The organism is Microvirga subterranea, from assembly GCF_003350535.1.
GTDB classification, from domain to species: Bacteria; Pseudomonadota; Alphaproteobacteria; order Rhizobiales; family Beijerinckiaceae; genus Microvirga; species Microvirga subterranea.
Genome location: NZ_QQBB01000015.1, coordinates 1 through 56,777, shown reverse-complemented (window position 1 = coordinate 56,777; position 56,777 = coordinate 1). Strand labels below are relative to the sequence as shown.

Annotated in this window: 44 protein-coding genes and 2 pseudogenes; 23 read left to right on the top strand and 23 right to left on the bottom strand. The window is 65.9% G+C overall.

Going from position 1 to position 56,777, the window contains the following annotated elements; all coding sequences use genetic code 11:
* Positions 1 to 157: 157 nt before the first annotated feature.
* Positions 158 to 508 carry a hypothetical protein gene (locus DES45_RS22780; protein ID WP_114772940.1) on the top strand — a complete coding sequence of 117 codons (351 nt, stop codon included), beginning with the start codon at positions 158 to 160 and terminating at the stop codon, positions 506 to 508.
* A gap of 20 nt (positions 509 to 528) precedes the next feature.
* On the opposite strand, the gene DES45_RS22775 is transcribed toward DES45_RS22780, so the two are convergent.
* From DES45_RS22775 to DES45_RS22760, 4 genes are all read right to left on the bottom strand, one after another.
* Positions 529 to 954: a translation initiation factor 2 gene (locus DES45_RS22775; protein WP_147282484.1), complete on the bottom strand. Its 426-nt coding sequence runs from the start codon at positions 952 to 954 to the stop codon at positions 529 to 531.
* Between the two features lie 838 nt (positions 955 to 1,792).
* Entirely contained in the window at positions 1,793 to 3,898 is a 2,106-nt protein-coding gene (locus DES45_RS22770) for an alkyl/aryl-sulfatase (RefSeq protein ID WP_114772936.1), read from the bottom strand.
* A gap of 1,076 nt (positions 3,899 to 4,974) precedes the next feature.
* Positions 4,975 to 5,703: a class I SAM-dependent methyltransferase gene (locus DES45_RS22765; RefSeq protein ID WP_114772934.1), complete on the bottom strand. Its 729-nt coding sequence runs from the start codon at positions 5,701 to 5,703 to the stop codon at positions 4,975 to 4,977.
* A gap of 38 nt (positions 5,704 to 5,741) precedes the next feature.
* A complete protein-coding gene (locus DES45_RS22760; RefSeq protein ID WP_114772932.1) occupies positions 5,742 to 6,197 on the bottom strand; it encodes a DUF1801 domain-containing protein in 456 nt (151 codons plus the stop codon).
* Positions 6,198 to 6,538: 341 nt separating this feature from the next.
* Here DES45_RS22760 and DES45_RS22755 point away from each other — a divergent pair, with 341 nt between their 5' ends.
* Positions 6,539 to 8,089, top strand: coding sequence for a Do family serine endopeptidase (locus tag DES45_RS22755; protein WP_114772930.1), 1,551 nt, complete (start codon positions 6,539 to 6,541; stop codon positions 8,087 to 8,089).
* A 195-nt stretch (positions 8,090 to 8,284) separates the two neighbouring features.
* Here the strand turns inward: DES45_RS22755 and DES45_RS26175 are convergent, their stop codons facing one another.
* Both DES45_RS26175 and DES45_RS22750 read right to left on the bottom strand, forming a co-directional pair.
* Positions 8,285 to 8,410, bottom strand: coding sequence for a hypothetical protein (locus tag DES45_RS26175; RefSeq protein WP_281024111.1), 126 nt, complete (start codon positions 8,408 to 8,410; stop codon positions 8,285 to 8,287).
* 183 nt (positions 8,411 to 8,593) lie between these two features.
* Positions 8,594 to 10,516 carry an ABC transporter ATP-binding protein/permease gene (locus tag DES45_RS22750; protein WP_114772928.1) on the bottom strand — a complete coding sequence of 641 codons (1,923 nt, stop codon included), beginning with the start codon at positions 10,514 to 10,516 and terminating at the stop codon, positions 8,594 to 8,596.
* A 266-nt stretch (positions 10,517 to 10,782) separates the two neighbouring features.
* On the opposite strand from DES45_RS22750, the gene DES45_RS22745 reads away from it, so the two are divergent.
* The 3 genes and pseudogenes from DES45_RS22745 to DES45_RS22735 all read left to right on the top strand — a co-directional run bounded on the left by DES45_RS22745 (position 10,783) and on the right by DES45_RS22735 (position 13,029).
* Entirely contained in the window at positions 10,783 to 11,559 is a 777-nt protein-coding gene (locus tag DES45_RS22745) for a BON domain-containing protein (RefSeq protein WP_210210263.1), read from the top strand.
* A 94-nt stretch (positions 11,560 to 11,653) separates the two neighbouring features.
* Positions 11,654 to 11,932: pseudogene (locus DES45_RS22740) on the top strand (glycoside hydrolase family 15 protein); the annotation flags it as partial.
* Between the two features lie 737 nt (positions 11,933 to 12,669).
* Positions 12,670 to 13,029: a hypothetical protein gene (locus tag DES45_RS22735; protein WP_114772926.1), complete on the top strand. Its 360-nt coding sequence runs from the start codon at positions 12,670 to 12,672 to the stop codon at positions 13,027 to 13,029.
* Between the two features lie 82 nt (positions 13,030 to 13,111).
* Here the strand turns inward: DES45_RS22735 and DES45_RS24885 are convergent, their stop codons facing one another.
* The 3 genes from DES45_RS24885 to DES45_RS22725 form a co-directional block, all read right to left on the bottom strand.
* Positions 13,112 to 14,167 (bottom strand): hypothetical protein, encoded by a 1,056-nt coding sequence (locus DES45_RS24885; protein WP_147282483.1) that lies wholly within the window; start codon positions 14,165 to 14,167, stop codon positions 13,112 to 13,114.
* Between the two features lie 3 nt (positions 14,168 to 14,170).
* Positions 14,171 to 14,671, bottom strand: coding sequence for an ImmA/IrrE family metallo-endopeptidase (locus DES45_RS25910; RefSeq protein WP_147282482.1), 501 nt, complete (start codon positions 14,669 to 14,671; stop codon positions 14,171 to 14,173).
* Between the two features lie 228 nt (positions 14,672 to 14,899).
* Positions 14,900 to 18,604 carry a vitamin B12-dependent ribonucleotide reductase gene (locus tag DES45_RS22725; protein ID WP_114772922.1) on the bottom strand — a complete coding sequence of 1,235 codons (3,705 nt, stop codon included), beginning with the start codon at positions 18,602 to 18,604 and terminating at the stop codon, positions 14,900 to 14,902.
* A gap of 682 nt (positions 18,605 to 19,286) precedes the next feature.
* Between DES45_RS22725 and DES45_RS22720 the strand changes: the two genes are divergently transcribed.
* Positions 19,287 to 19,703 carry an NADH:ubiquinone oxidoreductase subunit NDUFA12 gene (locus DES45_RS22720; protein WP_114772919.1) on the top strand — a complete coding sequence of 139 codons (417 nt, stop codon included), beginning with the start codon at positions 19,287 to 19,289 and terminating at the stop codon, positions 19,701 to 19,703.
* Between the two features lie 10 nt (positions 19,704 to 19,713).
* A complete protein-coding gene (locus tag DES45_RS22715) occupies positions 19,714 to 19,941 on the top strand; it encodes a hypothetical protein (protein WP_114772917.1) in 228 nt (75 codons plus the stop codon).
* Between the two features lie 27 nt (positions 19,942 to 19,968).
* Here DES45_RS22715 and DES45_RS22710 read toward each other — a convergent pair whose 3' ends face one another.
* Positions 19,969 to 20,742: an aldo/keto reductase gene (locus tag DES45_RS22710; protein ID WP_170151611.1), complete on the bottom strand. Its 774-nt coding sequence runs from the start codon at positions 20,740 to 20,742 to the stop codon at positions 19,969 to 19,971.
* A gap of 9 nt (positions 20,743 to 20,751) precedes the next feature.
* Positions 20,752 to 21,375: a hypothetical protein gene (locus DES45_RS22705; RefSeq protein WP_114772913.1), complete on the bottom strand. Its 624-nt coding sequence runs from the start codon at positions 21,373 to 21,375 to the stop codon at positions 20,752 to 20,754.
* Between the two features lie 159 nt (positions 21,376 to 21,534).
* Between DES45_RS22705 and DES45_RS22700 the strand changes: the two genes are divergently transcribed.
* A complete protein-coding gene (locus tag DES45_RS22700) occupies positions 21,535 to 22,158 on the top strand; it encodes a DUF2155 domain-containing protein (protein WP_114772911.1) in 624 nt (207 codons plus the stop codon).
* Here the strand turns inward: DES45_RS22700 and aat are convergent.
* From aat to DES45_RS22675, 5 genes are all read right to left on the bottom strand, one after another.
* Positions 22,155 to 22,829 (bottom strand): leucyl/phenylalanyl-tRNA--protein transferase, encoded by a 675-nt coding sequence (gene aat, locus DES45_RS22695; RefSeq protein WP_114772909.1) that lies wholly within the window; start codon positions 22,827 to 22,829, stop codon positions 22,155 to 22,157. The two genes, DES45_RS22700 and aat, sit on opposite strands and share 4 nt — an antisense overlap.
* Positions 22,830 to 22,850: 21 nt before the next feature.
* The gene (gene accC, locus DES45_RS22690; protein WP_114772907.1) at positions 22,851 to 24,206 is read right to left on the bottom strand and encodes an acetyl-CoA carboxylase biotin carboxylase subunit; all 1,356 of its coding nucleotides are present in this window, start codon (positions 24,204 to 24,206) and stop codon (positions 22,851 to 22,853) included.
* Positions 24,207 to 24,214: 8 nt separating this feature from the next.
* Positions 24,215 to 24,694, bottom strand: a complete 480-nt coding sequence (accB, locus tag DES45_RS22685; RefSeq protein ID WP_114772905.1) for an acetyl-CoA carboxylase biotin carboxyl carrier protein — start codon at positions 24,692 to 24,694, stop codon at positions 24,215 to 24,217.
* Between the two features lie 27 nt (positions 24,695 to 24,721).
* Positions 24,722 to 25,189, bottom strand: coding sequence for a type II 3-dehydroquinate dehydratase (gene aroQ / locus DES45_RS22680; RefSeq protein WP_114772903.1), 468 nt, complete (start codon positions 25,187 to 25,189; stop codon positions 24,722 to 24,724).
* Positions 25,190 to 25,422: 233 nt separating this feature from the next.
* Positions 25,423 to 26,202: a DsbA family protein gene (locus DES45_RS22675; RefSeq protein ID WP_114772902.1), complete on the bottom strand. Its 780-nt coding sequence runs from the start codon at positions 26,200 to 26,202 to the stop codon at positions 25,423 to 25,425.
* 188 nt (positions 26,203 to 26,390) lie between these two features.
* Here DES45_RS22675 and DES45_RS22670 point away from each other — a divergent pair, with 188 nt between their 5' ends.
* Positions 26,391 to 27,572, top strand: a complete 1,182-nt coding sequence (locus DES45_RS22670; RefSeq protein ID WP_114772900.1) for a pyridoxal phosphate-dependent aminotransferase — start codon at positions 26,391 to 26,393, stop codon at positions 27,570 to 27,572.
* Between the two features lie 36 nt (positions 27,573 to 27,608).
* Here the strand turns inward: DES45_RS22670 and DES45_RS22665 are convergent, their stop codons facing one another.
* Positions 27,609 to 30,329 carry an Rne/Rng family ribonuclease gene (locus DES45_RS22665; protein WP_114772898.1) on the bottom strand — a complete coding sequence of 907 codons (2,721 nt, stop codon included), beginning with the start codon at positions 30,327 to 30,329 and terminating at the stop codon, positions 27,609 to 27,611.
* 609 nt (positions 30,330 to 30,938) lie between these two features.
* Here DES45_RS22665 and DES45_RS22660 point away from each other — a divergent pair.
* From DES45_RS22660 to prfB, 3 genes are all read left to right on the top strand, one after another.
* Positions 30,939 to 32,180 carry an N-acetylmuramoyl-L-alanine amidase gene (locus DES45_RS22660; protein ID WP_114772896.1) on the top strand — a complete coding sequence of 414 codons (1,242 nt, stop codon included), beginning with the start codon at positions 30,939 to 30,941 and terminating at the stop codon, positions 32,178 to 32,180.
* Positions 32,181 to 32,323: 143 nt separating this feature from the next.
* Complete coding sequence (locus DES45_RS22655; protein ID WP_114772894.1) at positions 32,324 to 34,756, top strand: penicillin-binding protein 1A; 2,433 nt, start codon at positions 32,324 to 32,326, stop codon at positions 34,754 to 34,756.
* Positions 34,757 to 34,926: 170 nt separating this feature from the next.
* Positions 34,927 to 36,058, top strand: a protein-coding gene (prfB, locus tag DES45_RS22650; protein WP_114772892.1) for a peptide chain release factor 2 whose coding sequence is annotated in 2 segments (ribosomal slippage) — positions 34,927 to 34,995 and positions 34,997 to 36,058 — 1,131 coding nt in all. Because the reading frame shifts where the segments join, the coding sequence is not laid out codon by codon here.
* 51 nt (positions 36,059 to 36,109) lie between these two features.
* Here the strand turns inward: prfB and DES45_RS22645 are convergent.
* Both DES45_RS22645 and DES45_RS22640 read right to left on the bottom strand, forming a co-directional pair.
* On the bottom strand, positions 36,110 to 37,828 hold the full coding sequence (locus DES45_RS22645; RefSeq protein ID WP_114772890.1) for a matrixin family metalloprotease: 1,719 nt from the start codon (positions 37,826 to 37,828) through the stop codon (positions 36,110 to 36,112).
* A gap of 77 nt (positions 37,829 to 37,905) precedes the next feature.
* A complete protein-coding gene (locus DES45_RS22640; RefSeq protein WP_114772888.1) occupies positions 37,906 to 38,376 on the bottom strand; it encodes a peroxiredoxin in 471 nt (156 codons plus the stop codon).
* 156 nt (positions 38,377 to 38,532) lie between these two features.
* Here DES45_RS22640 and DES45_RS22635 point away from each other — a divergent pair, with 156 nt between their 5' ends.
* The gene (locus tag DES45_RS22635) at positions 38,533 to 42,003 is read left to right on the top strand and encodes a YhdP family protein (protein WP_114772886.1); all 3,471 of its coding nucleotides are present in this window, start codon (positions 38,533 to 38,535) and stop codon (positions 42,001 to 42,003) included.
* A gap of 110 nt (positions 42,004 to 42,113) precedes the next feature.
* Here DES45_RS22635 and tyrS read toward each other — a convergent pair whose 3' ends face one another.
* Positions 42,114 to 43,376, bottom strand: coding sequence for a tyrosine--tRNA ligase (tyrS, locus tag DES45_RS22630; RefSeq protein WP_114772884.1), 1,263 nt, complete (start codon positions 43,374 to 43,376; stop codon positions 42,114 to 42,116).
* 161 nt (positions 43,377 to 43,537) lie between these two features.
* On the bottom strand, positions 43,538 to 44,197 hold the full coding sequence (locus tag DES45_RS22625) for an alpha/beta hydrolase (RefSeq protein ID WP_114772882.1): 660 nt from the start codon (positions 44,195 to 44,197) through the stop codon (positions 43,538 to 43,540).
* 229 nt (positions 44,198 to 44,426) lie between these two features.
* Between DES45_RS22625 and DES45_RS22620 the strand changes: the two genes are divergently transcribed.
* The 6 genes from DES45_RS22620 (at position 44,427) to DES45_RS22595 (ending at position 51,050) form a co-directional block, all read left to right on the top strand.
* A complete protein-coding gene (locus DES45_RS22620; RefSeq protein ID WP_114772880.1) occupies positions 44,427 to 45,599 on the top strand; it encodes a cysteine desulfurase family protein in 1,173 nt (390 codons plus the stop codon).
* A 69-nt stretch (positions 45,600 to 45,668) separates the two neighbouring features.
* The gene (gene sufB, locus DES45_RS22615) at positions 45,669 to 47,141 is read left to right on the top strand and encodes a Fe-S cluster assembly protein SufB (protein WP_114772878.1); all 1,473 of its coding nucleotides are present in this window, start codon (positions 45,669 to 45,671) and stop codon (positions 47,139 to 47,141) included.
* Positions 47,142 to 47,260: 119 nt separating this feature from the next.
* Complete coding sequence (gene sufC, locus DES45_RS22610) at positions 47,261 to 48,013, top strand: Fe-S cluster assembly ATPase SufC (RefSeq protein WP_114772876.1); 753 nt, start codon at positions 47,261 to 47,263, stop codon at positions 48,011 to 48,013.
* Between the two features lies 1 nt (position 48,014).
* Positions 48,015 to 49,328, top strand: coding sequence for a Fe-S cluster assembly protein SufD (sufD, locus tag DES45_RS22605; protein WP_114772874.1), 1,314 nt, complete (start codon positions 48,015 to 48,017; stop codon positions 49,326 to 49,328).
* A 90-nt stretch (positions 49,329 to 49,418) separates the two neighbouring features.
* Complete coding sequence (locus DES45_RS22600) at positions 49,419 to 50,654, top strand: cysteine desulfurase (RefSeq protein WP_114772872.1); 1,236 nt, start codon at positions 49,419 to 49,421, stop codon at positions 50,652 to 50,654.
* 99 nt (positions 50,655 to 50,753) lie between these two features.
* Complete coding sequence (locus tag DES45_RS22595) at positions 50,754 to 51,050, top strand: SUF system Fe-S cluster assembly protein (RefSeq protein ID WP_245571848.1); 297 nt, start codon at positions 50,754 to 50,756, stop codon at positions 51,048 to 51,050.
* A 36-nt stretch (positions 51,051 to 51,086) separates the two neighbouring features.
* Here DES45_RS22595 and ybaL read toward each other — a convergent pair whose 3' ends face one another.
* Positions 51,087 to 52,901, bottom strand: coding sequence for a YbaL family putative K(+) efflux transporter (ybaL, locus tag DES45_RS22590; RefSeq protein ID WP_114772870.1), 1,815 nt, complete (start codon positions 52,899 to 52,901; stop codon positions 51,087 to 51,089).
* 184 nt (positions 52,902 to 53,085) lie between these two features.
* On the opposite strand from ybaL, the gene DES45_RS22585 reads away from it, so the two are divergent.
* Positions 53,086 to 53,466 carry a HesB/IscA family protein gene (locus tag DES45_RS22585; protein WP_114772867.1) on the top strand — a complete coding sequence of 127 codons (381 nt, stop codon included), beginning with the start codon at positions 53,086 to 53,088 and terminating at the stop codon, positions 53,464 to 53,466.
* Positions 53,467 to 53,469: 3 nt separating this feature from the next.
* Positions 53,470 to 53,859, top strand: coding sequence for a TfoX/Sxy family protein (locus tag DES45_RS22580; RefSeq protein ID WP_114772865.1), 390 nt, complete (start codon positions 53,470 to 53,472; stop codon positions 53,857 to 53,859).
* Positions 53,860 to 53,978: 119 nt separating this feature from the next.
* Here the strand turns inward: DES45_RS22580 and DES45_RS22575 are convergent, their stop codons facing one another.
* On the bottom strand, positions 53,979 to 55,412 hold the full coding sequence (locus DES45_RS22575) for a DEAD/DEAH box helicase (protein WP_114772863.1): 1,434 nt from the start codon (positions 55,410 to 55,412) through the stop codon (positions 53,979 to 53,981).
* Between the two features lie 165 nt (positions 55,413 to 55,577).
* On the opposite strand from DES45_RS22575, the gene DES45_RS22570 reads away from it, so the two are divergent.
* Positions 55,578 to 56,276, top strand: a complete 699-nt coding sequence (locus DES45_RS22570; RefSeq protein ID WP_114772861.1) for an alpha/beta fold hydrolase — start codon at positions 55,578 to 55,580, stop codon at positions 56,274 to 56,276.
* 301 nt (positions 56,277 to 56,577) lie between these two features.
* Positions 56,578 to 56,777: pseudogene (locus DES45_RS22565) on the top strand (outer membrane protein); the annotation flags it as partial.

The following is a 56,777-nucleotide window of genomic DNA, read 5'->3' as shown; positions in this document are numbered from 1 at the left end:
TGGAGGGCTTCATCCAGACCGGCGAGCGCACCGTGCTGTCCTACCTCACCAAACCCCTCACAGACCACCTCGCAAAAGCCTTCCGCGAAGAATGATACGGCGCGCGCAGAACCATCGGCCGTCCTCGGGCGGAGACGGCCTTCGAAGGAACGTAGACATGCAAGGTCGCAGGGCCGACACCGGGATCCCGGATGCCGGAAGTGAGCCGGACACCGTCCAGGAGGACAGCATCGAGGAGCGGCTCGGCCGCATCACCGCCATGCTGACGGCTCACTGCCTCCTCACCGAGACGCTGATCCACGCCCTCTGCTTCGAGCAGGCAGAGATCAGCCGGACGAGGATCATCGGGATCCTCGACCTCGTCTACGAGGAGCTGCAGGGCGGCCTCGGGGACGACAGCGAAATCGTGAAGGCGTTCGGCGACCAGCGCGACAGCCTGAGGTCGCTGCTGATCGCGAGCGTCATCTGCTCGGCCTCCGGGATCAGCCCGGAGAGCACGGGCGGCTGAGGCGCCGCCCGTCCGCCCGCTCAGCTCGTCGTGCGGGAGCGTCGGACCCTGGCGCGGCCCATGGGGACGAGCTCGATATGGGCCGGGTTGGGCGCGTGGTCCATCATGGCCCCATTGGCGGCGTCGATGACGAGGCCGACGGAGCCGCCGGGCAGGATCGCGTTTCCGATCACCCCGGGTGCGGCCTTGTCGGTGAGCTTGGTCGTCACCGTCACCGTGCCGGGACGGTAGCCGCGCGCTGCCGCATGTGCGGTGAACTCGGTCCGCCGGTCCACCGTCACCGTGCAGGGGGATTGCGGACAATTGTGCCCGAGCGAGGTCCAGATCCGCGCCGTCGCGGGGGAGGCCGTGATGGTCACCGGCTCCTCGGTCCCGCGCGTCAACGTATTGCATGCGGACAGCGACAGAGCCGCCCCGACCGCACATCCCACAACCCTCATGTTCATGAATCGCCCCATCGGCTGTCGTGACACCGCCCCCTCGGGGGAGGTAGCGCCCACGGCCGCGTTTGCCAGGGTTCTTTTCCTCGGATGATCACGGCAGAGAAGGCCTGCGACGCACATCGGCCATGCGGCATCGGCTTCGCGCTTTGGTGGCGCGAAGGGCGGTGTTGCGGTCCTGGCTCGTCTCTGATTGAGAGGGAGGCGCGGGACACGTTCGGCCTTCGCGAGCCCTGAGGCGGCGCGCGCGAAGGGTTCGGGGGCGGGAGACCGCCCGGGCCGGGAAGGCAAACGCATCCCGCGCGCCGATCCGTGCTGAGAGCCCGGCCTCGCGCTCCGGGGCATGCGGCGGGACTCCACAGCTGTCCCCATGCCCGTTACGGCGCTTCGTCGCGCAGCCCCAGGGGCGTGTCAGGCCCCTGGTGCGGGCGAGGCTGGGAAGAGGAGGGCGGCGCCATGCCCGATCACGGCCGCCGGCCTCGTCTCCCGCTCAGGCTCCCGGGGGCTGAGGAGGCGTGCGAGACCTCCTGCCCCGGATCAGCCTCCGCTCCCGCAACCGACGCCTCGGGCGCGTCCCTGCAGAGCGGATGCGAACGATATAGCCAAGCTTGTCGTGACTGTCAAGAACAAAAGAGGAACATTGCCGCAGGCGCCGCTCTCGTGCTCCGGTGTCATGCCCGGCCGGAAGCGGCGCAGCCGCTCGAGGGGAGGGGGCCCCATGGGGGCGCGCTACGCAGGGGGGTGGATAACCTTGCCGCACTTCGCGCCGCCGGGGATGGCGGAGGCGCACGCAGGGGGCCGACGGCGGTTCGGGCTGCATCGGTCCCGCTTCATTCCAGGCCGTCTACTCGGCGATCGTGTGGCGCGCATCCGCCTCGTAGTCCTCGGCACGCGCCATCCTCATCTCCTTGGATTTGGTGCCGGGCATGATCTCGAAACGCGGGTCGAAGTCGACGAAGGTCGATGCGAGCTGCTTCAGGATGCTGGCGTCGCCTTCGACCGTTGCGGTTCCGTCCGCGATCTGCGCCTCGAGCGTCTTCTCCCCAGTCATGGTCCGCTCGAGGTCGGAGCGATCGATCGTGAGAGTCAGGTCCGGGTTCGCGGCGACGAAGCCCTTGATGTTCGTGAGCGTTGCGTTTTCCAGCTCGACTGCGAACTGCTCGCCGTTGTCGGGCGTGATCAGGTTCATCGTGAACCGAATGCCCTCGGCCTTGCGGCTGTCCATGCGGATGGCAAGGAAGTTGAGGAACAGCTCGGTCGACATGGCGCGGACCACGTCGGGACTGCTCGAGCTGGCGGTGGCTCCTTCCGGAATGCCCGTCCGCAGCTCATACGCCGCCGCAAGATAGCTGTTCCGGAGGCCGGGATTTTCCTGCTGGTACCCGAGCTGCTCGAAGATGTCGGCCAGGAGGTCCTTGGCGGTCTGGTTCTCCGGTTCGGCCTGCACGAGCTTGTTCACGATCTCCTGGGCCAGCATGTACTTGCCTTCGTCGTGCAATTGCCGGCCGCGGCCGATGATCTTCTCCCTGCCGCCCATCATCTCGACATAGAGTGGCGCGGAGTCGCTGGGCGACAGCGGAACGAGCGTTGTCGGGTTGCCGTCCCAGAAGCCGAGGTAGCGCTGCACGACGCCGCGGCTGTTGTGCTCAGGGGAGCCGTGGTAGCCCCGGCAGTACCACTTGGCCTGCAAGCTCTTCGGCACCTGGTACACGTTGTGGATCTCGTTGATCGTGACGCCCTGGTTGGCCAGATGAAGAACCTGGTTGTTCATATGGGCGTAGAGATCGCGCTGCGCGCGCAGAACTTCCTGGATCCGGTCGTTGCCCCAGCGCGGCCAATGGTGCGAAGCGAACATGACGTCCGCCTCGACGCCGAAGCGGTAGAGCGCCTCGCCGATGTACTTCGACCAGCGCAACGGGTCGCGCACCTGAGCGCCGCGCATCGTGTAGATGTTGTGCAGCGACGCGATGACGTTCTCGGCCATCCAGAGGGCCTTCATGTCGGGGATGTAGGTGTTCATCTCCCGCGGCGCCTCGGTGTTCGGCGTATTCTGGAAGACCATCCTGACGCCGTCGACCTCGAACTCCTCGATGTCCTTCTCCACATGGCGCGTCGGCGCGAACAGACCCGTCGCTCCGGACGAGACGGCCTGGCCGAGGCCTTGTCCGACATAGCCGTGCGGACTGGCGGGAAGCAGGAGTCCGTATTGGTAGAACAGGCGCCGGTTCATGGCGTTGCCGGCATAGACGTTCTCGGACACCGTAAAATCCATGAAGTCGACGGGAGCGATGATGGGAACCTTTCCGGACCTCACATCCGCCTCGTCGACAATGCCGCGTACGCCGCCCCAGTGGTCCCCATGGGTGTGGGAATAGATCACGGCCGAGACGGGAAGGCCCTCGCCGACATGCTCCTGGAACAGCTTCCAGGCCGCACGGACCGGTTCCGTGCTCACCAGCGGGTCGAAGACGATCCAGCCGCTCCTGCCCCTGACGAACGTGATGTCGGACAGGTCGAAGCCGCGGACCTGGTAGATGCCCGGGACGACCTCGTAGAGCCCGTAATTGTTGTTCAACTTGGAAATACGCAGCAGCGACGGATGAATGCTGTCGAAGTCCTCCTTCTCGTTCAGGAACTGAAACCGCTCCATGTCCCAAGCCACATGGCCGGCATCCGCCATGATCTTCATGTCAGTCATGCGAGCGATGAGGCCGCGCTTCTGCTCCTCGAAGTCTTTCGCGTCGCCGAACGGCAGCTTGCTCCGCGCCTCCTTGAGCACCTCCAGCGTGAACTTTGACGGCGTCTTGCCCTTGGGATGGAAGTGCCCGGCGAGAGGAGCGGATGCGGGCTGCGCCTGCGCGGGACTGTCGTCCAGGACCAGGCGGCCCGCGACCGCGAAGGCGGCACCTGCCGCCGGAAGGGATTTGATGATGTCTCGTCGGGTTGCCATCGATCTCTCCTCCTCGAGGATTTTGCTGGTGCCGATACGCGGCGCCGCCGGTTGAGGGATGCTGCGGCGACCTGCTCGCCGTGGCGCAACGAGCGGGCGGCGAGGTCCGGTTCGTGTCAGGTCTGGCGCTTCGATGCAGGGCCCAGGCCGATCCGGCCGACGCCGGCAGTCACGAGCATTACGCCGAGCGCGACGATTCAGCCCCACCTGACGCGCAGGGGCTCAGATTCCTGGTCCGCACGTTCCAGCAAAGACGTACCGAGCTTCGCAGTGTCCGAAATGGATCGATCCTCCGCGAAAACGGATCGCCCCGATACGCATGATCGACAACACCATGTTCCGCGCGGAATTGCTTGACCCGTTGAGACAATGACTTGACATCTCCAGACAGGGGCGGGGCACCTCGTCGTTCGTAGCGCCTCGGCGGGCGAAGCTTGCGGCAGAGGAACCGACCCGCGTCGCCTCCTTTTTCCTCGACGCGATGATATCGAACGGTTTTGCGAGCGACATCCGGCGATGCTGTCCGGAAATGTTCAGAGATTGTCCATCTCGATCAAGCGTCGCCCGGACTGATGTGGTTTGAATGGGACGTTCTCGAAGAGCAAGGAATGCGACGCATTCGTGCCTTTGAGGAGCCGCGTCGAGGACTGCCCTTCCCGCAGCGACGCGCCCCAACAGCGTCTCATGATGAGGACATCCGCTTCATCCCTCACTTAGGCGCGCTTCGCTTCTTTGCGGAAACCTGATGAGGAGGCTCTTATGAAAGCATTTCTGGGACTGATATCCGCGGCCGTCTTGCTGTTCGCGATTGGCGGAGAGGCCTGGGCGCAGTCGTCGCCCTCGAACAGGTCCTGCAAGCGGGGAGAGCAGATGAAGGCTGGTGTGTGCCAGCCGATCACGAGAGGCTCATCGAACCGCTAGGGCATCGGATCGATCCGGAAGGTGCACGTCCGCCTTCGGGTCCGATGCGTCAGGCCCCGCTGGGCCTGAGGGCGCGCCGGGCACGATGCCCGGCGGCTCGTTTCATCGACAGTGGGACTGAACCGCCGTGAACGGCGAGGCGAGGTCGCGCGGGCTCAGCGCTGGGCCGAGACGAGCAGGAACATCGGCCGCTCGACCTCCTCGGCGAGGGCGGGGTTCTCGGCGATCTGCGCGGGCGAAGGAGCGAACTCCTCCACGTGGAGGATCGTGAAGCCCGTGTCGATCAGCGTGTTCAGCGTCGTGCCGAGCATGCGGTGGTACTTGAGAACGCCTCTCGTGAACCAATCGGTCCGCCGCTCGCCCTCGATCGCGTAACGGTTCACCGGCCAGGTCGGGCGCCCGTCCTCGTCGGTGCCCCAGCGCGGGTGCGCGGCCGCCATGAGGATCGGGTGCTCGATGCTGAAGACGAGATCGCCACCGGGCGCGAGTGAGCGGTGAAGCGCCGTGACGAGGCGTCCAAAATCCGCCACGTAGTGGAATGCGAGGGAGCTGTAGGCGAGATCGAAGGCGTCCTCCGGCAGGACGAGCGCATCGAGATCCGCGATCCGGTAGGCGATCGCCGGATCGGCGGTGTCGGCCCGCGCACGGGCGAGCATGGTCTCGGAGAGGTCGAGGCCGAGCACCGACGCGGCGCCGTGCTCCCGCGCCCATCGGGCGAACCAGCCGAAGCCGCAGCCGAGATCGACGACGCGTCGGCCCGTCAGGTCGGGCAGCATGGCGCGGAGGGCTGGCCATTCCGGAGCCGAGTCCGGTCCGTGCACCTGCCGCGGCAGCCGGCTGTAGCCGGCGAAGAACTCAGGGTTGTCGTAGATGTTCTGGGCCATGGGCTTCTTCCTCGCGCCGGCCGAAAGCCGCGTCGCGCTCAGGCGCGGGCTGCGGCGCGCTTCGGGCGCTTGGCGGCGGACGCATTGAGGGCCGCGGCGGTGCGGACGAGCGCCGTCAGCGCCTCATCATCGATGGCCTCGCCCTCGCGGATGTCGATGGCGCGCCGCACGTTGCCCTCGAGGCTCGCATTGAACAGGCCTGACGGATCCTCCAGCGCGGCGCCCTTGGCGAAGGTCAGCTTCACGACGGCCTTGTAGGTCTCGCCGGTGCAGATGATGCCCGCATGCTCCCACACCGGAACCCCGCGCCACTTCACCGTCTCGACCACCTCGGGCACGGCCCGCCGGATGATGGCCCGCACCCGCGCGAGCGTCTCGCCGCGCCAGTCGCCCAGCTCCGCGATCCGCGCGTCGATGGCTCGGGCGGCGGAGACGTCTCCCTGCGCCTCCTCCGGGCCGCTCTTCTCCTTCGGCATGGCCGTGGCTTTCGTCATGATCGATTCTCCCATGCTGATAGGCTGACACCATAGCACCGATGCCGGTCGCGACACTCCGTGCCGTTCCCGAGGTGTCCCTGCAATGGTCGGGGGCGGCTCCGGGAGCGGTGTTCGGCCCAGGCGGGCGCAACGACTTCGGGTCTCGCCGGTTCATGAGGATTGAAGGAGGGGCACGACGCAGACCCGCCCTTGCGGCAGCGAAAAGATCCGCGGTGAACGTGGGATTTGGCCCAACCTTACGAACACTTCATCTATCCGTAAGGACACCTTCATGCGCCGGACCCCACCTGTATCACATCAGGGGTTTCCATCCCCGACGAGCCGATGGAGTACATAGCATGAAACGCACGCTTTCCAGCCAAGCCGACGGGACGCCGCAGCATCCCCGCAGGCTCGGCACGACGAGATCCGCACTTCTTGGCGCCGTTGCCCTGGCGGCCATTGCCGGCACGGCCGGCGGAGCGGTCATTCCTGCCTTCGCTCAGGCGCCGCAGACCGCGACGGCGCCCGTCGCCACCGTGCCGTCGTTCGCCGACGTGGTGGACCGGGTGAAGCCCGCCGTCGTCTCGGTGCGTGCGACGAGCGCGGACCAGGCCCCGCAGGCCAGCAGCCAGCGCGGCGGTTCGGGCTTCCCGAACTTCAACCTCCCCGACGATCATCCTTTCCAGGAGTTCTTCAAGCAGTTCCGCGGCCGCGGCGGCCCAGGCAACGACGACAATCCGCGCTCCGAGCGGCCCGGCCCGCGGCGGGGCGTGTCGCAGGGGTCCGGCTTCTTCATCTCGGCCGACGGCTATCTGGTGACCAACAATCACGTGATCGACAAGAGCTCCGAGGTCGAGGTGCTCATGGATGACGGCCGCACTCTCCCGGCCGAGGTCGTCGGCACCGACCCGAAGACCGACCTGGCCCTGCTCAAGGTCAAGGAAGGCGGCCCCTTCAAGTATGTGGAGCTCGCTCCCGACGCTCCGCGGGTCGGCGACTGGGTGCTCGCGGTCGGCAATCCGTTCGGCCTGGGCGGCACCGTCACGGCCGGCATCGTGTCGGCACGCGCCCGAGACATCGGGGCCGGTCCCTATGACGACTTCCTGCAGATCGACGCTCCCGTGAACCGCGGCAATTCTGGCGGCCCGACCTTCAACCAGCTCGGTCAGGTCGTGGGGGTGAACACCGCCATCGTGTCGCCGTCCGGCGGCAATGTCGGCATCGCCTTCGCGATCCCGTCGGAGACCGTCCAGAGCGTCGTCACCCAGCTCAAGGAGAAGGGCAGCGTCGAGCGCGGCTTCCTTGGGGTGCAGATCCAGCCGGTCACGAAGGACATCGCTGCGGGCGTCGGTCTCGACGAGCCCCAGGGCGCCATCGTGGCCCGTGTGGAGGACGACAGCCCCGCCGCAAAGGCCGGCGTCAAAACCGGCGACGTCGTCCTTTCGGTGAACGGCAAGGCAGTCCACGACGCGCGCGACCTGTCGCGCACCGTTGCCTCCCTGAATGCCGGATCGACGGCCACCCTGCAGGTATGGCGCGACGGCAAACGGCAGGACGTCTCCGTGACCATCGGCAAGATGCCCAGCACGTCGAATGCCTCTCTCGAGCGCGGGGAGGGCGCCGAAATGGGCAAGCTCGGCCTTGGCCTCGCACCCGCCTCCACCACGGGCGACGGCGACCAGAAGGGCGTCGCGGTCGTGAGCGTGGAACCCGGAAGCCCGGCCGCCGAAAAGGGCTTCAGAACCGGCGACGTCATCCTTGAGGTTGCGGGCAAGGCTGTGCAGACGCCCACCGACGTCCGGAACGCCATCGAAGCCTCCCGCAAGGACGGCAAGAAGAGCGTGCTGTTCCTGATCCAGGCGGAGCAGGGCACCCGCTTCGTCGCGCTGCAGATCCCCGCGGCGTAAGGGCCTGGTCGCGGGCCGGCGAGACCGGCCCACATTGCTTTCCGGACTGCACAAAAGAACAGCCCTGCCTGGACGAAGCAGGGCTGCTTTCAGTGGCCCGAGCTGGGCAGCAGCCCCCGGGCGTTCATCGTCGGTCAAGGAGGGCATCCTCGGAGATCGCCCGGAGCGCTGAGTCCCGCGGGGCGGGCTGCAGCATCAGATCACCTGTCGCGCGATCGTCCGGGCCAACGCGCAGAACACGAGCCCCGGCAGGACCGACCCGCGAGCGTTTCCGATGCGCTCCGGCCAGTCGCGACGCAGGTCATCGTTCCTCAGCGCCATGACGATCTCCATCCTATGCCTGCATCAACAACGCGCCGCTTGCGGATATGGTGCTGTCCGGATCCCGGCGAAGGTACCCTGGCGTACACACTATGACGGGAGCAGGTGCGCAACCGGCGAACGGCTCAACCCCGTCGCTGCTGGCTGGAGTGCAGCCGAGGCATGCGAGGGCGACCTGAGGCTTCAGCGCAGAGTGCCGCGCAGGCGCTTGAGCCAGCCGGCGAGGACCTGCTGCCGGCCCGGGCGCGCGAGCAGCACCGCACCCTCGGACGTCTTGCGGATGTGGAGCGTGCGGGTGTGAAACTCCTCAAGGCCCGGCCTGTGGCCGATGGAGAGCACCGATGCGCCGGCCAGTTCGTTCTCGAACAGCGAGAGCATCGAGGCTTGGTTCTCGTCGTCCAGGGCCGACGTGGCCTCATCCATGAAGACCCAGCGCGGCTTGTGCAGCAGAACGCGGGCGAACGCCACCCGCTGCTGCTGCCCGAGCGACAGCGACTGGTCCCAGCGCTTGTGCGTGTCGAGAGCGTCGAGGAAGTCGGCGAGGCCGCAACGCTCGAGCGCGGAGCGGACCTCTGTGTCCGTGAAGGTGCCGGGGCCTGCCGGGTAGCACAGGGACGAACGCAGGGTGCCCAGCGGCAGATAAGGCCTCTGCGGCAGGAACATCATCTGCTCCGATGGCGGAATCCGGATCACGCCGGAACCCCAGGGCCAGAGGCTGGCGATCGCCCGGAACAGGGTGCTCTTCCCCGAGCCGGACTCCCCGACGATGAGAACTCGCTCGCCCGTCTGGATTTCGGCGGTCGCGCCCTCGATGATGATGCTGCCGTCGCTGAGCGCGATCGAGAGGTTCTCGAAGCTCAGCCAGCCTTTCGGATGGGAGAGGACTTCGATGCGCCGGTTCTCCTCGATCACCTTATCGAGATCGATCGCGGCCTGCCGGAACGTCGCGACGCGCAGCATCGCCGAGCGCCAGTCGGCGATCTTCGGGAAATTGTCGACGAAATAGCGCAAAGCCGCCTGCACTTGGTTGAAGGCGCCGACCACCATCATCATTTCGCCGAAGCTCAGGCGGTCAGTGAAGTAGCCCGGCGCTGCGGCCAGGATCGGTACGACGATCGCAAGCCAGCCGTAGCCCGACGTGATCCAGGTGAGGCGCGCCAGCGCGCCCGAGAGCCTGCGCGTGGCGTGGAGCACCGCCTCCACCACGAGTTCGAGGCTGCGGCGCTCGTCCCGCTCGCCGGAATAGAGCGCAACGCTCTCGGCGCTTTCGTTCACGCGCACCAGCGCGAAGCGCAGATCCGCCTCGCGAGCATAGCGGATTGTGTTGAGGCGGATCAGGGGGCGCCCCACGAGCCAAGTCATGCCGGACCCGAGGCCCGCGTAGCCGATGGCGATCCAGACCATGTAGCCGGGGACGACAATCTCCTCGCCGCGGAACTCGAAGCTCGCGTAGGACGACAGGGTCCACAGGACGCCGATGAAGCTGATGAGCAGCATGAGGGACTGCAGCATGCCCACGCCGAGTTCGGTGGTGAACTCCGAGAAGAGGCGGCAATCCTCCTGCATGCGCTGGTCCGGTTGCGCGCCCGTCTTCCCGATGAGCCCGAGCTGATAGGCCCGGTTCGGCTTCAGCCACTCGTCGAGAAGAATGTGCGTGAGCCGTTCCCGCATGCGGATCTTGAGGCGCTCCTGCAGCCAGGTCTGCGCCACCACCATCACCAGCAGGAAGGAGACGATCTCGAGGAACACCACGAGCTGGCGCAGGAACGCGCTGGAATTGCGCCGTTCGACCGCATCGAAGAAGGCGCCGTTCCATTCGTTCAGGCGCACCTGCCCGACCATGTTGCCGACGAGAACGACTATGATCGCAACGGCCAAGATCATCATGGGCCACGCCTTGCCGCCGCGGACCATGTCGCGGAACAGACGATACAGCTCCCGGGCGACGTTCTCGCCCTGGCCCGCTTCCTCCGGTTCCGCGCTGCGCCGCTGCGGCGCGACCGTATCGACGGACGCGGGACGCGCCAGATCGGACTCCTTCTCCAGACCGATCGACGGCGCGGAGTTCGCGGTGCGCCGAGGCGCGACAGCAGTGGGATCCGTCATGGTCGTCTTCCGCTCACCCTGGTCCCACTCCCGGTGGTTCTCGAGGGATCAAGCGTGACGAACTGCGCGGGGTTCCTGACTCTGCAACCGGGTTTCACGACCGGGTGGTCGGATCCGCGTCGCAGCGAGCCGGAGCACACCCTGTCCGGACGCTTCCCGAGGAGCATGGCACCGACGGCTCCACCATTCCGCGCGCCGGCCATGGAACCGGGACGAGAGGGCGCCATTCATCCTGTGGCACCGCATGGCATCAGGAGGAACTTACCATGATCGACAGAGATCGGATCGGCGGCTTCCACCAGGGCGCGGACGACCTGGACGAGTACCTCCGCAACGAGTACCGGGCCGAGGAGGGGGCCTATATGGAGAGGCGCCCCGGCTATGCGGGCTACGGCGAGCCGGACCGCGAGCCAGCCTCCTGGGGCCCGCGCCTGCCTGGCGAGTACTACGACTCCTACGGTCGGGAGGCCTTCGCCGGCGCCGGCATGACGCTTCCCCGTGACGAGCCGCTATACCGCGACGAGAGCGGTTTCGAACGGCGGTATCGCGAGTCTCCCGCCGAGACGTGGCGATATCGGGAGCGGGGCGACCGCTATGCTGGCGACAGGGGCATGTCGTCTCCGGCGCGCCATCGCGACCGCCGCGACGACACCTGGCGCGACCACTGGCAGCAGGACCGTGAGGGCGGGCGCAGGCTCGCCCGGGCGGCCGAGCATTTTTACGAAAACCTCGCCGGAGCGGTCGGCCTGGAGCCGCACGAGGACCGGGAGCGCGGGCATCGCGGGCGCGGCCCCCGGAACTATCGCCGCTCCGACGAGCGGATCCTGGACGAGATCGGCCATCGCTTTACGGAGGACGGTTATCTCGACGCCTCGGACATCGAGATCGACGTCCGCGACCAGGAGGTGACCCTCTCGGGCTCGGTCAAGACGCGCTTTGAGAAGCGTCATGCCGAGGACATTGCGGAAGCGGTCTCGGGCGTGCGTCACGTCCAGAACAACCTGCGCATCAACGCGAGCGGGAGCCGTTCCACGGCAGCTTAGGGCCGCAGGGTCCCGCTGCCCGCGTCGAATGCGGAGGAGGCGAGGCGACCACCGTCGAGACGGAGCGAGGGCTCCGTCGGGGGACGGTGGTCCGGACGACGGATTGCCGCCGGGGGAGGGCACCTTTCTGGTCTGCAGCTTCTGGCTCGCCGAGAACTATTCCCTCCAGGGGCGGCACGACGAGGCGCGGGACCTGTTCGAGCGTCTCCTGGCACTGCGCAACGACGTCGGCCTCCTGGCCGAGGAATACGACCCGGCCGCCAGGACGTTCCTGGGAAACTTCCCGCAGGCGCTGCCCCACCTCGCCCTGGTCAACACGGCGCACAGGCTATCCTGCGAGCCCCGGTCGAGCCGCGCAAGCCTCAATCCCTAGCGGCACATCATCGCGATGGCTCATGGGAGCGCGGCGATCAAAGCGCCGCACCGACAGGCGGCCGGCGCCGGAGCCTCCCCACGTGACGAGCGGATGTCGTCCCGGCCGTGCCGCCCGTTCTCCTCCTTGCGGAAAGGGCCGAGGGCGGGGGCGAAAAGCCGGAGCGCTGCGTCCGTTCGGAAGGCGCAAGGCGTCCGCCATCACACCTCTCCCTGGCGGGAGAGGTCGCGCGCAGCGACGGTGAGGGGTTGCATCCCCTGACGTTTCGCGCGGGAAGCGCTGCCCCAGCCCTCTCCCCCTTGTGGGGGAGAGTTGGAGAGGGGGTGTGAGCGCCAGCCTATGACGGTCCGGTGCCGGCACCCCCACCCTTGATCCCTCCCCACAAGGGGGAGGGAAAGGGCGCCATGTTCTGTTGGACCTGTAACCCCTCGCCCGGCCCTGCGGTCCGACCTCTCCCGCCGGGAGAGGTGGACGCCCGGCCCGCTTTGCTCCGCCCGAGGCCCCATGCTAAGCCTGACCGCAGAGCCGGACGCATCCGGCTCCGGGGCGTGAGAACCCCACGCAAAGCGGTCTGTGTCGACCGTAACGACGCCTTCCTCGCCTTACGGCCGGGGAGGCGGTGACGCATGTCCAGGGCGAAAGCCTAAAGGTCATCGCGGCCGACTTTGCGCGGCTTCTCAACTCCCCGACCACCAGGGCTCCTGGTGGTCGTTCGCGCAACGGGGAGTTTTTGCAAGATGGAGCAGCCCTACAGCATCGCGGCCGACTGGCTGTCGAAATTTCACACCTGGCCCGAATTCATCCAGGCCCTCTGGCTCGTCGCCGTGCCGGTGACGGTGCTGGGCGTCACGTGGCTCGTGATGCGAGGCCTGCGCGACATCGCCGCCGTGCTGCGCGGGCGAGGGGAGGCGACGCTCTACGGCGTCCCGAGCGACTGGCGCGCCCCGGCACTGATGGATCGCGGCGGCAGGCTGCTTGTGGCGGACGGCGAGACGCCGGTGCCGCCGCTCCCCGCTCCTGCCGCACCATCCCCGTCATTCCGGGGCACCCCACCCGTCATTCCGGGACGGTCGGAAGGCCGGGCCCAGAACCCATAAACTCACGGGCGAGAAGCACGTGAAGCGTACCAATTCATTGTAACTAGAGACGCTGAGATATCGTCTACAAATGGCTGTTTGTTCATTCACCCTCGACTCTTGAAACCATTAAATTAAATGCTTCTTCGATTGCCTTAAGTGAGTCTGGATCAACTACGACTCCTCCATCTTCTGCTACGGCAGCCTGTTCCTCTAGCTCTGAGCGTTGCTCATTTTCTTTTACAAGAGCTTCCCAGGCTTTTCTAAACTCAATATAGAGAGACGGGAGAACATCTGTGGTCGAAGGGTCTCTCACACCGGAGAGAATTGGCCTCTCAATTCCTTCTTGGTTGATGAATGCCTGCAAAAAATCCCATACCGGTAGAGAATCGGCTCGGTTTAACAGACGCTCCCGTGACCGGACCTCCCCTGGTGAGGAATTTCTGTCAGCCTCAATAGAAAGCAGAGGATAGGGTCGACCTTTGATCACACCCTTCATGGACTCTCGTCCATGATACGAAAAGTTGAACGGTAAAGTGTCCTGCTGGCTTACATTGGACAGCAAATAGGCTAGCTCAACCGTAATTGCGAAGCGCTCATGGCTTGAGTACCGAGAGACTCTAAAGCCTGTGTCAATGCTTTTGCCTAGGAAATCAAAGCGGCTCGGGTTTTCGTCAGCCTCAAGCTCTAGTGACTCGTCAGGTTGATCGCCCTGTGGTGCATGAGCGCCAGATACGGGTACTGTAACGTTTGGAGCTGGAAATGTTGCTATCCATGCGGCTCCTTTGACGTCTAAATGGCCGCCCAAAGCTTCCAGTTTCTCACCATAAGACTTCAATGTTCTAAGGAATGCTATTACACAAACGCTTAGATGTCGCAAATCTTGCAGGCGCGTACAAAAGATGATCTCGTCGCCTAGTGTCTTCCATACTCTTGGCTCAGGCATATCGCGACCAAGACTGGCGCCTATCAACTGCGTTTCAAATGTGTGTCGCAGCGTCTCTGGAAAATCTCTATAAAATAGGCGGGTTTGTTCTACCCATTTAGGAAAGGGCGAGCGCGGATCGGGCGAATTGCCTTCGCCGTCCTTGTAAGCTGTCGACCCCACCAGATCGACAGAGAGGAAGAGGCGGACACGGTACTCAGGACAGGTGGGCACTTCTTAGATCAACTCAGCAGACCCGAGTGTTTCAAGTCTAACCTCAGCAGCACGAGCGCTTACGCCAAAGAAATTTGCAACACTTTTGAGGCTACCTCGTGTTGCAAGTGCCTGCTGGAAGGCAGTTGCTGGCATCAGAAAAGCCGCAGCAAACCAGTTCGCCTCCCACTCGGCCCGCTTCTGGTTAGGATCGTTCTCGTCCACCCACCGCGTGGCAACCATCCCTGCTCCTTCGTCAATCCTCTTAATTAACGGGAAGTGTAGAAGGAGATGCCCCAACTCATGTGCAATGGTAAACCGGTTGCGCTCAGCAGAAGTCATGCTGGATACGAAGATTTGGAACGTGCCATCCGGCGCAACCCGAATTGATTCGGGTACTTCGTCATCAGCGAAAGTAGGACTACGAAGATTAATGTGGCCGCGGAGCTTAGCAACTAAGGGTTCAATTGGATCCCCCGGGCGAAAGCCCAATCTCTCTGCAGATTTTTCTGCAAAGTCGTGCACCTGTCGCTTCGTCAGGTTTGCAGGGATGGGGCGGAGCAAAGCCAAAATGCACCTCTTGGCGACTTAGCTAGCTAACGCCTAGCCTTACGATATCGTCCATGAGAACATATCATGAATTCACAGAAATTCAAGTGAGCATAGAAACAATATAACAGAAATCCGCCTCACATGGTGAAGCGGATTTCCGACGTTAAGCGAGCTCTTATAGCTTAAACCGTGTAGCTCAATTTACGAACACCCCGTCGTGCTGCCGCACGTGTCGCACTTCAGGCACGTCCCGTTCCGCACCAGCGTGAAGTTCGCGCATTCGGGGCAGGCTTCGCCGACATAGCCCTTCATCTTGGCCTCGGCGCGCTTGTCCGCGATGGACGGGCTGGCGGCCGGGGCCGTGAAGGCGAGCTTGGACATTTCGGCTTCGCCGACCTTCTGCTCCTGCGGCTCTTCCTTGAGCGCCGTGGCGCCCATGGTCAGGCCGGTGGTGCCGGTGCGCTGGCCGCCGCCCTGTCCGCCGTTGGCCGCTCCGCCCGGGATGAGCATCAGCCGATCGGAATTGCCGCGCACGAAGCCGCGGGACACGACCGCGGTGGCGGGGGCGGGCTCCGGCGCCTTCGACTGGGCTTCGCCCTGGCCGATGGTGGTGGGGCCGAGCTCGGACGGGTCCACATGGGCGAGGTCGTTGCGGCTGAGATAGGAGACCGCAAGCTCGCGGAACACGTAGTCGAGGATCGACGTGGCGCTCTTGATGCGCTCGTTGCCCTGGACGAAGCCGGCCGGCTCGAAGCGCGTGAAGGTGAAGGCCTCCACGTATTCCTCCAGCGGCACGCCGTATTGCAGGCCGAGCGAGATCGCGATGGCGAAGTTGTTCATCATCGCCCGGAAGGCCGCGCCCTCCTTGTGCATGTCGATGAAAATCTCGCCGAGGCGCCCGTCGTCGTACTCGCCGGTGCGGAGATACACCTTGTGGCCGCCGACGACCGCCTTCTGGGTGTAACCCTTGCGCCGGTCGGGCATCTTCTCGCGCTCGCGGATGGCGACGACGCGCTCGACGATCTTCTCGACGATCTTCTCCGACAGGTTCGCGGCCTTCGCGGCGGCGGGGAGGGCGGTCAGCGCCTCCACGGCGTCCTCCGCCTCGTCCTCCTCGTCGGCGATGAGCGCCGAGTTCAGGGGCTGCGAGAGCTTGGAGCCGTCGCGGTAGAGGGCATTGGCCTTGAGCGCCAGCTTCCACGACAGCATGTAGGCGTTCTTGCAGTCCTCGACGGTGGCGTCGTTGGGCATGTTGATGGTCTTGGAGATCGCGCCCGAGATGAAGGGCTGCGCCGCCGCCATCATGCGGATGTGGCTCTCGACCGAGAGATAGCGCTTGCCGATCTTGCCGCACGGATTGGCGCAATCGAACACCGCGTAGTGCTCGACTTTAAGGAAGGGAGCGCCCTCCAGGGTCATCGCGCCGCAGATGTGGATGTTGGCGGCCTCGATGTCGGCCTTCGAGAAGCCCAGGAACTGGAGCAGGTCGAAGGACGGGTCGCTGAGCTTCTCGGCCGGCAACTTGAGGGTGCTGGTGAGGAAGTCCTCGCCCACGGTCCACTTGTTGAAGACGAACTTGATGTCGAAGGCGCTCTTCAGGCCCTTCTCGATCGCCTCGATCTTCTCGTCCGTGAAGCCCTTCGCGCGCAGGGTCACCGGGTTGATGCCGGGGGCTTGGCGCATGGAGCCGTGGCCGACCGCATAGGCCTCGATCTCGGCGATCTCGGATTCGCGGTAGCCCAGCGCACGCAGCGCGTCGGGCACGGCCCGGTTGATGATCTTGAAGTAGCCCCCGCCCGCGAGCTTCTTGAACTTCACCAGGGCGAAGTCGGGCTCGATGCCGGTGGTGTCGCAATCCATCACGAGGCCGATCGTGCCGGTGGGCGCGATCACGGTGGCCTGCGCGTTGCGGTAGCCGTGCTGCTCGCCGAGCTCCAGGGCCCGGTCCCAGGCCTGCTTGGCATGGGCGATCAGATTCTGGTCGGGGCAGGAGGCGTGGTCGAGGGCGACCGGGTTGACCGACAGGCCCTCATAACCGTCGCTGAGCCCGTGGGCGGCGCGGCGGTGGTTGCGGATCACGCGCAGCATGTGCTTCGCGTTGGCCTTGTAGTTCGGGAAGGCGCCGAGCTCGGCGGCCATCTCGGCGGAGGTCGCGTAGGACACGCCGGTCATGATCGCGGTGAGCGCGCCGCCCAGCGAGCGGCCTTCCGCGGAGTCATAAGGAAGGCCCATGGTCATCAGCAGGCCGCCGATATTGGCGTAGCCGAGGCCGAGCGTGCGGTACTCGTAGGAGAGCTGCGCGATCTCCTTCGAGGGGAACTGCGCCATCAGCACCGAGATCTCGAGCACCACCGTCCAGAGGCGGCAGGCATGCTCGTAGGACTCGACGTCGAAGCGCTTGGTCTCGCGGTCGTAGAACTGCAGCAGGTTCGCGGAGGCGAGGTTGCAGGCCGTGTCGTCCAGGAACATGTATTCCGAGCAGGGGTTCGACGCCCGGATGCGGCCACCGGCGGGGCTGGTGTGCCAGTCGTTCATGGTGGTGTTGAAGTGCAGGCCGGGATCGGCCGAGGCCCAGGCCGCGTGGCCGATCTGCTCCCACAGGTCGCGGGCCTTCACGGTCTTGAGCACCTTGCCGTCCTTGCGGGCGGTGAGGTTCCAGGTGCCGTCGTTCTCGACCGCACGGAGGAAGTCGTCGGTGATCGAGACGGAGTTGTTGGAGTTCTGGCCCGACACCGTCAGGTAGGCTTCCGAATCCCAGTCCGTGTCGTAGATCGGGAAGTCGATGTCGGTGTAGCCCTGGCGCGCGAACTGGATGACGCGCTTGATGTAGTTGTCCGGGATCATGACCCGGCGGGCCATCTTGATCTCCTTCTTCAACGCCGGGTTCTTCTCCGGGTCGAAGCAGGCGTCACCTTCCGCCTCGCAGTTCACGCAGGCCTTCATGATGGCCTTGAGGTGCTTGTTGGCGAGCTTGGAGCCGGTCACGAGGGCGGCGACCTTCTGCTCCTCCTTCACCTTCCAGTCGATGTAGGATTCGATGTCCGGGTGATCGACGTCGACCACCACCATCTTGGCGGCGCGGCGGGTGGTGCCGCCCGACTTGATCGCGCCCGCGGCCCGGTCGCCGATCTTGAGGAAGCTCATCAGGCCCGAGGAGCGGCCGCCGCCGGAGAGCTTCTCGCCCTCGGAGCGCAGCTTCGAGAAGTTGGAGCCGGTGCCGGAGCCGTACTTGAACAGGCGCGCCTCGCGGACCCACAGGTCCATGATCCCGCCCTCGTTCACCAGGTCGTCCTCGACGCTCTGGATGAAGCAGGCATGCGGCTGCGGGTGCTCGTAGGCCGATTTGGACTTGGTGAGCTTGCCGGTCTTGTGGTCCACGTAGAAGTGGCCCTGGCTCGGGCCGTCGATGCCGTAGGCCCAGTGCAGGCCGGTGTTGAACCATTGCGGGGAGTTGGGCGCCACCATCTGGTTGGCGAGCATGAAGCGCAGCTCGTCGAAGAAGGCCTGCGCGTCCTCCTCGGACGAGAAGTAGCCGCCCTTCCAGCCCCAATAGGTCCAGCAGCCGGCGAGCCGGTCGAAGACCTGCTTGGAAGACATCTCGGAGCCGTAGTGCTGGTCCTCGGGCAGGCCGGCGAGAGTGGCCTCGTCGGGCACTGAGCGCCACAGCCAGGAGGGAACGTCGTTCTCCTCGACCTTCTTGAGGCGCGCGGGCACGCCCGCCTTGCGGAAATACTTCTGGGCCAGCACGTCGGAGGCCACCTGGCTCCAGGTCTCCGGCACCTCGATGTTCTCGAGCTTGAAGACGATGGAGCCGTCCGGATTGCGAATCTCGCTCGTGGCGAGCCGGAACGCGAGAGAGGAGTAGGGCGACTGGCCCGATTTCGTATAACGCCGCTCGATCCGCATAGGTCACACCTCAACATGTGGGGACGGACGTCCCCGTGGCCACGATGATCTCGTGACGCCCCCAGCCCATTTTTTTGATACTGCGGCACCCCGTTGATGGAGCGCCTTACGCAAGCCCTCGACCGCGTCGATCCCAAGCATCACTGTTCGCGCGACAAAAGCTTGCCACGTGGTTCCTGACGCTCCTGAGCCCTTCGGGGGATCCCTTACCGGTCCTTTTCGGACCGGCCGCCGCGTTGATCGGCACCCCGGCAAGCTAGTCGGGCGATGTGCCCTGCGTCAAGAACTGAAACAAGAACTTGTGTTGAGCGTCCAGGTTCCACCTATATATAGTGGGTAAGTGTTAAGAATGTGGAAAAGTGGCTAAGCCTCGGAGACTCCTTCGAGAATCCGATTAGGAATATTCGCAGGGCCAAGCTTGGCCGGCTAAGGTCGGGCCTCCGGAGCCCCCAAACGGGCCCAAAATTTTTTGCCGGGACACAATCGGCGGAGTCGGACTTGACGCTGCGTCAGATCGTGATCTCGCCGGACCTTTTGGCGGAAATCCGGGAAAAACGGCCGCTCGGCCCGACTCGAACCTTCAGGGCAGAATCACCGCGATTCATCTGCGTCCCGAGGCTGGACTTCCCGGCGGCCAAAAGCCATATTCCGCGCAAATTCACGAACCCCCTCAGTGGCAGCGATGAAACAGTTTTGGACGCAGTTCTTCACCTGGTGGAACGGGCAGACCCTCGGCACCCGCTACTTCACGTGGCGCAAAGGCCAGTTCGTGGGTGAGGACGAGTTCGGCAACCGGTACTACCGCTACGTCCAGGCCGAGGCGATCGATTCGAACGTGGGCGCCGAGCGCCGCTGGGTGGTCTACAACGGCGAGGCCGACGCCTCGAAGGTGCCGCCCGGCTGGCGCGCCTGGCTCGCCCACAACTGGGACCTGCCGCCGACCGAGGAGCCCGCCTACCAGCCCCGTCCGTGGGAGCGGCCCTTCGTGCCGAACATGACCGGCACGCCCCAGGCCTACCGCCCGTCCGGCTCGTCGCTTTCCACCGGCCAGCGCCCGGCCGCGACCGGCGACTACGTGCCGTGGACCCCGGGCGAGTAAGCCCAGCCCCATGCTCAACAGGCCCCAGCCCCGGACCTGCGTCGAGTGCGGCCTGGCTTTCGGGCATCCGGACTTCGCCTATCACGCCGGCCGCGTCGAGAACGGGCCTGCCTATTGGTCCGACGACGGCCTGCTGTGCTCGCATGGCTGCTCGACGGCCCATTTCGACCGCCGCGAGAAGGAGGGCAGGCCGATGATCGCGCCGGCCCCGAACCCGTTCGAGCGGGAGTTTCCTTAAGGACCGCTGCAGACCGACCATCACGGCTCAGCCGTGACGGCTCCGGAACGCCTCCACGTTCTCGACGAGATGCGCCACGCGGCCGGTGCCGGTCAGGACGATGACGTTCGGCGCCTGCTCCTCGATGAACCGGAAGGCGGATCGGGCAGCCTCCTCGGACGAGCCTTGCGCAAGCAGCGCGCCCATGGCGAACGGGCGGTTGATGACGGGCGTGACATTCCGCGCCTCGATCTCGGGCAGGAGAGGGAGCATGGCCGTATTCGACCGATTCAGCGGAAACTGGAGGAACCGGTAGATCCCGCTCTCCAGCGCCGCCCTCCCGGCCTCCAGGTCGCTCACGCTCGCCCCGAAGGCGGTCACGCCGCAGGCCCTTGCATGGTCGATGGCGGCCAGGACGTCGGGATGGGTGACCACCTCGCGGGTCGCCTTGTGGATCTGCAGGACGTCAATCTTGCCGAGAAGATTCAGGCTGCGGTCGGTGCTGCGGACCAGCGCGTCGCGGCTGTGATCGGCAAAGCCCGCCTGGCGTTCCGCGTCCCAATGCTCGCCCGCCTTGGTCATGACGGCGAGGGATGATCTCCGGGAGCGTGACAGGCCGGCGAGGAACCGGCCCAGGCGCGCCTCGCTCTCCGCATAAGCCGGCGCCGTGTCGAAGATGGTGATGCCGAGTTCCACGGCGATATCCAGCAGGGCCTGCGCCTCGTCCTCGGTCGCAGGCGGACGCTGCGCGACGCCCCAGCTCCGGCCGATGGAGAGCAGGCCGAGGCCGAGCTTGGGGCCGGGGGCGGCGAGCGTCTCCATGGCCATCGTTCAGGAGCCCGGCTTCGGGTGGAAGTAGGATTGGCGCCTCATGATTCCCTCGGCGAAGAGCCCGAAGGCCTGGATGACGTGGCCTTGCGGCACGTCGAGGTTGCGGGCCACGCCCGAGCCTTTCAGGACGCCGCCGCGTTCGTCCGGGTCCTCATCGCGATAGGTCCCGCCGTCCCCGAGGGTGCAGGTCTGGCACCGGATCGGCCCGAGGATCTGCGCGCCGCGGCCGATGCGGTTCGGGCCGATCAGGGAGCCGCCGCCGATGAGGCGCGCACCGTCGCCGACCTCGATGGCAATCCCGAGATCGGCCTTGACGGTGAATCCGCCTTCCTCGCCGATCTCCGTTTGGGATCCGATGGAGATCCGGCCGCCGGCCGCAACCATCCTGGTGCCGGAAAACAGGTTCGTCCCACCCCCGACCGTGATGCTGCCGCCGTTCGAGACCTGAAGGATCGTGCCGGGCCAGAGGATTGCCCCTTCGCCGAGCGCGACGCCCGGAGAAACCAGAACCGAGACGGGATCCGGGATCAGCACTCCTTGCATCGATAGCCGAAAGGTCTCGTCGACGGTCAAGAATCCCATCCGGCGGCGGGTGGCGTCGGTCGAGGGCAGGGCCTGATGCATGAAAGGTCCGATCGATGCTCGTCAGGCCGCAGAGCCTAGGAGGCAAAGCAGCGGTGGCCAAGTTGCCGTTGCCCTTTTTCCAACAATGTTCACGTGTTATCGGAAGGCCGGAACGCAGGTCGGCCACGCTCGGCCGCACAGCGAGGCGTAAGGCAGCACATGAATTTCGGATGGACGCGGGCGGCTCTGGTCCTCGCAACGGTCATCGGCAGCATCGGCACGGCGCAGGCGGACCGGATCAAGAATCCCACCGCCTTGTTTTCGGGCCTCGACAAGATCACCGGGCGAATCGTGTCCTTCGAGGTCGCGGTGGACGAGACCGTACAGTTCGGCGCGCTCCAGATGCGTGCGCGGGCCTGCTTCACCAAGCCGCCGACCGAGAACCCCTATACGACGTCCTTCGTCGAGGTGGACGAGGCGGAGGCCGACGGCAGCACCAAGCGCGTCTTCTCCGGCTGGATGTTCGCCTCGAGCCCGGGCCTGCACGGCCTGGAGCACCCGGTCTACGACATCTGGCTCGTCGACTGCAAAGGCGGCACCGAGGTGATCGCCGAGCCGAAGGAGATGCCCGAGGAGCCGCCGCCGATCGAGAACGCGTCGCAGCCGGGCGGCGCCGCGCGGCCCGGCGACATCATGGCTCCGGCCGGTGGCCAGACCGCTCCGCCGCCCCCGCCGATCGACACGGCGCCTCTGCAGCAGCCGCAGCCGCGGCGGGTCGCGCCCCGGCCGGTCGCACCGGGCGCAGCGCCGATCATCAACAACAACCGGACGAACGATCGCTAAACAGCCGGTTGGGAGCCGAGCGCGGCAAGCGCTTCCTCGCCCGTGACGATATGGCCGCGGGGCCAGACGTGCCAGTCGGCCTCCTGGTCCATGGCGGTGCGCAGCATCTGCTTGTAGCTCCGGCGCGGCACCTCGATGGCGCCGAACTGGGCCAGGTGCGCCGTCACGAACTGGGTGTCGAGAAGGGTGAAGCCGCCGCGCCGCAGGCGCGCCACGAGATGCACCAAGGCGACCTTGGAGGCGTCCCGCTCGGTGTGGAACATGCTCTCGCCGAAGAAGGCGCTGCGCAGGCGCACGCCGTAGAGGCCGCCGACGAGGCGGTTGTCCTGGTAGACCTCGACCGTATGGCAATAGCCTGAATCGAAGAGCTCGCCGTAGAGGCGGCGGATCCGGCCGCTGATCCAGGTCTTCTCCCGGTCGAAGCCGGGTGCGGCGCAGCCGGCGATCACGGCGTCGAAGTCCTGGTCGACCCGCACCTCGAACTGGTCCGAACGGACCGTGCGCGCGAGGCGCTTGCCCACATGAAAGCGATCGAGGGGGATGATCCCCCTCTCGCGTGGCTCGACCCAGAACAGGGACGGGTCGTCGGCATCCTCCGCCATGGGAAAGATGCCGGCCGCATACGCCTTGAGCAGGATCTCAGGCGTGATCTCGAACTGGTCAGCCCTCATCAGCCTAAAGGTAGCACGCCTTTAAGCTTCCTCAATGCCGCCCGTCTTCAGGAAGTTCTCGAGCCAGTGGATGTCGTACTGGCCGTTCTGGATGTCCGGGTTGCGAACGAGAGTGCGGAAGAGCGGCAGGGTCGTCTCGATGCCGTCAACCACGAACTCGTCGAGGGCCCGGCGCAGGCGCATGAGGCACTCGTTGCGGGTGCGGCCGTGCACGATGAGCTTGGCGACCAGCGAATCGTAATGCGGCGGGATGCGATAGCCCTGGTAGGCGGCCGAATCCACGCGCACGCCGAGCCCGCCCGGCGGGTGGAAGTAGCTGATCGTGCCAGGGGACGGCCGGAAGGTCGAGGGGTGCTCCGCGTTGACGCGGCACTCGATGGCGTGGCCCTCGATGTGGATATCCTCCTGCCCGACCGAGAGCGGCGCGCCCGCGGCGACGCGGATCTGCTCGTTCACAAGGTCGATGCCGGTGATCATCTCGGTGACCGGGTGCTCCACCTGGATGCGGGTGTTCATCTCGATGAAATAGAACTCGCCGTCCTCGTAGAGGAACTCGATTGTGCCGGCGCCGGCATATTTCAGCTCCTGCATCGCCTTGGCGACGACGCCGCCGATCTTCTCGCGCATCTCGACGTTGAGGGCGGGCGAGGGGCCTTCCTCCCAGACCTTCTGGTGGCGGCGCTGGAGCGAGCAGTCGCGCTCGCCCAGGTGGATGGCGTTGCCCTTGCCGTCGCCCAGGACCTGGATCTCGATGTGGCGGGGCTTCTCGAGATACTTCTCGATGTAGACCGCGTCGTCGCCGAAGGCTGCCTTGGCCTCGGTCTTGGCGGTCTGGAGCGCGTGGACGAGATCGTCCTCCGTGCGCGCGACCTTCATGCCGCGTCCGCCGCCGCCGGCCGCCGCCTTGATGATGACCGGGTAGCCGATCGACCTGGCGACCTTCTTGGCCTCGTCCTCGTCGGTAATGCCGCCTTCCGAGCCGGGCACGCAGGGGATGCCGAGGCGCTTGGCGGTGCGCTTGGCCTCGATCTTGTCGCCCATGATGCGGATGTGCTCCGCCTTGGGGCCGATGAAGGCGATGCGGTGGTGATCCAGAACCTCGGCGAAGCGGGCGTTCTCGGACAGGAAACCGTAGCCTGGATGGATCGCGTCCGCGCCGGTGATCTCGCAGGCGGCGATCAGGGCCGGGATGTTGAGATAGCTGTCGCGGGCGGCCGGCGGGCCGATGCACACGCTCTCGTCGGCGAGGCGCACATGCATGGCGTCGGCGTCGGCGGTGGAGTGCACGGCGACCGTCGCGATGCCGAGCTCCTTCGCGGCGCGCAGGATGCGCAGGGCGATCTCGCCGCGATTGGCAATGAGGATCTTATCGAACATGTCGCGCCTTACTCGATGACGAGGAGGGGTTCGCCGTACTCGACCGGGGTTCCGTCTTCGACATAGATGGCAGTTACGGTTCCGGCGCGCGGCGCCACGATCTCGTTGAAGGTCTTCATGGCCTCGACGAGCAGGACCTTGTCGCCGGCCTGGACCTTGGAGCCGACCTCGACGAAGGACTTCGCGTCCGGCGAGGGCTTGCGGTAGGCGGTGCCGACCATCGGCGAGAGCACGGCACCCGGATGGGGCACGGCCGACTTGGCGGCTGCGGCCGTGGCGGCCTCGCTCGCGGCGGGCGGCGGCGCGATCACAGGGGCCGGGGATGCGGCCGGCGCGGCGACCGGGACCGTCATGGTCGCCGTCACGGTGCGGGCCACGCGGATGCGAAGGTCGCCCTTCTCCACTTCGATCTCGGTGAGATCGGTGTCGGCGATCAGGGTCGCCAGCTCACGCACGAGATCGGGATCGAAAGGGTTGTCCTTGGCCATGGGGCTCACCTCTTATTCCTGAGGATGTTAATGTTGGGAGGGCTTGGTCTTCTGCGCCCGCTCGACCAGCACGCGGTGAACCGCTTCCAGGCCGAGCAGATAGCTCATCGGCCCGAAACCGCAGATCACTCCCACCGAGACAGGTGCGATGAGCGAACGGTGACGAAAACCCTCGCGAGCATGTACGTTCGACAGATGGACCTCGACCGTCGGGGCGCCGCTGCCGGCAATGGCGTCCCTGAGGGCGATCGAGGTGTGGGTGTAGGCGCCGGCATTGATGACGACGCCCGCTCCCTGCGCTCCGGCTTCCTGGATCCAGTCGACCAGATGTCCTTCGTGGTTCGACTGGCGGAAGGTGATGGAAGCGTCCAGCGCCTCGGCCCTGCCGCGCACGAGCCGCTCGATCTCGGCCAGCGTGGTGCTGCCGTAGACCGTGGGCTCCCGCTGTCCGAGCAGGTTGAGGTTCGGTCCGTTGAGGACGTGGACGGTGATCATCGCAAAAGAGCGTTCCGGATGGCTCCGTTCGGTGGAGCCGACTGGCCCTCTTAGCCAAAAGGCGGACGAGGGGGAAGGGGAAAACCGGGGCTTTCCAGAGGCTGCGCTTGGCTTCCCTAGCGAAACTCCAGCCGGTTCAGCCTTCCGAACGCTGCAATTGAGGCGAATTCGAGGAGGAGAGGGGCCGCGCCCGGGCGCGGCCCGCTTTCATGGCTCTATCCGGCCGCTCGCGTTCAGCCGCAATTGGCCTTGCCGCACTGGCGCACGTTGGAGACCACCTGCCTGAGGGGATCGAGGCCGACCGCGCCGGGGATGATCTCGTCGCCGATGATGAAGGCTGGCGTTCCGCTGAGGCTCAGCTTGTCGCCCAGCCCCATGTTTTCCTGGAGCGCTGCCTGGATCTCGGGCCCCTGCATGTCCTTCTGCAGGCGGGCCATGTCGAGGCCCATGTCCTTGGCGACCGCCATGGCGCGCTCGCCGTTCACCCGGCCCTTGCTGTCCATGACCTTCACGTGGAAGTCGAAGAGCTTGTCGCCCTGGAGCTGCTTGCCGGCCGCGAGCGCGACGCGGCTCGCCTCGACGGAATCGGGGCCGAGGACCGGGAAGTCCTTCAGGACCACACGCAGCTTCGGGTCGGCTTTGACCAGGGTCTTGAGGTCGGTGAGCGCCCGCTTGCAGTAGCCGCAGTTGTAGTCGAAGAACTCGACGAGGGTGACGTCGCCGGAGGGGTTGCCGACCACGAAGGAGTGAGAGGCGTTCAGCAGCGTTTCCCGGGTCTCCTTGAGAGCGCCCGCCTGGGAGACCCGCTGGGCCTCGGCCTGGCGCTTCTCGAGCTCGGCGATCACCTCGGTCAGCACTTCCGGGTTCTTGATCAGGTAGTCCTTCACGATCTCGCCGATGGCCTGGCGCTGCTGCTCCGTGAAGACGGCGTTCTGGGCCATCGCGGAGGGGCCGACGACCAAGGCGCCGATCACGGCCGCGGCCTGGCAGAATTTGAGAAGCGGGAAACGCATGGTGGGTCCTTCTGAGGGGCCGGGGCAGGATGCCTGCCGATCAAGTCCCTTTGTCGCCCGGATTTGGGGCGCCGGGATGGCCTTGGTACCGTCTGCCTTAGCGGGTTTGCAGAGAATCCGTCAATTCACGGCTTCGTTGGACGCGCAAGCGCCTTGAGGCCGGGTCCGTCAGGGGCTACGAGCCTTGCATGACCAGATCATCCGCATCCCTTCCTCTCCCCCTCGTGGCCCGCCGCATGGAGCGGGTGTCCTCGTTCCTCGCCATGGACGTGCTGAGCGCCGCCGCCGCCAAGGAAAGGCGGGGGGACAGCGTGATCCACATGGAGGTCGGCCAGCCCTCCGCGCCTGCGCCCCGGGCCGCCCGCGAGGCCGCCAAGGCGGCGCTCGACGCCGGGCGCATCGGCTATACGGAGGCCCTCGGCATGGCGGCCCTGCGGGAGCGGATCGCACGCCACTACCGCGACGCCTACGGCGTCACCCTGGCGGCGGAGCGGGTGGTGGTCACCACGGGCTCGTCGGCCGGCTTCGTGCTCGCCTTCCTGAGCCTGTTCGATCCCGGCCAGCGGGTCGCCATCACGGCTCCGGGATACCCGGCCTACCGCAACATCCTGGAGGCGCTCGACCTGGAGCCGGTCATCATTCCCCTGACCAAGGCGGACGGCTGGATCATGACCGCAAGCGCCATCGAGAAGGCCCATGCGGAGAAGCCGCTCCACGGCATCCTGGCCATGAGCCCCGCGAACCCGTCAGGCACCATGATCGGGCGTCAGACGCTGGCGGACCTGGGCGAGACCTGCCGCCGCTTGGGGCTGTGGTTCATCTCCGACGAGATCTATCACGGCCTCACCTACGGCCAGGACGCATCGACCGCGCTGTCGTCCGACGACGATGCGGTCGTGATCAACTCCTTCTCCAAGTACTACTGCATGACCGGCTGGCGCATCGGCTGGATCGTGGTGCCGGAGCGGCTCGTGCGCCCCATCGAGCGCCTGGCGCAGAACTTCTACATCTCGCCGCCCTATCTCTCCCAGGTCGCCGCGCTCGCGGCCTTCGACGCCACGGAGGAGCTGGAAGCCGTGAAGGCGGGCTATGCCCGCAACCGGGCGTACCTGCTCGAGGAGCTGCCGCGGATCGGCATCACCGAGATGCACCCGGTGGACGGCGCCTTCTACATCTATGCCGACATCGCACGGTTTACGAACGACTCCATCGGCTTCTCCAGACGCATGCTGGAGGAGGCGGGCGTGGCTGCGACGCCGGGCCTCGACTTCGACCCTACGGAAGGCTCGCACTACCTGCGCCTGTCCTTCGCGGGCTCCGAAAACGACTGTCGCGAGACGGTTGCCCGCCTCGCGACCTGGTTGAAATGAATTTGCTAGTTTTCTGAAGGGCTTGGAAGCGGATCCTCAGGATCCGCTCAAAACCGACTTCGCCTTCGACCACCAGCCGGCGCGCTTGGGGCGATCCGGATCGGGCGGGGTCAGGACGACCGCCACGGGTTCGGGCTCCGGCTCGGCGGGCTGCTCGACGGGCTTCTCTTCGGCTGCGGGGGCCGCCTCGGCGGCAGCAGGAGCAGCGTGCTCGGCCTCGGCCGTCTCGATGCTCACGACCGGCTCGGTGGCGGGAACCGGGACCTCCTCGGCCATCACGGCCGCGACCTCGCGCTGGGCGACGAAATCGTCGTCGTTGGCGACCTCCATCCCCTCCTCGCGGGTGCGGCCACGACCGCCACGGCGGCCACGGCGGCGGCGGCGTCCGCCGCGCTCCTCGCCCTCGGCGCCGGCGGCCTCGGCCCCTTCGACGCCCTCCATGGATTCCATCGAGGCCTCGGCGCCGGAGACGTCCTCCTGGCCTTCCTCGTCCTCGTCGGTCTCGGCTCCGGTCTCCTCGCCCTGGGCCTCGCCCGCGAAGGCCTCCCGGTCGCGACCGCGGCGGCGGCGGCGACGACGGCGGCGGCGTCCGCCGGCTTCTTCGCCGTTCTCCTCGCCCCGGGCCTCGACGTGGGTCTCCTCCTCGTCCTCGGCCTCCACCTCAGGCTCGGCCTCGACCGGCTCGTCCACGGGCACGATGGCGTCGATCTGAATGCCCGTCGCGGCCGCCTTGTGCTCGATGCGCAGGGCCGGCTCGCCCCGGTCGATGGCGTAGTTCGTCGTGCCGGTCAGGCTGTCGTCGGCGACGATCGAGATGGCGACGCCGAACCGGGTCTCCAGCTCACGCAGATGCACGCGCTTCTGGTTGAGGATGTAGAAGGCCGCCTCGGTCCGGGTCCGGATGATGAGGTTGTAGCCGGAATTCTTGATGAGGGTCTCTTCGATCGAGCGCAGCACGTGCAGGGCGACCGACGGGGTCGAGCGCACGAAGCCGGTTCCGGCGCAGTGCGGGCAGGGCACCGAGGAGGATTCGAGCACGCCGGTGCGGATGCGCTGGCGGGACATCTCGAGTAGGCCGAACGGCGAGATCCGGCCGACCTGGATGCGGGCGCGGTCGTTCTTGAGGCACTCGTTCAGCTTCTTCTCGACGGCGCGGTTGTTCCGCTTCTCCTCCATGTCGATGAAGTCGATGACGATGAGGCCCGCGAGGTCGCGCAGGCGCAGCTGCCGGGCGATCTCCTCGGCGGCCTCCAGGTTCGTCCGGAGGGCGGTGTCCTCGATGTTGTGCTCGCGGGTGGAACGCCCCGAGTTCACGTCGATGGAGACCAGCGCCTCGGTCGGGTTGATGACGAGGTAGCCGCCGGATTTCAGCGTGACCGTGTTGGAGAACATGGCGTCGAGCTGGGCCTCGACGCCGTACTTGGCGAAGAGAGGCTGCGGCTCGCGGTACGGCTGGACGATCTTGGCATGGCTCGGCATGAGCATGCGCATGAAGTCCTTGGCCTCGCGGTAGCCGTCCTCGCCGCCCACGAGGACGTCGTCGATGTCCTTGTTGTAAAGGTCGCGGATGGCGCGCTTGATGAGCGAGCCTTCCTCGTAGACGAGGGCGGGGGCCGAGGAGCTCAGGGTCAGCTCGCGGACGCTCTCCCACAGGCGCATCAGGTATTCGTAGTCGCGCTTGATCTCAGGTTTGGTGCGCGAGGCGCCGGCCGTGCGCAGGATGATCCCCATGCCCTCCGGAACCTCGAGCTCCTGGGCGATCTCCTTCAGGCGCTTGCGGTCGGCTGCGTTGGTGATCTTGCGGGAGATGCCGCCGCCGCGGCCGGTGTTGGGCATCAGCACCGAATAGCGGCCGGCGAGCGACAGGTAGGTGGTCAGAGCCGCGCCCTTGTTGCCGCGCTCCTCCTTGACGACCTGGACCAGCAGCACCTGGCGGCGCTTGATGACTTCCTGGATCTTATACTGCTTGCGGGGAAGACGCGGGCGCTGCGGGATGTCCTCGAGGGCGTCGCCGCCGCCGAGCTGCTCGACGTGCTCCTCCTCGTCCTCCTCGCCGCCCTCTTCCTCGTCTTCCTCTTCATCCTCGTCGCTGCTCTCGACCACATCGGCGGAGGCGTCGGCCTGGGCGGGCTCGACGGAGGCTACGGTCTCGGACGGCTCGGCTCGAGACGCGTCTTCCCGGGGCTCAGCGTGCTCCCCGGCTTCGGATACGGCGGCCGTCGCTGCCGGCTCGCCTTCCTCCCGGCCGGGAGCTTCCTCGGCTGCAGCTTCGGTCACGGCGGCGTCGAAATGCTCGCCGGTCTCGCCCCCAACCGGGGTTTCGGAGCCTTCGGAGGCGGATTCGGCACCCTCGCCCTCGGCGGAGATCACCTCGGCCGACGCGACGGACTCGTCCGCCTCGGCCCGGCGGGGCGCGGAGCGGCGACGGCGGCGGCTGCGCCGCTCCTCCTCGCGCTCTTCCTCGCGCTGGGCTTCTGCCTCGGCCTCGAGCAGCGCCTGCCGGTCGGCGACCGGGATCTGGTAGTAATCGGGATGGATCTCGCTGAAGGCGAGGAACCCGTGGCGGTTGCCGCCGTACTCGACGAAGGCCGCCTGCAGGGACGGTTCGACCCTGGTGACCTTGGCGAGGTAGATGTTGCCTCGCAGCTGCTTCCGGTTAGCGGATTCGAAGTCGAATTCTTCGACCTTCTGACCGCGCACCACCACGACCCGGGTTTCTTCCGGGTGTGAGGCATCGATGAGCATCTTGTTTGCCATGTTGAACTCTCGACATGGCGATCGAGGGCAGGACCTGAGGCAGAAACCGCATTGTGGGCGGGCGGCCGCGCCGCGAAAGAGGGCGGCGGGCTAGAATTGCGTTCGGCGTGCAGTCGATCGCCATCGCGCGCCTCTGAGGGGCGCATTCTGGGTTAAACTGGACCGGCGCCATGCCGGAGTGACCGGGGCATGGGCGGGCGCGAAATCGTTCGCGCGACGCGAAAGGTGCTGAGACGAAGGTCAGAACTGACTTCGCTGGCGCAACCATTCAACGACGGCCCTTTCGGAAGCGATGAGCCGGACAGAGCCGGTCACCGTATAAAGGCGATGAAACATCGCAATTGAGCCCCTCCGCGAGCCTGTCGAGCGTGACGGGTGTCCGGCGGATCGGTCAACACAACCGTCTCCACGGACCCGCCGTCAGATTCGGCCATAGCGGACGGGGTAAGCATCATTACAGATCGTTGAGGGTGTTTGGCAAGATGCTGAGAGACTGTGCCCTCGACGCAACAGAGTCTCAATAATGGATCATTTGGCGTGAGCTTTCATTAACCATGGGGAGCCTATGAGGTAAGGGGAGACCGAAACCTAGCCGTCATCGGGAGCAACATGGCGCCGTTCGCACGCCTCATCCGCCTCTGCCTCATGGCGATCCTCGCCTTCGCGGGATTGGGCCATGCCCGGGCGGCCGGCGCCGACGGCAAGGCGGAGACGCCCGTGATCGCCGCCGCGGTCTCCGTGGCGGTCGACGGCGGCAAGACCCGGTTCTCGGTCACCATGTCCCGCTCGGTGGTGGCCCAGGTCCAGCTCATGGAGGGACCCGACCGGGTGATCGTCGATCTGCCCGAGGTGGCCTTTCACATTCCCCCCGACCAGGGGCGCCGTTCCGAGGGGCTGATCGCCTCGTACCGGTACGGACTTTTCGCGCCCGGCCGCTCGCGGGTGGTCATGGAGCTGGCCCAGCCGGCCGTCGTCTCGGCCCTGCACGTGGACCAGAACCAGCCCGGTGGCGCGTCGCTGCTCGTCATCGAGCTGTCCCGCGTCGACCGCGATCATTTCCGCAAGGCGGTGGCCGAGAGCGCCGGGGCGTCGAAGTCCGCTCAAGCCGAGCCGGCCGTCGCCAAGGACGCCAAGGACACCCGGCCCGTCATCGTCATCGACCCGGGCCACGGCGGCATCGATCCGGGCGCCGCGGCCCTCTCGGGCGTCTACGAAAAGGACCTGATCCTCTCCTTCGCCCAGCTTTTGAAGAAGAAGCTCGACGCGGAAGGCCGTTACAAGGTCCTCATGACCCGCGAGCAGGACGTGTTCATCTCCCTCGGCGACCGGGTGAAGTTCGCCCGCATGGCCAAGGCGGACCTGTTCATCTCGATCCATGCGGACTCGATCTCGGGCACCCAGGAGGTGAGGGGGCTGACGGTCTATACCGGGTCGGAACGGGCCTCGGACGCCGAATCGGCCAGGCTTGCCGACCGCGAGAACCGGGCCGACTCGCTCGCCGGCGTCGAATCGGGCGACGGGGCCGACGACGTGCTGGACATCCTGCAGGATCTCACCCTTCGGGAGACCCGCACTTTCTCCCACGGCTTCGCCAACCGCCTCGTCGGAGAGCTCGATTCGGTGGCCCGGCTGAACAAGAATGCGCGCCGCGAGGCGGGTTTCCGGGTCCTGAGGGCCCACGACGTGCCGTCCGTCCTGGTCGAGCTCGGCTACCTGTCGAGCCAGAAGGACCTCGATCTCATCATGTCGGACGAATGGCGCGGTAAAATGGTCGCATCCATGACGGTCGCCATCGACCGCTTCTTCGCCACGAGGCTGGCTCGCCAGGGCGCTGCCGCAGTTTTACCATAGATACCGTGTGGATACCCGGTAGCGGGGTGGCGATTCCTCCGTTACAGGCAGAAGGCTGAAGCCATTCCTGTCTGGACTGGGAATCGGCGTTTGCATATCAGCATAAGGTGCGCTCTCAGGCGCCGATAACGGGTAACCTTCGGATGCGCTTCGTCCTACGATTTTTCGGGTTTCTTTTCAGTATCGGGGCGATCTTCTTCCTGATCGGCGCCGTGGGCCTGGCCTATGGCTACTGGTACTTCTCGAAGGATCTGCCGGATCACGCCCAGCTTGCCGACTACGAGCCGCCGGTGATGACGCGCGTCCATGCCGCCGACGGCAGCCTGATCGCCGAATACGCCCGCGAGCGTCGTCTCTACGTGCCGATCCAAGCCACGCCCAAGCTGGTGATCAACGCGTTCCTGTCCGCCGAGGACAAGAACTTCTACAAGCACATGGGCATCGACCCCGAGGGCATCGTGCGCGCCGTGGTGGCGAACGTCCGCTCGGCCGGCCGGCGCGAGCAGGGCGCCTCCACGATCACCCAGCAGGTCGCCAAGAACTTCCTCCTGACGAACGAGCGCACCTACGAGCGCAAGATCCGCGAGGCGCTCCTCGCCCTGCGCATCGAAACGACCTTTCCGAAGGACAAGATCCTCGAGCTCTACCTGAACGAGATCTATCTCGGCCTTGGAAACTACGGCGTCGCTGCTGCCGCGCTGAACTATTTCGGCAAGTCCGTCCACGAGCTCACCATCGCCGAGGCGGCGTATCTGGCGGCGCTCCCGAAGGCCCCGAACAACTACCACCCCTTCCGCCAGCGCCAGGCCGCCCTCGAGCGCCGGAACTGGGTGATCGACCGCATGGTCGACAACGGCTACGTCAAGGCCGAGGCGGGGGCGGCGGCCAAGAAGGAGCCGCTCAACGTCAACCCGCGCGTGATCTCGCCCAACAGCATCGCGTCCGGCTACTTCGCCGAGGGCGTGCGCCGCGACATCGCCGAGCGCTACGGCGAGCAGACCCTCTACGAGGGCGGCCTCCTCATCCGCTCCACCATCGACCCCAAGATGCAGGCCATGGCCCGCAAGGCGCTGGTGGACGGGCTCGTGCGCTTCGACGAGGCGCGGGGCTGGCGCGGCGCCCAGAACAAGATCGACCTCACGGGCCGCGAGTGGGGCCTCGCCCTGTCCGAGCTGCCGGTCCTCGGGGACGTGCAGCCGTGGCGCCTGGCCGTCGTGCTCGAAGTCTCGGGCGGGCGCGCCCGGGTCGGCCTCCAGCCCAAGAAGGAGGCCTCGGGCCAGGTTTCGCGGGACCGCGAGACGGGCTTGGTCGCCGCCGACGGCGTCAAGTGGACCCGCCGGTCCGTGGACAAGGCGCTCTCGGTCGGCGACGTGGTCTATGTGGAGCCCATGGACGGCGGCCGGACCGGGCAGTACCGCCTGCGCCAGATCCCTGAGATCTCCGGCGCCATCGTGGCGATGGACCCCTTCACCGGCCGCGTTCACGCCATGGTCGGCGGGTTCTCGTTCGACCAGAGCGAGTTCAACCGCGCCAGCCAGGCCATGCGCCAGCCGGGCTCGTCCTTCAAGCCGATCGTCTATGCGACGGCGCTCGACAACGGCTACACGCCCTCGACCCAGGTCCTGGACGCCCCCTTCGTGCTCGACATGGGCCCCGGCCAGCCCGCCTGGGCGCCGTCGAACTACGACGGCAAGTCGGCAGGCCTGCGCACCCTGCGATACGGCATCGAGCACTCGAAGAACCTGATGACGGTGCGTCTCTCCAACGAGGTCGGCATGCCGCTGATCTCGGAATATGCGCGCCGCTTCGGCGTCTATGACGACATGCTGCCCCTGCTCTCCATGTCGCTCGGCGCCGGCGAGACGACCGTGATGCGCATGACGGCCGCCTATTCCATGTTCGCCAACGGCGGCCGCCGCATCCGCCCGACCCTGATCGACCAGATCCAGGACCGCAACGGCCGGACGATCTACCGCCACGACACGCGCAAGTGCACCGGCTGCGACGCCGACAAGTGGGACGGCGGCGCTCCGCCCAAGCTCGCCGACAACAGCGAGCAGGTGCTCGACCCGCTGACCGCCTACCAGATGACCTCGATCCTGGAGGGCGTCGTCCAGCGCGGCACCGCCCAGACCGTGAAGGCGGTCGGCAAGCCGCTGGCCGGCAAGACGGGCACCACCAACGACGCCAAGGACGTGTGGTTCGTGGGCTTCTCGCCGGATCTCGCGGTCGGGGTGTTCCTCGGCTACGACCAGCCCAAGTCCCTCGGCAACGCGGCCACCGCCGGCCAGTACGCCGCCCCGGTCTTCCGCGACTTCATGCAGATGGCCCTGAAGGACAAGCCGGCCACGCCGTTCCGGGTGCCGCCGGGAATCAAGCTGATCCGCGTGAACGCCTCCACCGGCACCCGCGCCGGGCAGGGCGAGGGCGGCAACGTGATCCTCGAGGCGTTCAAGCCCGGCACCACGCCGCCGGAATCCTACTCGCCGCCGGCCGAGACCTTCGACGGGCCGCAGGCCGAGTACCCGAGCGGCGCAAGCCGCCAGGTCGGGGCCGGAACCGGCGGATTGTATTAGGCTTTTCGCCTTCCCATATCACCGGCATCACAGGATCGGACGCGAGATGCAGCGGGCGGCTTCCGGGCCGCCCGCCGCCGCGTCCGGCCCTCATCGACCGGGAGCGCCTTTACACCGGGCGGTGCTCCTTCTAAGACCCGCATTCCCCAGGCACGGACCCAACACAGACGATGCGCGCCGAAATCGAACACCTCGTAGAAGAGACCAAGCAGTCAGTCGGGCTGCTGAGGAGGCATCTTTGACTGGGATCACGCCCAGCGCCGCCTCGCGGAACTGAACTCGTTCGCCGAAAACCCGGACTTCTGGAACGACGCGGACGCCGCGCAGAAGATCATGCGCGAGCGCACCTCGCTCGAGGACCAGATCGCGGCCATCAAGCGCCTTGAGCAGGAGCTCGACGACGCCATCACCCTGATCGAGCTCGGCGATGCCGAGGGCGACGAGGGCACGGTCAAGGAGGGCGAGGAGACGATCCGCGGCCTCCAGCACGAGGCCGCCCGCCTCCAGGTCGAGACCCTGCTCTCCGGCGAGGCCGACGGCAACGACACCTATGTGGAGGTGCATTCCGGCGCCGGCGGCACGGAGAGCCAGGACTGGGCCTCCATGCTCCAGCGCATGTACGCCCGCTGGGCGGAGCGCCGCGGCTACAAGGTGGACCTGCTCGAAATCACCGACGGCGAAGAGGCCGGCATCAAGAGCGCCACTCTCCTGATCAAGGGCCACAACGCCTATGGCTGGCTGAAGACCGAGTCCGGCGTGCATCGCCTCGTGCGCATCTCGCCCTACGACTCGAACGCGCGCCGCCATACGAGCTTCGCATCCGTGTGGGTCTATCCGGTCGTGGACGACCGCATCGACATCGAGATCAAGGAATCGGACTGCCGCATCGACACGTTCCGCTCCTCGGGTGCAGGCGGCCAGCACGTGAACACCACGGACTCGGCGGTGCGCATCACGCACATCCCGAGCGGCATCGTGGTGGCCTGTCAGCAGGAGCGCTCCCAGCACAAGAACCGGGCCACTGCCTGGAACATGCTGCGCGCCCGCCTCTACGAGGCCGAGCTGAAGAAGCGCGAGGAGAAGGCGAACGCCGAGGCCGCCGCCAAGACCGAGATCGGCTGGGGCCACCAGATCCGCTCCTACGTGCTGCAGCCCTACCAGCTGGTGAAGGACCTGCGCACCGGCGCCCAGTCCACGAGCCCGCAGGACGTGCTCGACGGCGACCTCGACCCCTTCATCGAGGCCTCGCTCGCCCAGCGCATCAACGGCGGGGCGGGAGAGGGTGTGGAGGATATCGACTAGGACAGAAAGGCCCACTCGATCGAGTGGGCTTTTTCGCTCCAGGTGGTCGGACTACAGGATGAAAATGTCGTCGGCGTAGATCGTGACCCTGTCGGTGAATTTCACGAAGCATCTGGCTGCAGCGGGACCGGTGCCGTCCGGGTCGTAAGAGAGTGATCGCTCGACGGCGTTGAAGAGGATCCTGTCATTCGCATCCTCCGCAGTCGGCCCTCGAACGAAGGCTCCCCCGAGCAAAGGGCCTTTTTCAAGAGTGCCGAAGATGGCTGAGGAGAGGGCGATCTTATCCGTCCCCGAACCGCGAAAATCCGTGATCTCGTCGATGTCGTCGATCCCGTTGAAGTGGGTGTCGAAGACGAACTGATCGCGATCGTCACCCCCAGTCAGGGTATCGCTGCCTTCGCCTCCTCGAAGGTAATCGTTGTCATATCCGCCCTCCAAGGTGTCGTTGCCCTCACGGCCCTGCAGAGTATCAATACCGAATCCGCCGCTCAGGATATCGTCACCGTATCCGCCATCCAGGCTGTCGTTGCCGGCATTGCCTTGCAAGACGTCGGCGCCGGATCCGCCGCTCAGGTTATCATCGTCGTATCCACCGTCCAGTTTGTCGTTATCGTCACCGCCCTCAAGAATATCCCTGCCGTCGCCTCCGGCTAGGGTATCGCCGCCTGTACCTCCCTGAAGAAGGTCGTTGCCTTTTCCTCCACTTAAGACATCGTCGCCGGAATCTCCCTGCAAGGTGTCATCGTCATCCTCGCCGTCCAAATCGTCGTTGCCTGCGCCCCCTTGCAACGTGTCCTTGTCGTCTCCGCCTCTCAGGACGTCGTCGCCGAGATCCCCGAACATCATGTCGTCGCCGTACCCGCCACTGAGGGCATCGTTGCCTGAGCCGCCCTGCAACGTGTCGTCGCCCCATCCGCCTCTCAGGATGTCGTTGCCAGCATCTCCATAAAGAGCGTCCTCGTCGTCGCCGCCGCTCAGGAAATCGTTGCCGTTTTCGCCGAACAGAACGTCGTTGCCGTCGAAGCCGTAGATCTGGTCGTCGCCATGACCGCCTTTGATGACGTCCTTGACGGCGACGCCGTGGATGACGTCCGCCTTGCTCTTGCCGATCTGTGTGAGCGTCTGCTTGGCCTTGCTCCAGTTCCACTTCGCGACCTGCTTCCCGTCTTGCGACGGGCTGCCGTAGAGGGCGCGGATCGCCTGGATGTCCAGGGAGCCGAGAACTGTCGACAGCATATTGATGTCGCCCCCCGTGTAGCTCATCACGGTATGCTTCACGTGATCCAGATCCGACGTTAGCAGTTGCCTGTTGTGATCCATCCGATGAAAGGGGTGCTTGAGGCCGAGTGCGTGGCCGATCTCGTGAAGCAGGATGTAGAGCTTGAACGGCTCATGATCTGAAAGTTCCGAGCGGTACCGGTCGTTCAGATAGATGTTGCCGCCCGAATAATCCCGAACGAGGCCTTCGTCGAAGCCGTCCCGGTCGAGTTCGGGAAACTCCGCCCGGGCGCTGTAGTTTCCCCATTCCCACTTCCACTGGAACTTCAGCTCGGCCTTGGCGCCCTTGACCTCGATGAACCGGATTCCGGAGGCATCGCCCCACATCTTCAAGGCTTTGCGCGCCATGGCCTGATCCGCGCCGCCGAGCTTCGTCGAGCCCCATTGCGGGCCGTTGAAGGTATAGGTCAGGAAGACGGGTGTCTTGCTGACCTTGAGGCTGGAAAGGGAGTTCCAGCTCTGGCCCGAGAGAATGGCCTTGTAGTGAGGCATGTTGCTGAGCTTTGTTCGACGAGATGGGAGGCGATTGAAACTCTACAACATATCATATCAGTTGCAATAGGTTCGCGTCATGGGTGAAGCGCCTTCGCCGCCTCCAGCACCTCCTCGACGTGGCCCGGCACCTTCACCTTGGTCCAGAACCGGACGATCCTCCCGTCCTGGTCGATCAGCACCGTGGTGCGCTCCACGCCCATGTATTTCCGGCCGTACATGCTCTTCTCGACCCATACGCCGTAGGCCTCGAGCATCGACTTCGCCTCGTCCGACGCGAGGGTGAACTCGAGGCCGTGCTTGGCGCGGAACCTGTCGTGGCTCTTCAGGCTGTCGGGCGAGACGCCGATGACCTCCGTGCCGGCGGCGGCGAAATCCTGCCGCAGGGCCTGGAAGTCCTGGGCCTCGCGGGTGCAGCCGCTGGTGTCGTCCTTGGGGTAGAAATACAGCACCAGCTTGCGGCCCCTGAACTTATCCAGGGAAATCTCCTGCCCGTCCGTGGCCGGGAGGGTGAAGGCAGGGGCTTGGCTTCCGATCGTCAACGTCATGGCTCGCCTTTCTTTCGGCGGGTTGTGGTGTTTGGACACGCCCGGGCGGCCGATGGAAAGATGAGGTCGCGGGCGGCGCCCAGGGGGGCTAAGGTCTCCATCTGATTCCCCGATCGGCGCGCGAGCGCAACAACCGGATCGTCCGACGTCACAAGAATGAAGCGGCTCATCAGCACCAAGTCCCGCCGGCGAAGCCCGGCGAAGCGAAGCACGTTGAGGCGTGCGCTGCGTGGTGCCCTCTACGTGAAGCTTGGCCTGGTTCTGATCGTCGGCCTCACCCTGGGCCTGCTGTATCTGCGCCTCTCCGCGGGGCCGCTGAGCTTCGGCCGCCTGCCGGAGCGGGTGGCGGAGAGCCTCGCCGCCCGCATCGGACCGGGATGGAACGTGACCCTTCGCGACACCGCGATCGAGCTCAAGGGCGGCGCCCCGGCCCTGCGGGCCAACGGCCTCGACATCCGCGCACCCGGCGGAGAACTCGTCCTGAGGGCGCCTTACGCGGTGGTGAGCGTCGACGGCCTGTCGCTCATGACCGGCAACCTCCAGCCCAAATCCATCGAGTTCCAGGACCTCCAGCTGCGGGTTCTCGTCAACCGCGACGGTTCGCTGACCTTCTCGCCCGGCAGCGGCGAGGGCGACGATGCCGCGGCTTCCGCACCTCCCGTGCCCCGGCCGAGCCCGTCCCAGGAAGCGGGCGCCTCCCTGCAGCGCAGCGGGCAGGGGCCGTCCCAGGTCTCCGGCGTGGTCGGGTCACTGTTCGACCTCGTCGTCGGCCCGAAGAGCGTGCTCAACTCCCTTGGGCAGGCGCAGCTCACCAATGCCCGCCTCGTCTTCGTCGATGCGGACCAGAAGGTGCGGGCCCGCTTCGACCGGGTCGATGCCAGCTTCGACTGGTCCGAGGACGGAGGTCGTCAATTCGCAGCGACCCTCGACGGTCCCCAGGGGGTCTGGCAGCTCAATGGCAGCGCGAAGGCCGAGGGTGAGCGCAGCTATCGCGCCGGCTTCGTGGCCGACAGGGTGCCGATCCAGGACATCCTGCTGCTGACAGGAATGTCGGCCCTGCCGGCAACCACGGATCTTGAATTCTCGGGCCGCGTCGATGCCGCCTTCGCGGACGGGCGCGTGACGCAGCTGACCGCGCGACTCGACAGCGATGCCGGAACGTTCCAGATCGAGGACAAGGATACCTCGCCCCTCAGGGTGGAACGGTCCAGCATCGACGTGGTCTGGGATGAGCCCAACAAGGCCCTCGACCTGAACCGGCTCGAGCTGAAGGGCGGCGACACCCATGTGCGCCTGCAGGGGCGCCTCGTCACGCAGACCGGCCCGGATCATTGGCGCCTCTCGCTGCGCGGCAAGGACCTCGTCTTCGGCGGGGCCGCGGACGGCGACCGGCCGATTCCGGTGAGCGATCTCAGCGCGGAGCTATCCGGCCCGGACGGCGTGACCCTTCGGTCCGTCAGCCTGCGCGGTCCCAATCTCTCTGCCGACATCAGCGGCCTGCTTGGCGCATCGGCGGATCCGCACGGGCTCAATCTCGACGTGAAGGCCGCGGGAACGGACATCCGCACGGCCCTGCGCATCTGGCCCGAGGCGGTGGCGCCGCCCGTGCGCCGCTACCTCGTCGCCAACCTGAAGGCCGGCCGGCTCGATTCCTTTGCCCTGAAGGTCGCCATGACGGGCGCCGACATCGCGAAGGCGGTCTCGGGCGGTCCTACGCCCGACGAGTCTCTCAAGATCGATTTCGCCATTTCGAAGGGCGTTCTGGCGGTCGCCGAAGGGGTGCCGCCCCTGACGCAGGTCGACGTGACCGGGCTCGTCACGGGCACCAAGGTGATGCTTCGCGCCCCGGCCGGCCGGATCGACATGGCCGACGGCTATGGGCTTGTCGCCTCCGACGGCACCTTCGTGCTGGACAATTACTGGAAGGACGACGGCGTCGCGAAGATCGGCTTCCGCCTCGCCGGCGGGGCCGACGGACTCGGCGCCCTGCTTCAGCAGCCGCTCATTCGGCAGATCGCGGGGTTCGACGTCGATCCCGCCACCATGAAAGGCAAGGCGGATCTCCGGGTCGGCATCGGCCTTGCGGTTCACAACATTCCGGCCTTCGCGGACCTGCCCCTGACGGTGGGCGGTACGGTGAGCGATCTTGGCGTCGACAAGGTCTTCGGCAAGGACCGCCTAGAGGGGGCGACGCTGGCGATCGCCTACGACAAGGGCAGCCTCGCCATCAGGGGTGATGGCAAGATCGGCGGCGCGCCGGCCTCGATCGACGTTCAGAAGACGCGGGATGCGGGCGAGGCCAACGTTTCCTTCAGCCTCGACGAGGCGGCGCGGAGCAAGCGCGGCCTGTCCTTCGGCTCGCAGCTCACGGGCGTGCTGCCGATCAAGGCCACGGTGCCGCTCGGTGCGGAAGCCAAGTCCGGCATCCGCGTGGAGGCCGACCTGACCAAGGCGTCCGTCGACCAGCTCATTCCCGGCTGGGTCAAACCGGCGGGACGCCCTGGCAAGCTCTCCTTCGTTCTGGTCGACGGACCGACGAGCGAGATCAGGGACCTGCAGCTCGACAGCGGTTCCGTGCAGCTGCGCGGGACGGCGTCGCTGTCGAACGAGGGCAGCCTGGAGAAGGCGGATCTGACGACCTTCAAGATGTCGCCCGGCGACGACATGAGGGCGCAGGTCGAGCGCAGCAACGGCGCCTACAAGGTGACGGTGCGCGGCAATGTCGGCGATGCGCGGCCATTCACGAAGGCCGCGAGCACATCGTCGGCCCCGCAGGGACGCAACAGTGCGCGCGACGCCCAGAGCCGTGACTTCGACCTCGACCTCGCGCTCAACATCCTCACCGGACATAACGACGAGGCGATCACCAATGCGTCGATCAAGGCCTCGATGCGCAAGGACAACATCCGCCAGCTCGACATGAAGGGACGCCTGGGCGCGACCAACATCATCGCCCGCACCCTGCCGCAGCCCGCGGGCAATCCGGTCGTGACCCTCCAGGCGGACGATGCGGGAGCGCTGCTGCGCTTCCTCGACGTCTACAAGCGGATGACCGGCGGCGACCTCATCCTCCAGCTCGCCACCGGCGACGGCCCGCAATCGGGCTTTCTGAACGTCCGGTCCTTCACGCTCAACAACGAGCCGGCCCTGCGCCGCATCATCCCGACCCAGACCCAGGTCATCGCCGGTCAGGACAAGGCCGGCAACCTGCAGACCATGCGGGTGGACGTGAACGAGATCTCCTTCACCAAAGCGCGCGTGGACTTCACCCGCACCGCCGGGCGCCTCGACTTCAAGGATGCGGCCATCTGGGGCAACGAGGTCGGCTTCACGCTAGGCGGCTACATCGACTATGCGCGGGACCGGATGGACATCGCCGGAACATTCGTGCCGGCCTACGGCCTGAACAACGCCTTCGCCCAGGTGCCGCTGTTCGGGCCGCTTCTCGGCGGCGGCCAATACGAGGGCCTGTTCGCGGTCAATTTCCGCGTGTCGGGCGATGCCAGCTCCCCGAGCCTGACCGTCAACCCGCTCTCGGCGGTGGCGCCGGGCTTCCTGCGCCGGCTGTTCGGGGTCGGATCGTCGGCGCCGCAGACCGGATCCCTGCCCACCGTGCCGGAGCGTTAGAGCATCGGACCCAAAGCGGACCTGCCCCTTTGGGCCGATCCGATGACTTGTGGTCGGAGAGCGTCGTGCGGAGCGCCTGATCGGCCCCGGCACGACGCAGGCGTGAGGCGTCAGACGGCCCGCAGCAGCACGTGCTTCTTCTTGCCGAACGAAAGCTTGATCACGCCTTCCGCCGTCAGGTCCGACAGCTTGAGCATGCCGCGGTCGTCGGTGACGGTCTGGTCGTTCACCTTGAGGCCGCCGCTCTTCACCTGGCGCCGGGCCTCGCTCATGGAGGGCACGAGCTTGGCATAGTCGGGCCCGAAGGCGGCGAGGATGCCTAGACCCTCCTCGAGCTGGCTCGACGCGACCTCGACGGTCGGCAGGCTCTCGGCCAGCGCACCCTGCTCGAAGGTCTTGCGCGCCGTCTCGGAGGCGAGCTCCGCGGCCTCGCGGCCGTGCAGGATGGCCGTCGCCTCGGTGGCCAGAACCTTCTTGGCCTCGTTGATGTCCGCACCCTGGAGCGCCTCGAGCCGGGCGACCTCATCCATGGGCAGCACGGTGAACAGACGGAGGAAGCGGCCGACGTCGGCATCCTCGGTGTTGCGCCAGAACTGCCAGTAATCGTAGGGGCTCAACATGTCGGGGTTAAGCCAGACGGCGCCCGAGGCGGTCTTGCCCATCTTGGCGCCGGACGCGGTGGTCAGGAGCGGGCAGGTGAGGGCGTAGAGCTGGGAGGTGCCGAGGCGGCGGCCGAGGTCGATCCCGTTGACGATGTTGCCCCACTGGTCCGATCCGCCCATCTGCAGCACGCATCCGTAGCGCTTGTGCAGCTCTACGAAGTCGTAGGCCTGGAGGATCATGTAGTTGAATTCCAGGAACGACAGCTCGTGCTCCCGATCGAGGCGCAGCTTCACGCTGTCGAAGGACAGCATGCGGTTGACCGAGAAGTGGCGGCCGACGTCGCGCAGGAACTCGATGTAGTTGAGCTTGGTCAGCCACTCGGCGTTGTCGATCATCATGGCGTCGGTCTTGCCCTCGCCGAAGCCGATGAAGCGCGAGAAGACCCCCTTGATGCTCTCCTTGTTGGCCTCGATCTGCTCGACCGTGAGGAGCTTGCGGCTCTCGTCCTTGCCCGACGGATCGCCCACGCGGGTGGTGCCGCCGCCCATGAGCGTGATCGGCTTGCCGGCGCCGGTCTTCTGCAGCCAGTGCAGCATCATGATCGACAGAAGATGCCCGACATGGAGCGACGGCCCGGTGCAGTCGTAGCCCACATAGGTGGTCAGCCGGCCCTCGGCTGCTGCGGCGTCGATGCCCTCGAGGTCCGAGGTCTGGTGGATATAGCCCCGCTCGGTGAGCACTTTCAGGAATTCGGAACGTGGCGCGTTCATCGCGGCTCTCGTCTGTCGGTTTGGATGAATGGGGGCGTTTAACAGCTTCGCCATACAATTTCACGAGGAAATCGCATGTTCGTCCTGCCAGCGCCCTGTCCGAAAGCAAAACGGCAGGCCGTGGGCCTGCCGTGAAAACCTGCTCGGTGATCCGGTTCGGCTCACGCCGCCTCTTCGTCGTTCGTGCCCAGGCGCTTGTCCAGGTACTGGCCGACGGCACCCATCAGCTCGTCGACCTTGCCGTCGAAGAAGTGGTTGGCGCCTTCGATCACCGCGTGCTCGAGCTTCACGCCCTTCTGGGTCTTCACCTTCTCGATGACGCTGACCACGTCCTTGACCGGGGCGACCCGGTCCTCGGAGCCATGGACGAACAGGCCCGAGGACGGGCAGGGGGCCAGGAACGAGAAATCGTAGCGGTTCGCCATGGCGGCGATGGAGATGAAGCCCTCGATCTCCGGGCGGCGCATCAGGAGCTGCATGCCGATCCAGGCGCCGAAAGACACGCCGGCGATCCAGCAGGCGCGGGCGTCCGGGTTAATGGACTGGACCCAATCGAGGGCGGCGGCCGCGTCAGAGAGCTCGCCCTGGCCGTGGTCGAAGGCGCCCTGGCTGCGGCCGACGCCGCGGAAGTTGAAGCGCAGGACCGAGAAGCCCCGGTTCACGAAGTCGTAGTACAGGTTGTAGACGATCTGGTTGTTCATCGTGCCGCCGAACTGCGGGTGCGGGTGCAGCACGATGGCGATCGGAGCGCCCTTCTGCTTGGCGGGCTGGTAGCGCCCTTCGATGCGGCCAGCAGGACCCATAAAGACGACTTCAGGCATAAAGCGAACCCCTTCACGACCTCTCCCAAGGAGAGGGAAATCCAGACGCCTTGACTTTCAGGGCTGGATCTCTCAAAAACCAGACTTTAGAATAATTCTAAAGTCGTCCAGGTGAGCGCGGCCAGCCGGAACCGGCCGGTCGAGCGCGACACGACGTAATGTGGTTGTGGTGCTTTAGCACGGCAACCAGGGGCGATTGCAAGGTTTTCGTGAGGATCAAGGCGAAGACATGGCGGCAGGCCAGCGCAGCTATTTGGATTACAACGCCACGGCGCCCATCCGGCCCGAGGCGGCGGAGGCCATGCTGCGCGCCCTCGAGCTTCCCGGCAACGCCTCCTCGGTCCATGCGGAGGGGCGGGCGGCCCGGGCGGAAATCGAGCGCGCCCGGGAGAAGGTGGCGCGCCTTGCCGGCGCCAAGGCCAAGAACGTCATCTTCACCAGCGGCGGGACCGAGGCAAGCAATTTCGTCCTCAGCCCATCCCTGCGCCGCCTCGGGCAGCCTGGCGCCTCGCGGCTCCTGATCGGCGCTGCCGAGCATCCCTGCGGCCTCGGCGGCCACCGCTTCCCGGCCGAGGCCGTGGAAACCATCCCGGTGGACGGGCAAGGCGTCGTGGACCAGGCTTGGCTGAAGGAAAGGCTCGCGACCGAGGGCCAAGGACCGGTCCTGGTCTCGGTCCAGCTTGCCAACAACGAGACCGGGGTGGTCCAGCCGGTCGCGGAGATCGCGCGCCTCGTCCGCGAGCACGGCGGCCTCGTCCATACGGATGCCGTTCAGGCCGCCGGCAAGGTTCCGCTCGACATGGCCGGGCTCGGGGTCGACGTGCTGACCCTCTCGGCCCACAAGATCGGCGGCCCGAAGGGAATCGGCGCCGTGATCCTCGCCACCGACCAGATCGAGATCGTCGAGCGGCTGATCCGCGGCGGCGGGCAAGAGAAGAACTACCGGGCCGGCACCGAGAACGTGGCGGCCATCGCCGGCTTCGGAGCCGCGGCCGAGATCGCCCTCGCGAGCCTCGACGAGGAAACCGCCCGCCTGCGTGAGCTTCGCGACGAGGCCGAGGCGCATCTGCGCCGGATCGCCCCGGAGGCGGTGGTGTTCGGCGGCCAAGCTGAGCGGTTGCCTAACACGCTCGCCTTTGCCATACCCGGCCTGAAGGCCGAGACGGCCCTCATCGCCTTCGATCTCGAAGGAATCGCCCTGTCGTCCGGTTCGGCTTGCTCGTCCGGAAAGGTCAGGCGCTCGCATGTGCTCGACGCCATGGGGGTCGAGCCGGCCCTCGCCGAGGGCGCCATGCGTGTCAGTTTGGGGTGGAAGACCACAAAAGAAGACGTGATCCGCTTCGCGGGGGCGTGCGAAAAGGTGGTTGGATCCCTATATAAGCGGAAGGCAAGCGCGGCCTGAGACGGTCCCGCTTGCGTTTCCATGTCATCAACCCGCGGCCCTTGAAGCCGTGAGCGGTGGGAGAGACAGATGCCTGCAGTGCAGGAGACCATCGATCAGGTCCGATCGATCGATGTCGACCAGTATAAGTACGGCTTCGAGACCGAAGTCGAGATGGAGAAGGCGCCGAAAGGCCTCTCCGAGGACGTGATCCGCTTCATCTCGGCCAAGAAGGGCGAGCCGGAATGGATGCTCCAGTGGCGCCTCGACGCCTATAAGCGTTGGCTGACCATGCGGGAGCCGAACTGGGCGCGCGTGTCGTACGACAAGGTCGATTACAACGACATCTACTACTATGCCGCGCCGAAGAAGAACCCGGCGCCGAAGTCCCTCGACGAGGTGGATCCGGAGATTCTCAAGACCTACGAGAAGCTCGGCATCCCGCTGCGCGAGCAGGAGATCCTGGCTGGCGTCGAGCCCCAGAACCGGGTCGCCGTGGATGCGGTGTTCGATTCCGTCTCGGTCGCCACGACCTTCAAGGAGGAGCTGAAGAAGGCCGGCGTGATCTTCATGCCGATCTCCGAGGCCATCCGGGAATATCCGGACCTCGTGAAGCAGTATCTCGGGTCGGTCGTGCCGGTCACGGACAACTTCTTCGCGACCCTGAACTCGGCCGTCTTCACCGACGGGTCCTTCGTCTACATCCCGCCGGGCGTCCGCTGCCCGATGGAGCTGTCGACTTACTTCCGCATCAACGAGAAGAACACCGGCCAGTTCGAGCGTACGCTCATCATCGCCGACAAGGGTTCCTATGTTTCGTATCTCGAGGGCTGCACGGCCCCGAAGCGCGACGAGAACCAGCTCCACGCGGCGGTGGTCGAGCTGATCGCCCTGGATGATGCCGAAATCAAATACTCCACGGTCCAGAACTGGTACCCGGGCGACTCGGAAGGACGCGGCGGCATCTACAACTTCGTGACGAAGCGGGGCGATTGCCGGGGTAAGAACTCGGTCATCACCTGGACCCAGGTCGAGACCGGCTCCGCCATCACCTGGAAGTACCCGTCCTGCATCCTGCGCGGCGACAACTCGCGCGGCGAGTTTTACTCGATCGCCGTCTCGAACGGGAAGCAGCAGGTCGATTCCGGCACCAAGATGATCCATCTCGGCAAGAACACCACGAGCCGGATCATCTCGAAGGGCATCGCGGCGGGCAAGTCGGACAACACGTATCGCGGTCTCGTCTCGGCGCACCGCAAGGCGACCGGCGCCCGCAACTTCACGAACTGCGACTCGCTCCTGATCGGCAACGAATGCGGCGCCCACACGGTGCCCTACATCGAGTCGAAGAACGCGACGGCCGTGTTCGAGCACGAGGCGACAACCTCGAAGATCTCGGAAGATCAGATGTTCTACTGCCAGCAGCGCGGCCTCTCGGAAGAGGAAGCCACGGCGCTGATCGTGAACGGCTTCGTGAAGGACGTGCTGCAGCAGCTCCCCATGGAGTTCGCGGTCGAGGCCCAGAAGCTGATCTCGATCTCGCTGGAAGGCTCGGTCGGCTAACCAACCGCGTCATCCCGGCCGCAACGCAGCGCAGAGCCGGGATCGCGACAACCAGTTCAATTCGAATGACGATCCCGGATCGGCTGCGCCGTCCGGGATAACATGAGTGGATATTCATCATGCTCGAAATCAAGAACCTCGTGGTCCAGATCGAGGACAAGCGCATTCTCAACGGCCTGAACCTCACCGTGAACAACGGCGAGGTTGCCGCCATCATGGGGCCGAACGGGTCGGGCAAGTCGACCCTCTCCTACGTGATCGCCGGGAAGGAGGACTACGAAGTCCTCGACGGCGAGATCCTGCTTGACGGCCAGAACGTGCTGGAGATGGAGCCGGATGCGCGAGCCGCCGCCGGCATCTTCCTGGCCTTCCAGTATCCACTGGAGATCCCCGGCGTCGCCTCGATGACCTTCCTGAAGGCGGCTCTGAACGCCCAGCGCAAGGCCCGCGGCGAGGACGAGCTGACTACGCCGGACTTCATCAAGCGCGTGAACGCGGCTGCGACCCAGCTCGAGATCCCGAAGGACATGCTCAAGCGCGCCCTGAACGTCGGCTTCTCCGGCGGCGAGAAGAAGCGCATGGAGATCCTCCAGATGGCGCTGCTCCAGCCGACCTTCTGCATCCTCGACGAGACCGATTCCGGCCTCGACATCGACGCCCTGCGCATCGTGTCCGAGGGCGTCAACGCGCTCCGCTCGCCGGACCGCTCGTTCCTGGTCATCACGCACTACCAGCGACTGCTCAACCACATCGTGCCGGACACCGTGCACGTGATGTCGGCAGGCCGCATCGTGAAGTCCGGCGGCAAGGAGCTCGCCCTCGAGCTCGAGGCCAATGGCTATGCCGACTACCGGGAAAGCGAGGCCGCGTAACATGGCCGACGTCACCCTCATGAAGACGCCGGCGGAAACCGCGCTGGCGCAGGCCTACGAGTCCGCGAAGACCACGTTGCCGGGCAACGTGGAGTCGCGCGCCGAGGCCTTCGAGCTGTTCACCCGGAACGGCCTGCCGCATCGTCGGGTCGAGGAGTTCAAGTACACGGACCTGCGCGCCCTGCTGCGCGAGGCGGCGCCGTTCGCGGGCATGCCGTCCGCCGACGACGCCAAGGCGGCGCTTCAGGCCGCCAAGGCGCTGAAGGGCACGCAGGCGCTCGAGGTGCCGTTCGTCAACGGCCACTTCGTGCGTGACGCGGTCGACTTCCACAACCTCCCGGAAGGGATCGAGATCGTCCCTCTGGCCGAGGCGCTCGCCAACGGCCACGATTGGCTCGCGAAGCTCAGCCCGGTCGAATGGGCGCGCCAGAACCCGGTCTACCAGCTCAACACCACCTTCATGGCCGACGGCGTCATGCTGCGCGTGGTGGGCAAGGTCGAGACGCCGGTGCACCTGCGCTTCGTGACGTCGGCGAACTCCGCCGTCGCGACTGCGACCCGCATCCTGGTCCTCGTCGAGGACGAGGCGGCCGTGACGCTGATCGAGAGCCATGAAAGCCCGAACGGCGCGAACCACCAGCCCAACGACGTGCTGGAGATGATCGCCGGCGACCGCTCGAACGTCCGTCACATCCGCCTCAATGCTGAAGGCGACAAGGCTCTGGCCCTCTCGACGCTCAACGCCAAGGTTGGCGCGGAGGCCGAGTTCTTCAGCTTCAACCTCGTGACCGGCGCCGCCACCTCCCGTCATCAGGTCTTCGCGATCCTTGACGGTGAGAACACCAAGGCGCGCATCAACGGCGCCACGATGATCAAGGGCGGCCAGCACGCGGATTCGACCCTCGTGGTCGAGCACGCGGCGCCGCACTGCGAGAGCCGCGAGCTGTTCAAGACCGTGATCGACGGCGAGTCGACCGGGGTATTCCAGGGCAAGATCATCGTCCCGCATCACGCCCAGAAGACCGACGGGCGCATGATGTCTGCGGCCATCCTCCTGTCGGAGGGCGGCGCGATGAACAACAAGCCCGAACTCGAGATCTTCGCCGACGACGTGCAGTGCGCCCACGGGGCGACCTGCGGGCAGCTCGACGAGGACCTGCTGTTCTACCTCATGGCCCGCGGCATTCCGCGGAAAGAAGCCGAGAGCCTCATGGTCCAGGCGTTCCTGGGCGAGGCCATCGAGTTCGTCGAGGACCAGGACCTGCACGACGCGTTGGTCGCCGTGGTGGAGGACTGGCTGCGGGCGAGGGCGTAACCCTCGCTTCGTCATGGCCGGGCTCGTCCCGGCCATCCACGTCTTTGCGCCGGCACGAGCCGGACCGACGTTGGAAAGGAAGTGTTGCAGATGAACGCACCGTTCACACCCTACGACGTCGACGCGATCCGCAAGGAATTCCCGATCCTGTCGCAACAGGTCTACGGGAAGCCGCTGGTCTATCTCGACAACGCCGCCTCGGCCCAGAAGCCGCGCGCGGTGATCGACGCCATGGTCAACGCCATGGAGACGAGCTACGCGAACGTCCACCGCGGCCTGCACTACATGGCGAACGTGGCGACCGAGGGCTTCGAGCGGGCCCGGGAGACGGCGCGGCAGTTCCTCAACGCCGAGTCGGTGGACGAGATCGTGTTCACCAAGTCGGCGACCGAGGCCTACAACCTCGTGGCGGATTCCTTCGGCCGCATGGCGATCGGGGAGGGTGACGAGATCATTCTCTCGATCATGGAGCACCACTCCAACATCGTACCTTGGCACTTCCTGCGCGAGCGCAAGGGTGCCGTGATCCGCTGGGCGCCGGTGGACGACGAGGGCAACTTCCTCCTAGACGAGTTCGAGAAGCTGCTTTCGCCGCGCACCAAGATCGTCGCGATCACGCACATGTCGAACGTGCTCGGCACTGTAACACCCATGAAGGACATCATCCGCATCGCCCACGCCCATGGCGTGCCGGTTCTGGTGGATGGGGCCCAAGGGGCGGTCCATCTGGACGTGGACGTGCGCGATCTCGACGCCGACTTCTACGTGTTCACGGGCCACAAGGTCTATGGGCCGACCGGGATCGGCGTGCTCTACGGTAAGCGCGAGCTTCTCGCCAGGATGCCGCCCTACCAGGGCGGCGGCGAGATGATCCGTGAGGTCCGCCAGGACGCCATCACCTACAACGACCCGCCGCACCGCTTTGAGGCCGGCACGCCGGCGATCCTCGAGGCGATCGGCCTGGACGCGGCCCTGCGCTTCATGATGGAGCTCGGCCGCGAGAACATCCGGTCCCACGAATCGGCCCTCTCGGCCTATGCCCACGAGCGGCTGGGGGCTATGAACTCGGTCCGGATCATCGGCCGGGCGAAGGGCAAAGGCGCGATTCTGGCCTTCGAGATGAAGGGCGCCCATGCCCACGACGTCGCCACGATCATCGATCGGCAGGGCGTCGCGGTGCGGGCGGGCACCCACTGCGCCATGCCGCTCCTGGAGCGCTTCGGGGCGACCTCGACCTGCCGGGCGTCGTTTGGCCTCTACAACACTATGGACGAAGTCGATAAGCTGGCGGACGCCCTGCAGAAGGCCGAAGCCCTGTTTTCTTAAGGATTGAGACCTGTGAACGCCGCAAACCCGATCAACGACGCGCCCAATGCGCTGCAGGTTTCGCCCGGCTCGGCGATTCCTCCCGAAGAGCTCGACCGCATGACGGACGACATCATCGCGGCGCTCAAGACCGTCTATGACCCGGAGATCCCGGCCGACATCTACGAGCTCGGCCTCATCTACCGGGTGGACATCGACGACGACCGGAACGTCAACATCGACATGACCCTGACGGCGCCGGGTTGCCCGGTGGCGGGCGAGATGCCCGGATGGGTCGAGAATGCCGTCGCCACCGTCCAAGGCGTGCAGGGCGTCAAGGTCAACATGGTCTTCGATCCGCCATGGGATCAGAGCCGCATGTCGGACGAGGCGCGCGTCGCCCTCGACATGTGGTAGGGCGAGCGCACTCCTATCGGATCGTCACGATGCGTTTCAGGCCGGGTCCTCAGCCCGGCCTTTTTGTTGTCCGGCCTGTGGCAGAATCGAGGTCCCGTCGACGGCCGCAGCCCCGTCCGGGGTTGCGTCCGCGTCCTCAACGGAGGACAGGATCGGCTCGCGCGGCATCTCCGGGATGCCCATCACCATGGCGCGGGCGATCTCCTGCTCTCCCAGGACCACGCTAGAGGCGCCGTATTTGAACAAATGGTCCTTTTCGGCATCGGAGTGCGCGCGGGCGATGATCGGCAGGTCCGGGTTGAGGGCGCGGGCCTGCTCGACCACCTGGCTTCCCTCGAAGGCATTCGGGATGGCGACCAGCAGGCAGCGGGCAGCGGCGATATTGGCGGCGGCCGCCACTTCCGGATTTGCTGCGTTCCCGGTGATGACCTCGACGCCTTCCTTTCGCAGGCCCGGGACCTTGTCCTCGTTGGCCTCGATCACGAGCAGTGGCGTGTTCGAGGAGAGAAGCCTGCTGCTGATGAAGCCGCCGACGCGACCGTGGCCGACGAGGACCACGTGATCGACGAGAGCCGTGACGGGCAGGGGCTCGCGAGTCGATTCCCTGGCTGCGGCGGCTTGCGCCTCCGCAGCGTCCTCGGCGGCCTTCGCGGCGTCCCGCTTGGCATCCTTCTTGGCGAACCACTGATCGAGGAGGGCGAACAGGAACGGGTTGACCAGGATCGACAGGATGGCGCCTGCGAGAATGAGGTCGCGGCCACGTTCCGGCAGCATGCCGAGATCGACCCCGAGACCTGCCAGGATGAACGAGAACTCGCCGATCTGGGCGAGGCTCGCCGCGATGGTCAGGGCCGTGGCCTTCGGGTGCCGGAACAGGAGCACGATGGCCAGCGCCGCCAACGACTTCCCGACGACGATGATCAGGAAGGTGGCGAGGACGGGCCCGAAGTCGCGGTAGAGGATGGTCGGGTCAAACAGCATGCCGACCGACACGAAGAACAGGACCGCGAAGGCGTCGCGGAGCGGCAGGGTCTCGGAGGCCGCCCGATGGCTGAGCTCCGACTCGCTCAGGACCATCCCGGCGAAGAAGGCTCCGAGCGCGAAGGAGACGCCGAACAACTCGGCCGCCCCGAAGGCGACGCCGAGCGAGATCGCCAGCACCGAAAGGCGAAAGAGCTCGCGGGACCCGGTATGGGCTACGAAATGGAGGATCCAGGGGATCACCCGCCGGCCTATGATCAGCATGATGGCCACGAAGGCGCTGACCTTGCCCAGCGTCAGGCCGAGCGAAAGCCAGATGGAGGAGGAATCCGCCGTTCCGTTGGCCATGGCGTTGGCGACGGCCGGGAGCAGGACCAGGGTCAGGACCATGGCCAGGTCCTCGACGATCAGCCAGCCTACGGCGATATGGCCGCGCTCGGTCTCCACGAGACGGCGCTCCTGCAGGGCCCGCAGCAGCACGACCGTACTGGCGACCGACAGGGCCAGGCCGAAGACCACGCCGGCGGCGATCGTCCAGCCCATGAGCCACGCCAAGCCCGTGCCGAGGGCCGTGGCGCTGGCGATCTGCACGATTGCGCCCGGCACTGCGATGGCCCGCACGGACATCAGGTCCTTGAGGGAGAAATGGAGGCCGACGCCGAACATCAGAAGGATCACGCCGATCTCTGCCAGCTGGTTCGCGAGCTGTTGGTCGGCCACGTAGCCGGGCGTGAAGGGGCCCACGAACACACCGGCCAGGAGGTAGCCGACGAGGGGAGAGATGCGGAGACGATGCGCCAGGGCGCCGAGAGCGAATGCCAGGACCAGACCGACGACGATGGTTGAGATCAGCGGCGCGTGGTGTGGCATCTGCTCTTCTTGAAATGTCGGGGGGATCAGTCTTCTAGATCGAGAAAACGGCCAAGATCGTCAACCTGAGCAGTGTCATTTTCTGCCATAAATCTCGACGTTCCGACTTGGATCTCCTATCTTAGGAGGAACAACGCACTCGTTCTGCCCGGGCCTTGAACCCGGCCGTCAGGAGAGAATTTTCATGAAGCTTTCCGGATTCAAGGTCGTCACCTTGACCGATGCGGCCGCCGACCGCGTCAAGCAGATCATCGCCAAGGCCGAACGGCCGATCGTCGGCGTGCGCGTCGGCGTCAAGAACGGCGGCTGCGCCGGCATGTCCTATACGATGGAATATGCCGAGAGCGTGAACCCGCTCGACGAAGTGGTCGAGGACAAGGGCGTCACCGTCCTGATCGACCCCAAGGCCGTCCTGTTCCTTCTGGGAACGGAAATGGACTTCCAGACCACCAAGATGACGTCCCAGTTCGTGTTCAACAACCCGAACCAGACCTCGGCCTGCGGCTGCGGCGAGTCCGTCGCCATCACCCCGGCCACGCCTGAGCACCTGCAGGGCGCCCACTGACACATGGACGCCGAGTCGATCCGCGACATCTTCCAGGGGATCGGCCCGGTGCAGATTCGCCGGATGTTCGGCGGGCAGGGTGTCTATCGGGACGGCATGATGTTCGCGCTGGAGGCCGGCGGCGAGCTCTACCTCAAGGCCGACCAGAGCAGCCAGGATACGTTCCGGGACCGCGGGTCCCGGCCATTCGCCTATACCACCCGGGACGGGCGCGTTACGATCATGAGCTATTGGCTCATGCCGGAATCGGCCCTCGACGATCCCGATGAGGCCGCCGATCTCGCGCGGCTTGCCTTGGCGGCAGCGCGGCGCTCCAAGACCGCGCCGAGGAACAACCCCAAGAAAAAAGGCGGCACGACCGTGCCGCCCCACCGTGCCCGGGAAGCCGGCTAAAGCATTGGACCCGAAAGTCGACTTGCACTTTTGGAGCCAATCCGATGCTTCCTCTCTAGGTCAGAGCATCGTTCGGGCGGAAAACCGGATCCACTTTTCTGCACGATGCTCTAGGCCGGCTATTTCGCTTTCTTGATCGAAACCGGACGCAGCAGGAAGGCCGGCACGTGGTCGCCGAGGCCGACGACCGGCGGCTCGGAATCGTGATCGTGACGGCCGCGGTTTCCTTGGGTTGTCCTGGCCGGTCTCCGGTCCCGCTCCGGGCGGGGGGCGCGAGGCGGCAGCTCCTCGCGGGGAGCAGCGATGGCCTCCTCCTCCCGCTCGGGACGCTTCTCGGCGTGGGAACGACCGCCCTTGCGTCCGCGGGATGGGCGCTCGTCGCCGCGTCCGCGCCGGCGCGAGGGTCGTTCTGAGGCCGGCCTCTCGGCCAGGCTCGGTCCTTCCCACTCGATCGACTGGCCGATCAGCTTCTCGATAGCCGCCAGGGACTTCTCGTCCCCCGGACCGACCAGCGTGAAGGAATAGCCGGTGCGGCCGGCGCGGCCCGTCCGGCCGATGCGGTGGACGTAATCCTCGGCGTGATGCGGGGTGTCGTAGTTGAAGACGTGGCTGACGGCCGGAATGTCGAGGCCACGGGCCGCAACGTCGCTCGCCACCAGGATCGGCATCTCACCGGTGCGGAAGCTGTCGAGAGCCGCCATGCGGGCATGCTGGTCCATGTCCCCGTGCAGGGCCACGGCGCCGAAGCCGTGCTTCTGCAGGGAGCGGTGGAGGATGGCGACGTCGCGCTTGCGGTTGCAGAACACGATGGCGTTCTGCAGGTCCGTGGCGCCGCGGATCAGCTCGCGCAGAGTTTCGCGCTTCTCGTAATCCTCGGAGCCCGTCGCCACGAGCCGCTGCGTAATCGTGGCGGCCGTGGACGCCGCGCGGGCGACCTCGACCTTGACCGGATTGTGCAGGAAGGCGTCCGCCAGCCGCTGGATCTCCGGCGGCATGGTGGCCGAGAAGAACAGGGTCTGGCGCGTGAAGGGCACGAGCTTCACGATACGCTCGATGTCCGGGATGAAGCCCATGTCGAGCATGCGGTCCGCTTCGTCGATGACGAGGAGCTCGACGCCGCTCAGGAGGAGCTTGCCGCGCTCGAAATGGTCCAGCAGGCGACCAGGGGTCGCGATGAGCACGTCAACGCCGCGGGTGATCTTGGCGTCCTGGTCCCCAAAGGAGACGCCGCCGATCAGCAGGGCCACCGAGAGCCTGTGGTTGACGCCGTACTTGTCGAAATTGTCCTGGACCTGGGCGGCCAGCTCCCGGGTCGGCTCGAGGATGAGGGTCCGGGGCATGCGCGCCCGGGCCCGGCCGGTCTCAAGCATAGTGAGCATCGGGAGGGTGAAGGCCGCCGTCTTGCCGGTGCCTGTCTGGGCGATGCCCAGCACGTCTCGCCGCGCGAGCACGTGCGGGATGGCTTGCGCCTGGATCGGCGTCGGATCGGTGTAGCCGGCTGCTGAGACGGCCTGTTGAACTTTATCGCTAAGTCCGAGTTCGGCGAACGACATGAATGATTTTACCGTTGAGGGCTGGGCGCGCTCTTCAGTGCCGGCCGCTCGATACGGCAACAAACAGGCGCAAGACTGGTTTCACCTGAGGACTTTACTCAAGCTGATTGTGCGGCGGGACCATAGGACAAGCGCAAGGCTTGTCAATCCAAAGGAAAAGGCTCGATGGCCGAAACACTTGTTTTGATCCCGGGGCTTGCCAATACACCCCGGCTCTACGATGCGCAAATCGAGGCGCTTTCCCCAAGGCAGCGAATCGTCGTGGCGGATCACACCCGTGACGATTCGCTGCCCGAAATCGCGGCGCGGATCCTCCGGGAGGTGCCCGGCCGCTTTGCGCTGGCGGGCCTGTCCATGGGCGGCTACGTCGCCATGGAGGTCATGCGACAGGCGCCAGAGCGGGTGGAGCGGCTCGCGCTTCTCGATACGAGCGCCCGGCCGGACACGCCCGAGGCCCGTTCGGACCGGGAGAGAATGATCGCCCTAGCCGAGGCCGGCCGGTTCGACGACATCATCTCCAGGCTCTGGCCACGCCTCGTCCATCCGGACCGCCAAAGCGATCAAGCTCTCCGGGAGGTTGTGGCCGGCATGATGCGGGAGGTGGGGAAGGACGCGTATATCCGCCAGCAGCGCGCGATCTTGGCGCGCCCCGATTCCCGGCCCATCCTCCCCGGCATCGAGATCCCGACCCTGGTTCTGGTCGGGGAGGGGGATGCGATCACCCCACCCGCCGTCGCGCGCGAGATGGCGGAGATGATCGAGTGGTCCTCGCTGGTCGTGATTCCCGACTCGGGACATCTGTCCAGCCTCGAGCAGCCCGAACCGGTGACGCACGCCCTGCGACTGTGGCTCGATCACGACTGACCGAAGCCTGGTAAAAATTCCTCTGCTGTGGATATGGTCAACCAACCGTTAGCGTTCAGGACGAGGCGTGCAAATTTCCTTCGTTGCAACGCAAGCAATTGATAATAAAAGCCAATTCGCGAAAACTTCGTAGCGATCTCACCGCTTGAGCTGTTCGCTGGCGCTGCGGAATGTGCGTTTTCTCACCTTGGCTGCCGCTGCGCTAAGCTTCTCGAAAGGGTTGTTGCACAAAAGTGACAGACGTGCCGGCAGCCATGGGCTAATAGCGATGCCGGATCCCACGAACTAACGGACCAAAACAGTGAAAAAGATTCTCCTCTCTTCGGTTGCTCTTCTCGGCCTGACCGCCACGGCGATGGCCGCCGACCTTCCTTCCCGCCGCGCCGCTCCGGCTCCGATCATTGCTGCTGTTCCGGTTTTCACCTGGACGGGTTTCTATGTGGGTGTGAACGCCGGCTACGGCTGGAACACCAACAGCGATGACCGCTACTACGACCCGAC

What these genes read in the sequence shown, in the direction of transcription:
- DES45_RS22780 (WP_114772940.1), top strand. Translation starts at nt 158, where the DNA reads ATGCAAGGTCGCAGGGCCGACACCGGGATCCCGGATGCCGGAAGTGAG.
- DES45_RS22775 (WP_147282484.1), bottom strand. Translation starts at nt 954, where the DNA reads ATGAACATGAGGGTTGTGGGATGTGCGGTCGGGGCGGCTCTGTCGCTG.
- DES45_RS22770 (WP_114772936.1), bottom strand. Translation starts at nt 3,898, where the DNA reads ATGGCAACCCGACGAGACATCATCAAATCCCTTCCGGCGGCAGGTGCC.
- DES45_RS22765 (WP_114772934.1), bottom strand. Translation starts at nt 5,703, where the DNA reads ATGGCCCAGAACATCTACGACAACCCTGAGTTCTTCGCCGGCTACAGC.
- DES45_RS22760 (WP_114772932.1), bottom strand. Translation starts at nt 6,197, where the DNA reads ATGACGAAAGCCACGGCCATGCCGAAGGAGAAGAGCGGCCCGGAGGAG.
- DES45_RS22755 (WP_114772930.1), top strand. Translation starts at nt 6,539, where the DNA reads ATGAAACGCACGCTTTCCAGCCAAGCCGACGGGACGCCGCAGCATCCC.
- DES45_RS26175 (WP_281024111.1), bottom strand. Translation starts at nt 8,410, where the DNA reads ATGGCGCTGAGGAACGATGACCTGCGTCGCGACTGGCCGGAGCGCATC.
- DES45_RS22750 (WP_114772928.1), bottom strand. Translation starts at nt 10,516, where the DNA reads ATGACGGATCCCACTGCTGTCGCGCCTCGGCGCACCGCGAACTCCGCG.
- DES45_RS22745 (WP_210210263.1), top strand. Translation starts at nt 10,783, where the DNA reads ATGATCGACAGAGATCGGATCGGCGGCTTCCACCAGGGCGCGGACGAC.
- DES45_RS22735 (WP_114772926.1), top strand. Translation starts at nt 12,670, where the DNA reads ATGGAGCAGCCCTACAGCATCGCGGCCGACTGGCTGTCGAAATTTCAC.
- DES45_RS22725 (WP_114772922.1), bottom strand. Translation starts at nt 18,604, where the DNA reads ATGCGGATCGAGCGGCGTTATACGAAATCGGGCCAGTCGCCCTACTCC.
- DES45_RS22720 (WP_114772919.1), top strand. Translation starts at nt 19,287, where the DNA reads ATGAAACAGTTTTGGACGCAGTTCTTCACCTGGTGGAACGGGCAGACC.
- DES45_RS22715 (WP_114772917.1), top strand. Translation starts at nt 19,714, where the DNA reads ATGCTCAACAGGCCCCAGCCCCGGACCTGCGTCGAGTGCGGCCTGGCT.
- DES45_RS22710 (WP_170151611.1), bottom strand. Translation starts at nt 20,742, where the DNA reads ATGGAGACGCTCGCCGCCCCCGGCCCCAAGCTCGGCCTCGGCCTGCTC.
- DES45_RS22705 (WP_114772913.1), bottom strand. Translation starts at nt 21,375, where the DNA reads ATGCATCAGGCCCTGCCCTCGACCGACGCCACCCGCCGCCGGATGGGA.
- DES45_RS22700 (WP_114772911.1), top strand. Translation starts at nt 21,535, where the DNA reads ATGAATTTCGGATGGACGCGGGCGGCTCTGGTCCTCGCAACGGTCATC.
- aat (WP_114772909.1), bottom strand. Translation starts at nt 22,829, where the DNA reads ATGAGGGCTGACCAGTTCGAGATCACGCCTGAGATCCTGCTCAAGGCG.
- accC (WP_114772907.1), bottom strand. Translation starts at nt 24,206, where the DNA reads ATGTTCGATAAGATCCTCATTGCCAATCGCGGCGAGATCGCCCTGCGC.
- accB (WP_114772905.1), bottom strand. Translation starts at nt 24,694, where the DNA reads ATGGCCAAGGACAACCCTTTCGATCCCGATCTCGTGCGTGAGCTGGCG.
- aroQ (WP_114772903.1), bottom strand. Translation starts at nt 25,189, where the DNA reads ATGATCACCGTCCACGTCCTCAACGGACCGAACCTCAACCTGCTCGGA.
- DES45_RS22675 (WP_114772902.1), bottom strand. Translation starts at nt 26,202, where the DNA reads ATGCGTTTCCCGCTTCTCAAATTCTGCCAGGCCGCGGCCGTGATCGGC.
- DES45_RS22670 (WP_114772900.1), top strand. Translation starts at nt 26,391, where the DNA reads ATGACCAGATCATCCGCATCCCTTCCTCTCCCCCTCGTGGCCCGCCGC.
- DES45_RS22665 (WP_114772898.1), bottom strand. Translation starts at nt 30,329, where the DNA reads ATGGCAAACAAGATGCTCATCGATGCCTCACACCCGGAAGAAACCCGG.
- DES45_RS22660 (WP_114772896.1), top strand. Translation starts at nt 30,939, where the DNA reads ATGGCGCCGTTCGCACGCCTCATCCGCCTCTGCCTCATGGCGATCCTC.
- DES45_RS22655 (WP_114772894.1), top strand. Translation starts at nt 32,324, where the DNA reads ATGCGCTTCGTCCTACGATTTTTCGGGTTTCTTTTCAGTATCGGGGCG.
- DES45_RS22645 (WP_114772890.1), bottom strand. Translation starts at nt 37,828, where the DNA reads ATGCCTCACTACAAGGCCATTCTCTCGGGCCAGAGCTGGAACTCCCTT.
- DES45_RS22640 (WP_114772888.1), bottom strand. Translation starts at nt 38,376, where the DNA reads ATGACGTTGACGATCGGAAGCCAAGCCCCTGCCTTCACCCTCCCGGCC.
- DES45_RS22635 (WP_114772886.1), top strand. Translation starts at nt 38,533, where the DNA reads ATGAAGCGGCTCATCAGCACCAAGTCCCGCCGGCGAAGCCCGGCGAAG.
- tyrS (WP_114772884.1), bottom strand. Translation starts at nt 43,376, where the DNA reads ATGAACGCGCCACGTTCCGAATTCCTGAAAGTGCTCACCGAGCGGGGC.
- DES45_RS22625 (WP_114772882.1), bottom strand. Translation starts at nt 44,197, where the DNA reads ATGCCTGAAGTCGTCTTTATGGGTCCTGCTGGCCGCATCGAAGGGCGC.
- DES45_RS22620 (WP_114772880.1), top strand. Translation starts at nt 44,427, where the DNA reads ATGGCGGCAGGCCAGCGCAGCTATTTGGATTACAACGCCACGGCGCCC.
- sufB (WP_114772878.1), top strand. Translation starts at nt 45,669, where the DNA reads ATGCCTGCAGTGCAGGAGACCATCGATCAGGTCCGATCGATCGATGTC.
- sufC (WP_114772876.1), top strand. Translation starts at nt 47,261, where the DNA reads ATGCTCGAAATCAAGAACCTCGTGGTCCAGATCGAGGACAAGCGCATT.
- sufD (WP_114772874.1), top strand. Translation starts at nt 48,015, where the DNA reads ATGGCCGACGTCACCCTCATGAAGACGCCGGCGGAAACCGCGCTGGCG.
- DES45_RS22600 (WP_114772872.1), top strand. Translation starts at nt 49,419, where the DNA reads ATGAACGCACCGTTCACACCCTACGACGTCGACGCGATCCGCAAGGAA.
- DES45_RS22595 (WP_245571848.1), top strand. Translation starts at nt 50,754, where the DNA reads ATGACGGACGACATCATCGCGGCGCTCAAGACCGTCTATGACCCGGAG.
- ybaL (WP_114772870.1), bottom strand. Translation starts at nt 52,901, where the DNA reads ATGCCACACCACGCGCCGCTGATCTCAACCATCGTCGTCGGTCTGGTC.
- DES45_RS22585 (WP_114772867.1), top strand. Translation starts at nt 53,086, where the DNA reads ATGAAGCTTTCCGGATTCAAGGTCGTCACCTTGACCGATGCGGCCGCC.
- DES45_RS22580 (WP_114772865.1), top strand. Translation starts at nt 53,470, where the DNA reads ATGGACGCCGAGTCGATCCGCGACATCTTCCAGGGGATCGGCCCGGTG.
- DES45_RS22575 (WP_114772863.1), bottom strand. Translation starts at nt 55,412, where the DNA reads ATGTCGTTCGCCGAACTCGGACTTAGCGATAAAGTTCAACAGGCCGTC.
- DES45_RS22570 (WP_114772861.1), top strand. Translation starts at nt 55,578, where the DNA reads ATGGCCGAAACACTTGTTTTGATCCCGGGGCTTGCCAATACACCCCGG.